Origin of the sequence: Kineosporia mesophila (assembly GCF_021129235.1) — a bacterium.
Taxonomy (GTDB): domain Bacteria; phylum Actinomycetota; class Actinomycetes; order Actinomycetales; family Kineosporiaceae; genus Kineosporia; species Kineosporia mesophila.
In genome coordinates this window covers 229,871-287,541 of record NZ_JAJOMA010000007.1, presented here as the reverse complement: position 1 = coordinate 287,541, position 57,671 = coordinate 229,871, and the positions used below count along the sequence as shown (strand labels likewise).

General features: G+C 70.6%; 52 protein-coding genes and 1 riboswitch (1 of these 53 cut by a window edge). Of the genes, 33 read left to right on the top strand and 19 right to left on the bottom strand.

The genetic code is table 11. The annotated features are described in order from the left end of the window. From LR393_RS12775 to LR393_RS12765, 3 genes are all read right to left on the bottom strand, one after another. A protein-coding gene (locus LR393_RS12775; protein ID WP_231484075.1) for a hypothetical protein crosses the window boundary here: on the bottom strand, positions 1 to 441 show its 5' portion. It extends 399 nt beyond the left edge of the window; only the first 441 of its 840 coding nucleotides appear in the window; its start codon is at positions 439 to 441; the stop codon falls past the left edge of the window. A 164-nt stretch (positions 442 to 605) separates the two neighbouring features. Continuing rightward, positions 606 to 1,391 carry an ABC transporter permease gene (locus tag LR393_RS12770; RefSeq protein ID WP_231484074.1) on the bottom strand — a complete coding sequence of 262 codons (786 nt, stop codon included), beginning with the start codon at positions 1,389 to 1,391 and terminating at the stop codon, positions 606 to 608. Then, entirely contained in the window at positions 1,388 to 2,317 is a 930-nt protein-coding gene (locus tag LR393_RS12765; RefSeq protein WP_231484073.1) for an ATP-binding cassette domain-containing protein, read from the bottom strand. Before LR393_RS12765 ends, LR393_RS12770 begins: the two co-directional genes overlap by 4 nt. Before the next feature lie 152 nt (positions 2,318 to 2,469). Here LR393_RS12765 and LR393_RS12760 point away from each other — a divergent pair, with 152 nt between their 5' ends. Both LR393_RS12760 and LR393_RS12755 read left to right on the top strand, forming a co-directional pair. Next, the gene (locus LR393_RS12760; RefSeq protein ID WP_231484072.1) at positions 2,470 to 3,711 is read left to right on the top strand and encodes a sensor histidine kinase; all 1,242 of its coding nucleotides are present in this window, start codon (positions 2,470 to 2,472) and stop codon (positions 3,709 to 3,711) included. Then, entirely contained in the window at positions 3,704 to 4,369 is a 666-nt protein-coding gene (locus LR393_RS12755; RefSeq protein ID WP_231484071.1) for a response regulator transcription factor, read from the top strand. Before LR393_RS12760 ends, LR393_RS12755 begins: the two co-directional genes overlap by 8 nt. 197 nt (positions 4,370 to 4,566) lie before the next feature. On the opposite strand, the gene LR393_RS12750 is transcribed toward LR393_RS12755, so the two are convergent. Beyond that, positions 4,567 to 5,943 carry a N,N-dimethylformamidase beta subunit family domain-containing protein gene (locus LR393_RS12750; RefSeq protein WP_231484070.1) on the bottom strand — a complete coding sequence of 459 codons (1,377 nt, stop codon included), beginning with the start codon at positions 5,941 to 5,943 and terminating at the stop codon, positions 4,567 to 4,569. A 227-nt stretch (positions 5,944 to 6,170) separates the two neighbouring features. Here LR393_RS12750 and LR393_RS12745 point away from each other — a divergent pair, with 227 nt between their 5' ends. Both LR393_RS12745 and LR393_RS12740 read left to right on the top strand, forming a co-directional pair. After that, positions 6,171 to 7,127 (top strand): acyl-CoA desaturase, encoded by a 957-nt coding sequence (locus LR393_RS12745; RefSeq protein WP_407937312.1) that lies wholly within the window; start codon positions 6,171 to 6,173, stop codon positions 7,125 to 7,127. Between the two features lie 108 nt (positions 7,128 to 7,235). After that, positions 7,236 to 7,649 (top strand): PPOX class F420-dependent oxidoreductase, encoded by a 414-nt coding sequence (locus tag LR393_RS12740; protein WP_231484068.1) that lies wholly within the window; start codon positions 7,236 to 7,238, stop codon positions 7,647 to 7,649. A gap of 3 nt (positions 7,650 to 7,652) precedes the next feature. On the opposite strand, the gene serS is transcribed toward LR393_RS12740, so the two are convergent. Further along, positions 7,653 to 8,942, bottom strand: coding sequence for a serine--tRNA ligase (serS, locus tag LR393_RS12735; protein ID WP_231484067.1), 1,290 nt, complete (start codon positions 8,940 to 8,942; stop codon positions 7,653 to 7,655). A gap of 130 nt (positions 8,943 to 9,072) precedes the next feature. On the opposite strand from serS, the gene LR393_RS12730 reads away from it, so the two are divergent. Next, positions 9,073 to 9,891 carry a D-hexose-6-phosphate mutarotase gene (locus LR393_RS12730; RefSeq protein ID WP_231484066.1) on the top strand — a complete coding sequence of 273 codons (819 nt, stop codon included), beginning with the start codon at positions 9,073 to 9,075 and terminating at the stop codon, positions 9,889 to 9,891. A 278-nt stretch (positions 9,892 to 10,169) separates the two neighbouring features. On the opposite strand, the gene LR393_RS12725 is transcribed toward LR393_RS12730, so the two are convergent. Together LR393_RS12725 and LR393_RS36360 are read right to left on the bottom strand one after the other, a co-directional pair. Continuing rightward, the gene (locus LR393_RS12725) at positions 10,170 to 10,664 is read right to left on the bottom strand and encodes an HNH endonuclease (protein ID WP_231484065.1); all 495 of its coding nucleotides are present in this window, start codon (positions 10,662 to 10,664) and stop codon (positions 10,170 to 10,172) included. Between the two features lie 415 nt (positions 10,665 to 11,079). Continuing rightward, positions 11,080 to 11,415, bottom strand: a complete 336-nt coding sequence (locus tag LR393_RS36360) for a C40 family peptidase (protein WP_231484064.1) — start codon at positions 11,413 to 11,415, stop codon at positions 11,080 to 11,082. 124 nt (positions 11,416 to 11,539) lie between these two features. Here LR393_RS36360 and LR393_RS36355 point away from each other — a divergent pair, with 124 nt between their 5' ends. After that, positions 11,540 to 11,788 (top strand): hypothetical protein, encoded by a 249-nt coding sequence (locus tag LR393_RS36355; RefSeq protein ID WP_231484063.1) that lies wholly within the window; start codon positions 11,540 to 11,542, stop codon positions 11,786 to 11,788. Between the two features lie 72 nt (positions 11,789 to 11,860). After that, positions 11,861 to 12,039, bottom strand: a riboswitch (cyclic di-AMP (ydaO/yuaA leader). Positions 12,040 to 12,581: 542 nt separating this feature from the next. Here LR393_RS36355 and LR393_RS12710 read toward each other — a convergent pair. Then, positions 12,582 to 13,307 carry a metal-dependent transcriptional regulator gene (locus LR393_RS12710; protein WP_231484062.1) on the bottom strand — a complete coding sequence of 242 codons (726 nt, stop codon included), beginning with the start codon at positions 13,305 to 13,307 and terminating at the stop codon, positions 12,582 to 12,584. Positions 13,308 to 13,810: 503 nt separating this feature from the next. Here LR393_RS12710 and LR393_RS12705 point away from each other — a divergent pair. Next, on the top strand, positions 13,811 to 17,371 hold the full coding sequence (locus LR393_RS12705) for a hypothetical protein (RefSeq protein ID WP_231484061.1): 3,561 nt from the start codon (positions 13,811 to 13,813) through the stop codon (positions 17,369 to 17,371). A 77-nt stretch (positions 17,372 to 17,448) separates the two neighbouring features. Here the strand turns inward: LR393_RS12705 and pdxH are convergent, their stop codons facing one another. Then, complete coding sequence (gene pdxH / locus LR393_RS12700) at positions 17,449 to 18,180, bottom strand: pyridoxamine 5'-phosphate oxidase (RefSeq protein ID WP_231484060.1); 732 nt, start codon at positions 18,178 to 18,180, stop codon at positions 17,449 to 17,451. Between the two features lie 232 nt (positions 18,181 to 18,412). On the opposite strand from pdxH, the gene LR393_RS12695 reads away from it, so the two are divergent. From LR393_RS12695 to alc, 16 genes are all read left to right on the top strand, one after another. Further along, positions 18,413 to 19,504 (top strand): citrate synthase 2, encoded by a 1,092-nt coding sequence (locus tag LR393_RS12695; protein ID WP_231484059.1) that lies wholly within the window; start codon positions 18,413 to 18,415, stop codon positions 19,502 to 19,504. 30 nt (positions 19,505 to 19,534) lie between these two features. After that, complete coding sequence (locus tag LR393_RS12690; RefSeq protein WP_231484058.1) at positions 19,535 to 20,128, top strand: hypothetical protein; 594 nt, start codon at positions 19,535 to 19,537, stop codon at positions 20,126 to 20,128. 66 nt (positions 20,129 to 20,194) lie between these two features. Next, on the top strand, positions 20,195 to 21,319 hold the full coding sequence (serC, locus tag LR393_RS12685; RefSeq protein ID WP_231484057.1) for a phosphoserine transaminase: 1,125 nt from the start codon (positions 20,195 to 20,197) through the stop codon (positions 21,317 to 21,319). Positions 21,320 to 21,597: 278 nt separating this feature from the next. Further along, positions 21,598 to 22,638: a sulfate ABC transporter substrate-binding protein gene (locus LR393_RS12680; protein WP_231484056.1), complete on the top strand. Its 1,041-nt coding sequence runs from the start codon at positions 21,598 to 21,600 to the stop codon at positions 22,636 to 22,638. A gap of 6 nt (positions 22,639 to 22,644) precedes the next feature. Beyond that, the gene (gene cysT, locus LR393_RS12675) at positions 22,645 to 23,490 is read left to right on the top strand and encodes a sulfate ABC transporter permease subunit CysT (protein ID WP_231484055.1); all 846 of its coding nucleotides are present in this window, start codon (positions 22,645 to 22,647) and stop codon (positions 23,488 to 23,490) included. Positions 23,491 to 23,512: 22 nt separating this feature from the next. After that, positions 23,513 to 24,373, top strand: coding sequence for a sulfate ABC transporter permease (locus LR393_RS12670; RefSeq protein WP_231484054.1), 861 nt, complete (start codon positions 23,513 to 23,515; stop codon positions 24,371 to 24,373). After that, positions 24,370 to 25,335, top strand: coding sequence for a sulfate/molybdate ABC transporter ATP-binding protein (locus tag LR393_RS12665; RefSeq protein WP_231484053.1), 966 nt, complete (start codon positions 24,370 to 24,372; stop codon positions 25,333 to 25,335). The genes LR393_RS12670 and LR393_RS12665 overlap by 4 nt, the downstream gene beginning before the upstream one ends. A 101-nt stretch (positions 25,336 to 25,436) precedes the next feature. Then, a complete protein-coding gene (locus LR393_RS12660; RefSeq protein WP_231484052.1) occupies positions 25,437 to 25,892 on the top strand; it encodes an RrF2 family transcriptional regulator in 456 nt (151 codons plus the stop codon). A gap of 256 nt (positions 25,893 to 26,148) precedes the next feature. Continuing rightward, entirely contained in the window at positions 26,149 to 27,327 is a 1,179-nt protein-coding gene (locus LR393_RS12655) for a class I SAM-dependent methyltransferase (protein WP_231484051.1), read from the top strand. Beyond that, positions 27,324 to 28,370 (top strand): hypothetical protein, encoded by a 1,047-nt coding sequence (locus tag LR393_RS12650; RefSeq protein ID WP_231484050.1) that lies wholly within the window; start codon positions 27,324 to 27,326, stop codon positions 28,368 to 28,370. The genes LR393_RS12655 and LR393_RS12650 overlap by 4 nt, the downstream gene beginning before the upstream one ends. A 42-nt stretch (positions 28,371 to 28,412) precedes the next feature. Next, complete coding sequence (gene uraD / locus LR393_RS12645; protein ID WP_231484049.1) at positions 28,413 to 28,940, top strand: 2-oxo-4-hydroxy-4-carboxy-5-ureidoimidazoline decarboxylase; 528 nt, start codon at positions 28,413 to 28,415, stop codon at positions 28,938 to 28,940. Then, positions 28,940 to 29,272: a hydroxyisourate hydrolase gene (gene uraH, locus LR393_RS12640; RefSeq protein WP_231484048.1), complete on the top strand. Its 333-nt coding sequence runs from the start codon at positions 28,940 to 28,942 to the stop codon at positions 29,270 to 29,272. The genes uraD and uraH overlap by 1 nt, the downstream gene beginning before the upstream one ends. Positions 29,273 to 29,275: 3 nt before the next feature. Continuing rightward, the gene (gene pucL / locus LR393_RS12635; RefSeq protein WP_231484047.1) at positions 29,276 to 30,151 is read left to right on the top strand and encodes a factor-independent urate hydroxylase; all 876 of its coding nucleotides are present in this window, start codon (positions 29,276 to 29,278) and stop codon (positions 30,149 to 30,151) included. A gap of 19 nt (positions 30,152 to 30,170) precedes the next feature. Continuing rightward, positions 30,171 to 31,409 carry a DUF6986 family protein gene (locus LR393_RS12630; RefSeq protein WP_231484046.1) on the top strand — a complete coding sequence of 413 codons (1,239 nt, stop codon included), beginning with the start codon at positions 30,171 to 30,173 and terminating at the stop codon, positions 31,407 to 31,409. A gap of 15 nt (positions 31,410 to 31,424) precedes the next feature. Then, positions 31,425 to 32,759: an allantoinase AllB gene (gene allB, locus LR393_RS12625; RefSeq protein ID WP_231484045.1), complete on the top strand. Its 1,335-nt coding sequence runs from the start codon at positions 31,425 to 31,427 to the stop codon at positions 32,757 to 32,759. Positions 32,760 to 32,831: 72 nt separating this feature from the next. Next, positions 32,832 to 33,974 carry an allantoicase gene (alc, locus tag LR393_RS12620; RefSeq protein WP_231484044.1) on the top strand — a complete coding sequence of 381 codons (1,143 nt, stop codon included), beginning with the start codon at positions 32,832 to 32,834 and terminating at the stop codon, positions 33,972 to 33,974. Here alc and LR393_RS12615 read toward each other — a convergent pair. Then, on the bottom strand, positions 33,959 to 34,444 hold the full coding sequence (locus LR393_RS12615; RefSeq protein ID WP_231484043.1) for a GNAT family N-acetyltransferase: 486 nt from the start codon (positions 34,442 to 34,444) through the stop codon (positions 33,959 to 33,961). The two genes, alc and LR393_RS12615, sit on opposite strands and share 16 nt — an antisense overlap. Before the next feature lie 96 nt (positions 34,445 to 34,540). Here LR393_RS12615 and LR393_RS12610 point away from each other — a divergent pair, with 96 nt between their 5' ends. From LR393_RS12610 to LR393_RS12595, 4 genes are all read left to right on the top strand, one after another. Further along, positions 34,541 to 35,059 carry a DinB family protein gene (locus LR393_RS12610; RefSeq protein ID WP_231484042.1) on the top strand — a complete coding sequence of 173 codons (519 nt, stop codon included), beginning with the start codon at positions 34,541 to 34,543 and terminating at the stop codon, positions 35,057 to 35,059. Between the two features lie 69 nt (positions 35,060 to 35,128). Further along, positions 35,129 to 35,422, top strand: coding sequence for a hypothetical protein (locus LR393_RS12605; RefSeq protein WP_231484041.1), 294 nt, complete (start codon positions 35,129 to 35,131; stop codon positions 35,420 to 35,422). Next, positions 35,419 to 37,047, top strand: a complete 1,629-nt coding sequence (locus tag LR393_RS12600; protein ID WP_231484040.1) for a serine/threonine-protein kinase — start codon at positions 35,419 to 35,421, stop codon at positions 37,045 to 37,047. The genes LR393_RS12605 and LR393_RS12600 overlap by 4 nt, the downstream gene beginning before the upstream one ends. Positions 37,048 to 37,134: 87 nt before the next feature. Further along, positions 37,135 to 38,007 carry a CPBP family intramembrane glutamic endopeptidase gene (locus LR393_RS12595; RefSeq protein WP_345718854.1) on the top strand — a complete coding sequence of 291 codons (873 nt, stop codon included), beginning with the start codon at positions 37,135 to 37,137 and terminating at the stop codon, positions 38,005 to 38,007. Between the two features lie 112 nt (positions 38,008 to 38,119). Here LR393_RS12595 and LR393_RS12590 read toward each other — a convergent pair whose 3' ends face one another. Together LR393_RS12590 and LR393_RS12585 are read right to left on the bottom strand one after the other, a co-directional pair. Then, positions 38,120 to 39,475, bottom strand: a complete 1,356-nt coding sequence (locus tag LR393_RS12590; RefSeq protein WP_231484091.1) for an MFS transporter — start codon at positions 39,473 to 39,475, stop codon at positions 38,120 to 38,122. Positions 39,476 to 39,480: 5 nt separating this feature from the next. Next, positions 39,481 to 39,891: a MarR family winged helix-turn-helix transcriptional regulator gene (locus tag LR393_RS12585; RefSeq protein ID WP_231484038.1), complete on the bottom strand. Its 411-nt coding sequence runs from the start codon at positions 39,889 to 39,891 to the stop codon at positions 39,481 to 39,483. A gap of 154 nt (positions 39,892 to 40,045) precedes the next feature. Here LR393_RS12585 and LR393_RS12580 point away from each other — a divergent pair, with 154 nt between their 5' ends. Continuing rightward, a complete protein-coding gene (locus LR393_RS12580) occupies positions 40,046 to 40,414 on the top strand; it encodes a DUF2530 domain-containing protein (RefSeq protein WP_231484037.1) in 369 nt (122 codons plus the stop codon). 12 nt (positions 40,415 to 40,426) lie between these two features. Here LR393_RS12580 and LR393_RS12575 read toward each other — a convergent pair whose 3' ends face one another. From LR393_RS12575 to LR393_RS12550, 6 genes are all read right to left on the bottom strand, one after another. Further along, a complete protein-coding gene (locus LR393_RS12575) occupies positions 40,427 to 43,534 on the bottom strand; it encodes a sacsin N-terminal ATP-binding-like domain-containing protein (protein WP_231484036.1) in 3,108 nt (1,035 codons plus the stop codon). Beyond that, positions 43,531 to 45,447 carry a DUF3027 domain-containing protein gene (locus LR393_RS12570; RefSeq protein ID WP_231484035.1) on the bottom strand — a complete coding sequence of 639 codons (1,917 nt, stop codon included), beginning with the start codon at positions 45,445 to 45,447 and terminating at the stop codon, positions 43,531 to 43,533. The genes LR393_RS12575 and LR393_RS12570 overlap by 4 nt, the downstream gene beginning before the upstream one ends. Positions 45,448 to 45,614: 167 nt before the next feature. Further along, a complete protein-coding gene (locus LR393_RS37000; RefSeq protein WP_345718837.1) occupies positions 45,615 to 45,998 on the bottom strand; it encodes a cold-shock protein in 384 nt (127 codons plus the stop codon). A gap of 94 nt (positions 45,999 to 46,092) precedes the next feature. Next, positions 46,093 to 46,764 carry an HAD family hydrolase gene (locus LR393_RS12560; protein WP_231484034.1) on the bottom strand — a complete coding sequence of 224 codons (672 nt, stop codon included), beginning with the start codon at positions 46,762 to 46,764 and terminating at the stop codon, positions 46,093 to 46,095. 119 nt (positions 46,765 to 46,883) lie between these two features. Next, positions 46,884 to 47,804: a hypothetical protein gene (locus tag LR393_RS12555; RefSeq protein ID WP_231484033.1), complete on the bottom strand. Its 921-nt coding sequence runs from the start codon at positions 47,802 to 47,804 to the stop codon at positions 46,884 to 46,886. Then, positions 47,801 to 48,610, bottom strand: a complete 810-nt coding sequence (locus tag LR393_RS12550; RefSeq protein ID WP_231484032.1) for a hypothetical protein — start codon at positions 48,608 to 48,610, stop codon at positions 47,801 to 47,803. Before LR393_RS12550 ends, LR393_RS12555 begins: the two co-directional genes overlap by 4 nt. A 169-nt stretch (positions 48,611 to 48,779) precedes the next feature. On the opposite strand from LR393_RS12550, the gene LR393_RS36350 reads away from it, so the two are divergent. Together LR393_RS36350 and LR393_RS12540 are read left to right on the top strand one after the other, a co-directional pair. After that, entirely contained in the window at positions 48,780 to 51,281 is a 2,502-nt protein-coding gene (locus LR393_RS36350; protein ID WP_231484031.1) for a helicase-associated domain-containing protein, read from the top strand. A 42-nt stretch (positions 51,282 to 51,323) separates the two neighbouring features. Further along, complete coding sequence (locus LR393_RS12540; RefSeq protein ID WP_231484030.1) at positions 51,324 to 52,979, top strand: DNA repair helicase XPB; 1,656 nt, start codon at positions 51,324 to 51,326, stop codon at positions 52,977 to 52,979. Between the two features lie 6 nt (positions 52,980 to 52,985). Here LR393_RS12540 and LR393_RS12535 read toward each other — a convergent pair whose 3' ends face one another. Then, positions 52,986 to 54,776 (bottom strand): ABC transporter ATP-binding protein, encoded by a 1,791-nt coding sequence (locus LR393_RS12535; protein WP_269327077.1) that lies wholly within the window; start codon positions 54,774 to 54,776, stop codon positions 52,986 to 52,988. Between the two features lie 82 nt (positions 54,777 to 54,858). Between LR393_RS12535 and LR393_RS12530 the strand changes: the two genes are divergently transcribed. The 3 genes from LR393_RS12530 to LR393_RS12520 are packed head-to-tail and all read left to right on the top strand — an operon-like array spanning position 54,859 to position 57,662. Further along, complete coding sequence (locus LR393_RS12530) at positions 54,859 to 55,296, top strand: MarR family winged helix-turn-helix transcriptional regulator (RefSeq protein WP_231484029.1); 438 nt, start codon at positions 54,859 to 54,861, stop codon at positions 55,294 to 55,296. Between the two features lie 47 nt (positions 55,297 to 55,343). After that, a complete protein-coding gene (locus LR393_RS12525; RefSeq protein WP_231484028.1) occupies positions 55,344 to 56,051 on the top strand; it encodes a response regulator transcription factor in 708 nt (235 codons plus the stop codon). A gap of 6 nt (positions 56,052 to 56,057) precedes the next feature. Further along, complete coding sequence (locus LR393_RS12520) at positions 56,058 to 57,662, top strand: sensor histidine kinase (protein ID WP_231484027.1); 1,605 nt, start codon at positions 56,058 to 56,060, stop codon at positions 57,660 to 57,662. The last annotated feature ends 9 nt before the right edge of the window (positions 57,663 to 57,671 follow it).

The window sequence follows — 57,671 nt, the reverse complement described above, 5'->3', positions numbered from 1 at the left end:
ACCGATGACCGCCGCGGCCACCGGCGTCTTCAATTTGTCGGTGAACGCCCCCGAACGGCCACCGGCCACCGGCGCGCCCCCGAGCTGGTCCTGCGGTACCTCGAAGGTCAGGGGCTGCTGGGCGTACGGCTGCGCCGGAGCGACCGCCGAACCACCGTTCAGGCCGACGGCCTGCCCCTGGACCGGGGACTGGACCGGAGCCTGAACCTGGGTCTGACCCGGGGCCTGGCCCTGAATCGGGGGCTGAGCCTGGGTCTGGACCGGTGTCTGAGTCTGGGTCGGACCGGATGCCACGGGCCCGGATGCCACCGGCTGACCGGCCGGTGCGGGCTGCGGCGACGCCCACATCGGGGCGGCCTGTGTCTCGTTCTCGTTCTGGGCAGGGGCCGGGTGGTTGTTCACCGGCGCCGCGGTCGTCGTGTGCCCCTGGTTGTCTGCCATGGGTTCAGAGTTGGTGGCCGGGATGAGCGAACCCCGCATCCGGGCTGTGAACCAGCTATGAGATGCACAGCTTCAGAGCCGGTCCACGCCCGGTTCACGCCCGGGAACAGCAGCGAGCCGGTGACCAGATCGCCACCGGCTCGCTGTCCCCTCCCGAGGAATTCCTATTTCACCTCGCGCCGGGAGGTCAGCACACCCCCAACCACCAGGGGCACGACCATCCAGATCAGGGACGACACGAGCACCTTCGCCCAGTCCTCACCACTGATCGCGTCGGTGGAGTTGAGCACCTCCAGCGTCGTGTTGGGGTTCAGCCACTCGATCGGGGTTTCCAGGGCGGAGAACAACGAGAGCAGGGAGAACGCGATCGGCAGGGCGAAGAAGCTGACGATCGCGACCGGGGTGCTGGAGAGCAGCAGACCGAACCCGACACCGATGGCGAAGTAGATCGCGACGTACAGCAGCAGGGTGGCGACAGACGTGGCGGTCTGGTCCCAGGGGTCGTCACCACTGCTGATCGCGGTGGCCACGGCGGCGACGACCAGCGTGATCACGACGGTGACCACGGCCAGCACCACGGCGGCCAGGAACTTCGCGACGATCACCCGGCCCCGCTGCGGCACCAGGGTGAACGTGGTGAGGGCGGTGCGCTGGCTCCACTCGCTGGTGACGGTCATGATCCCGACCACCGGCCCGAGGATCGTGATGGGGATCGTGGCCAGGCTGGTGTAGTTCGCCCAGCTGCCCTCGTCCGAGCCCCAGATCGCCGTCGCGCCGACCACCAGGACCACCAGCCCGGCGGTGATGATGAGCAGCCAGCGGCCGGCCCGGGTGTCGGACATCTTGCGCAGCTCGATCCGGGTCAGCGTGAGCATCCCCGGCGTGCTGATCTTCGTGGACTGCGTGGCGCCCGGGGCGGCCCAGGCGGGAAGAGCGGTCTGGGCGCTCATCGCGCGACCTCCATCGAGGGGTTGATCGCACCGGCCGGCGCGGATGTGCTGGCGGTGGCGGTGAGCTGAAGGAACAGGGCCTCCAGACCGGCGCCGTCGGCGGCGCGCAGTTCGGTCAGCACGGCACCGATCGCGGCGGCCGCCCGGCCGATGACGAGGGCTTCGGCGTCGGCGAGGAACGCGCCGTCCGCGGTCGGGGTGATGGTGACCCCGGCGCGCCGCAGGGCGTCGGCCAGGGGCTCCGGCTCCAGGGCGCGCACCAGGGTGCCCGCACCGGCCAGCAGTTCCTGCTTGCTGCCGTCGGCTGCGATCCGGCCGTTGCCGATCATCACCAGATGGTCTGCAACCGCTTCGATCTCGTGCAGCAGGTGGGACGACAGCAGCACCGTTCCGCCGCGGTCGGCGAACTCGCGCAGCAGACCGCGCATCCAGAAGATGCCCTCGGGGTCGAGGCCGTTGGCCGGCTCGTCGAGCACCAGGGTGGACGGGTTGCCGAGCAGGGCGTGGGCCAGGCCGAGGCGCTGGCGCATACCCAGGGAGTAGTTGCCGACCCGCTTGTCGGCGGCCTTCTTGTCCAGGCCCACCAGGTCGAGCACCTGGGTGACCCGCTCGCGCGGCAGGCCGAGCACCATCGTGCCCAGGGTGAGCACCTCGCGGCCGGTCCGGCCGGCGTGCTGGGCGGAGGCGTCCAGGAGCACGCCCACCGCGCGCCCGGGGTTGGGGAGGTTCCGGTACGGGGTGCCGTCGATCAGCGCGCGTCCGCCGGTCGCCGGGGTGAGGCCGCACAGAATTCGCATCGTCGTGCTCTTACCCGCACCGTTAGGGCCGAGGAACCCCGTCACGGTGCCGGTCTCGCACCGGAAGGACACGTCGGCGACAGCGGTCTGGGTGCCGTATCGCTTCGTCAGGTTCTCGATCTCGATCACGGGAACAACTCTGCCGTCCCGTCCCGGCCCGGCGCGTCCGTCTTCGGGCCGATTGGTGATCACCTGAGGATGACCTGTGGGTAGACCAAAGTAGGTGGTCGGTTCGCCCTGGGGAGATAGTGGCTGCCTGATCGGGTGCCTACGGTGGTCTGGTGAGTACGGGCGGACGATGGTTCTCGGGCTGGATCCCGGCGGAGCTGGACGAGGGTGTGCGAGCCCGCGAGCTGCGACGTTCCCCCCGCGACTGGGTGGTAGACACCGTCCTGTTCCTGATCTGCCTGGGGATGGGCCTGCTGCTGGCCATGGCCGGCACCGAGCCCACTCCCCCACCGCCCCGGATCCTGATGGTGGCCGACGGCCTGGTCGGTCTCCCCTGTGTGGTGCTGATCTGGTGGCGGCGGCGCTGGCCGGTCCGTCTCGGGCTGCTGATGGCCGTGCTCTCCGCCTTCTCCTCGATCGCCGCGGTACCGGCCCAGGTGCTGCTGTTCACCGTGGCCGTGCGCCGTCCGCTGCGGCACGTCGCCCTGCTGGCGGTGGTCAACCTGGCCTCCGGGGTCGTCTACGTCGTCGTCCGGCCCGACCTGAACACCTCGCCGGTGACCAGCCTCGTGGTAGCCGTGCTACTGATCGGCGCGGTGGTGGCCTGGGGCCTGTTCGCCCGGGCCCGCTACCAGCTGATCCTCTCGCTGCGCGATCGCGCCGAGCGGGCCGAGAGCGAGCGGAACCTGTTGCTGCAACGGGCCCGTCAGTCCGAGCGCACCCGCATCGCCCGGGAGATGCACGACGTGCTCGGTCACCGGATCTCGCTGATCACCCTGCACGCCGGGGCCCTGGAGTTCCGCGCCGACAAGGCCGGGCCGGAGGTGGCCGAGTCCGCCGCGGTGATCCGGGCCAGCGCGCACCAGGCGCTCCAGGATCTGCGCGAGGTGATCGGGGTGCTGCGGGCCGGGGACACGGACGACTCCCCGGGCCGGCCGCAGCCCACCCTGTGCGACATCCCCGACCTGATCGACGAGTCCCGGGCGGCGGGCATGCACATCGCCCTCACCCTCGACGGCGATCAGGGCGCACCCGAGCTGATCGGCCGCACGGTGTACCGGATCGTCCAGGAAGGCCTGACGAACGCCCGGAAACACGCTCCCCACACCGCCGTCACCGTGTCCGTGGCCGGTGGCCCGGGCCGGGGCATCGACGTGAGCGTGCTGAACCGGTCGCCGCTGGCACCGCCCGACGTGCTGCCGGGGGCCGGTCAGGGACTGGTCGGACTGGCCGAACGGGTCGGCCTGGCCGAGGGGCGCCTGGAGCACGGCCGCATCTCGTCCGGCGACTTCCGGCTCACCGCCTGGTTGCCCTGGTCGCTCCCCGACGAGGATGGTGGTCCGCGTGATGCCTGAGAAGACCCGCGTGCTGATCGTGGACGATGACGCGCTGGTGCGGGCCGCGCTGCGGATGATGCTCTCCGGCAGCGATGAGGTGGAGGTGGCCGGGGAGGCCGACGACGGGTCCCAGGTGCTCGCGGCGGTGCGGGAGACCCGGCCCGACGTGGTGCTCATGGACATCCGGATGCCCCGGGTCGACGGCCTGACCGCCACCGAACAGCTGATGCGGCAGCCCTCTCCGCCCCAGGTCATCGTGCTGACCACGTTCGACGCCGACGAGTACGTGCTGCGGGCACTGCGGGCCGGGGCCGGCGGCTTCCTGCTGAAAGACACACCCCCGGCCGATCTGGTGCGTGGCATCCGCACGGTGGCGGCCGGTGACGCGATGCTCTCCCCCGCCATCACCCGTCGCCTCATCGAGCACGTCGGTGCCCCGGTACCGCAGACACCCTCACGCCGCGAGGAGGCCCGGGCCCGGCTCGAACCTCTGAGCCCCCGCGAGCGCGATGTCGCCGTCGCGGTGGGTCGGGGCGGGTCGAACGCGGAGATCGGCGAGGAGCTCTACATGAGCGTCGCCACGGTGAAAGCGCACGTGTCGCGGGTGATGACGAAGCTCGGGGTCACCAACCGCGTACAGATCGCGATCCTGGCCCACGACGCCGAGCTCGGCTGAAGCCCTCTAAAAACCCCTTTGTTCGTGATCATGCAAAACCTCCCCGGAGTTCTAGAACTGCCAAAGCAAGAGTTCTAGAAGACTGGGGAGGTTCTGCATGATCACGGAAGGTTTGGGGCGTCACCGAAGGCTTGGGGGCGCCACGGAAGGTTTGAGGCGTCACGGAAGGCTTAGGGCCTCACGGAAGGCTTAGGGCCTCACGAAGGGCTTGAGGCGTCACGAGAGGTTCGGGCGGCCTTCGGGGTTGCGAAGGCCTTCACCACGTTGCGGGTGACCAGGGCCGCCACCTGCTGGGCGCGGGCGTCGGCCTTGATCCGGCGGCCGGTCGCGTCGGTGCAGGCGCCGCTCACGGTGCAGGCCCAGGCCTGCGTCCCGGCGGTGAACACACCCGCCCCGGAAGAATTCTCGAGATAGCTGCTGGCCTGGGTCCGGCCGCAGGCCAGGTCGGCCGACGCTGCCACGGTCGCGCCCGAGCCATCCACGACGCGATCCACCCGTCCGGACACCAGGCGCCGCAGCACCTCGCCGTTGCGCACCGATCCGCCCTGGAAACCCCACCAGGCCGGATCGGCCACGGTGAGTCCGGCGGCGCGGTCGGCCTGGCAGGTGGCCACCGAGCCGGTGAGAAGGGAGGACGCCGCGGTCGCCGCCGCCGCGACGGTGAAAGTTCGCGGGGCGGTGGAATTACGGACCACGTTGACCTCGGCGGAGCCGGCCCCGAAGAACGCCAGGTTGGTGCCGGCGCCGACGGCCTTGCGCACCGAGGTTCGCATCTGCGCCGTCCAGTAGCGGCTGTCCCCGTCGACCAGAAGAGCCGTGGCCCCGTCGATCAGGCCGGGCGCGGCGGCCAGGTCGGCGTCGGTCCGATAGACGACATCGGTTCCGGTCCGCTCGATCTGCGCGATCAGCCCGGCGTCGGCCACCAGCCCGCCACCACCGTTGCCGGTGATCAGCGGGCGGTCGAGAGTGACGGTGCGGCCCTTGCCGACCGAACCCGTCCGCCCGGTCGCGGCCCAGGTCATCGGTGAGGTCAGCACGACCACCCGGCCCGCGGCCCCGGAACGGGCGGCGGTCACGGTCAGTGGCACGTAACGGCTGGCCCCGCCCAGGTCGAGGCGGATCAGGTAGGTGCCCTCGGGCCAGCCGGTGGTGTCGATCGAGGAGGTCGAGGTCCAGTTCGCCGCGGCCCCGGTCTGCGCGGTGGCCTGGAACGTGCCCTCCCACACCTGGCGGGCGCCCGCCCCGCCGTACCAGCCGAGGCGGTAGGCCCGGGCGTGGGTGGCACCGCTGCCCCGCAGGAACAGGGGCACCTTCTCGCCGGGCCCCGCGGAGGTCGCCCCGGCGTAGGCCATGAGTCCCGGCGCGGCCGCGCGGGCGGTGCCGATGCGCCAGGTGCGCGTACCGGCCTTCGCGTTCTCGGCCGCGACGGCGCCGGAGGCCTGACTGACCAGCCCGCCCCGCATCGACTCGGCAACGGTGGAGACGGACACGCTCCCGTCACCGGCACTGAGAAGCCCGGCCAGGCCGCCCAGGGCGGCGAGGGCGGTCACGGCGAGCACACGCGGGGACGGCACGAAGACTGATTCTGGCGGGATTCCGGCGTCCGGTGCTAATCCACATGCTCATCCGGGGCACCTCGGGCCGAGTCACCCCTTTCACAGGCGTTCCGGCCTGGGCAACCTACGGGGTCGTAGGTTACGGTTACGTAAGCAAAAGGATCAGCCGTCCAACCACCCAGCGACAGGGGTCTTCCGTGACCGCATCGACCAGTTCGGCCGACGCCGGCGACTTGAACACCCCCGTGGCCGATTCCACCGGGCGCGCCCCCCGCCGGCAGCAACTGCCCCTGACCTACGGGCGTAAGAGCAACGTCGAGATCGCCTTTCTCTGGTTCTTCGTCGTCGCTCCGCTCGTGGCGGTCGCCGCCGCGATCCCGGTGGCCTGGATCGGCGGCTGGCTGGGCTGGACCGACGTGGTGCTGTTCACGGTGATGTACCTGTTCACCGGCCTGGGTGTGACGGTCGGCTTCCACCGCTACCTGACTCACGGTTCGTTCAAGGCCAAGCGCCCCATGCGCATCCTGCTCACGGTCGCGGGCACGATGGCGATCGAGGGCGCGCCGATCCGCTGGGTCGCCGATCACCGCCGTCACCACCAGTTCTCCGACGACGAGGACGACCCGCACTCCCCCTGGCGCTTCGGCGAGACCGTGCCGGCCCTGGCCAAGGGCATGATCTGGGCGCACATGGGCTGGCTGTTCACCCGGGAGAACTCGAACTCGCGGCGGTTCGCCCCCGACCTGGTGGCCGACAAGGACATCCGCTTCATCCAGAAGAACTTCGTCTTCTTCCTGCTGGCCAGCCTGTTCGGCCCCGCGATCATCGGCGGTCTGGTGAGTCAGTCGTGGCACGGCTTCATCACCGCGTACTTCTGGGCCGGGCTGGTGCGCATCGCCCTGATCCACCACGTCACCTGGGCGGTGAACTCGGTCTGCCACGTGATGGGCGAGCGTCCCTTCCGAACCACGCTGAAAGACCGCGCCTCGAACGTCTGGCTGCTCGCCATCCCGAGCTTCGGCGAGTCGTGGCACAACCTGCACCACGCCGACCCGACCTGCGCACGGCACGGTGTCGACCCCGGCCAGTGGGATATCTCGGCGCGGCTGATCTGGCTGTTCGAGAAGGCCGGCTGGGTCTGGAACGTGAAGTGGCCCAAGGAGAACCGGATCGAGGCCAAGCGGATCGAACAACCCGCCTGAGCTGACCGGAAACAAATTGAGGTCCCCCTAACCCTTCGGGCTGGGGAGGTGCCCCCAGCACCACACGAGTCGTGTGGTGCGTCCTCAATTTTGGTTGAGGATGGCTGGATGGACATCGCCGAAGCCCTGAAGTTCTGCCAGGACAACCACAACGCCGTGCTCACCACCCTGAAGAAGGACGGCGCCCCGCAGATGTCACCGGTGACGGTGGGTGTGTCGGGCGACGGGACCCAGGTCGTGATCAGCACCCGCGAACCCGCGATGAAGGTCAAGCACCTGCAGCGCGACGCCCGCGCCTGGCTGGCCGTGTTCACCGACGAGTTCTACGGCCCGTGGGTGCAGATCGCCGGCCCCGCCGACGTGGTCACGCTGCCCGCCGCGCTACCCCTGCTCGAGGACTACTACCGGAGCATTTCCGGTGAGCACCCGGACTGGGACGACTACCGCGCCGCGATGCAGCGTGAACACCGCTGCCTGATCCGGATCACGCCGACCGAGGTGGGGCCGACGATCTCCGGCTGATAGTCAGTCGGTCTTGCCGTCAGCGTGGATCGTGCTGAAACCCGTGTACCGGGTGAGCACCTCGGGCAGCACGATCGAGCCGTCGGCCTGCTGCCCGTTCTCCAGCACCGCGGCCATGGTGCGGCCGATCGGCAGGCCCGAGCCGTTCAGCGTGGCGACGAACTCGCGCTTGCCCTCGTCGGTGCGCGTACGGATGTTCGCGCGCCGCGCCTGGAACTGACCGCAGTCCGAGCAGGACGAGATCTCCCGGTAGGTGTCCTGCCCGGGCAGCCAGACCTCCACGTCGTAGGTCATCTGGGCGCCGAAACCGGTGTCACCCGCGGCCAGCAGGATCGTGCGGTGGGCCAGGCCCAGCTTCTGCAGCACCGCTTCGGCGTGACCGACCAGCTTCTCGAGCTCGTTCTGCGAGGAGTCGGCGGCGACGATGCGCACCATCTCGACCTTCTCGAACTCGTGCAGCCGGATCAGGCCCCGGGTGTCACGACCGTAGGAGCCGGCCTCCGAGCGGAAGCACGGCGTCCAGGCGGTGTAGGCCAGGGGCAGGTCGCCGGGCTCGACGATCTCGTCGGCGTGCAGGTTCGTCAGCGGAACCTCGGCCGTCGGGATCAGGTAGAGGTCACGCGTGCCCGCAGCGGTGCGGAACAGGTCTTCCTCGAACTTCGGCAGCTGGCCGGTACCGAGCAGGGCGCTGGGCATGACCAGGTGCGGCACCGAGAACTCGGTGTAACCGTGCTCACGGGTGTGCAGGTCGAGGAAGAACGAGGCCAGACCCCGCTCCAGCGCCGCCCCCGCGCCCCGGGCCACCCGGAACCGCGGGCCCGACAGCTTCGTGGCCCGGGCGAAGTCGAGAATGCCCGTGCGCTCCCCCAGCTCGACGTGGTCGCGCGGGGTGAAGTCGAACTGCGGCGGGGTGCCCCAGCGGCGGACCTCGGTGGCGTCCTCGTCGCTGAAGCCGTCGGGCAGCGTGTCCAGCGGCAGGTTCGGGATGTTCAGCATCAGGTCACGCAGGTCGGCACTCGCCGCCTCGGCGCGCTCCTCGGCCTGCTTGATCTCGTCCTTCAGCTCGCGGGCGCGCTCTTTCAGCGCGGTCACGTCGCCGCCGGCCTTGGCCGTCTTACCGACCTCACCGGCCAGCTTCTTGGACTCGGCACGCAGGTCGTCCGCCGTCTTGATGCCGGAGTTCCGGCTGGACAGCAGTTCTTCCAATGCGGCCGAGTCGAGTGTGTAGCCTCGGCGGGCGAGCCGGCGAACCGCCTCGTTGCCCGGGTCGAGCAGGGCGCGCGGGTCGTGCATCGAAGGACCTCTCAGCAGGTAGGGCTTTTGCCGTCATCGATGCTACCGGCGCACCTGTGTTCATCTCTCTCGGTATTTCGCGTGGCGTGCTTGCCGGATCTGTTCACCCGAGGCGGCGAGAATGCCGATCATGGCAATCGACCCCTCCACCACCCATACCCTGACCAGCCCCGACGGCGCCGAGCTGGTGGTGACCGCGCACGGCGGCCACGTGCTCGGCTGGACCCCGGCGGGCGGCCCGGCCCGATTGTGGCTGAGCCCCACCGCCGAGAGCGGGCCCGGCCTGGCCGTCCGGGGCGGCGTGCCGGTGATCTTCCCGCAGTTCGCCGGGCGCGGGCCGCTGCCGAAACACGGGATCGCCCGCAACCGGGCCTGGGTCGTGGTCGAGTCCGGCGCCGGCTTCTGGGAGGCGAGGCTGGAGGACGACGAAAACACCCGCGCAATCTGGCCTCACGCGTTCGAGCTGGTACTGCGGGCGCAGGCGTCCGGTGCGGTCCTCGATCTCACGCTCACCGCCCGGAACACCGACACACAACCCTGGAACTTCACCGCCGCGCTCCACACCTACTTCACCGTCGGTGACTCCGACACGGTGATCACCGGTCTGGGCGGACAGGCCGCGGCGGACAACGCCGGGGGCCCGCCGGTCGCGCTGGACGACGCCGTACTCGCGCTCGGCACCCGCGACGTCGCGATCGAGGGCGCGTCCGGCCCGGTGACCCTGGAAGATCCCCAGCTGGGGCCATTGGTCGTCACGGCCAACGGCTTTCCCGACCGGGTCGTCTGGAACCCGGGCCCCGGCCACGGCCTGGGCGACGTGCCCCCGGGCGCCGAGAGGGGCTTCGTCTGCATCGAGCCGGCTCTGCTGCAACCGACCGAACTGGGACCCGGATCGGTCTGGACGGGCACCGTACGGCTTGATGCGGGCGCCCTCTCCACCGACGCATAACTTCGCTATACGTATCGGTCACATGGCCACAGCCTGCCAGTACTGGTAGTTTGATTACGCGGAGTCATGACACTTTGCTAAATCAGCATCGGTATGGCAGGCTCTCCAACGCACCGGCGCCGAGAGCGCCGGTGCACCAGACTTCTGCTTCGCCCGGGCCCGTTTTCGTGTGTCCGGGCGATGCTGTCTCCGGCCCGCTCCCGTAGCGGCCGCGCGAACTCCTCGGTCTGAGCCAGAGGTTGGAGGGACCTTCTGGCTCAGACCGTGGTCTTTTGTGCTCAGGCCGCGGAGCCCAGGTATTCCTCCCACGACGGCTCGCGCACGTCCGCGCCCCGCACCACCCAGGCCGGGCCGCGCGGCGACCGCGGTCGCGCCGAGAGCGTCCACCCCATTTCCTCCGGGGTACGGCTGCCCTTGACGTTGTTGCACCGCATGCAGCAGGCCACCAGGTTCTCCCAGGTGTCCTGACCACCGCGACTGCGCGGCAGCACGTGGTCGATCGTGGCGGCGTGAGCGGCGCAGTAGGCGCACCGGTGCTCGTCGCGCCGCAGCACCCCCCGTCTGCTCACCGGGATCGCCCGGCCGTGCGGCACCTTCACATAACGGGAGAGCACGATCACGAGAGGCCGGTCGACGGTGAGGGTCTCACTGATCACTGGATGGGGGCCGTTCTCGACCACGGCCGCTTTACCGGCGAGGACGAGCACGATGGCCCGGCGGAAGGAGACGACGGCCAGTGGTTCATAGCCGGCGTTCAGTACGAGGGTGCGCATCAGCGGCCACCTCCTGGGTCCCGGACGACAAAAGGCGCCGTTCCGCAGGGAACGACGCCTTGAGTGGGCGGCACATGGCCGCCTGGTATCTCGGTGGAACTGGTACTACGTGCAGGCCCGCTCGTGCGGGCTTGCCGGTGCTGGCCCGGTAACCCGGTATGCGCCCGCGCCCTGGCCGCAAGAAAGTCGCGTATGTGTGGTATCACTACGACCTCCTCACCGGTATGCCAGCTTGTCGGACTCTGGTTGACAGAGTAAGCGGCAACCCTGTGCCAGATCACTCCCTTTACCCCAGTGATCTGCGTGACGATCCGGCAAACAAAGCCGGGAAGCCCCCACCGAGACCCGGCGGGGGCTTCCTCATGCACCTCGGGCGAACCCTCAGGCCACCCGAGCCCTCAGGCCACCCGAGCCCTCAGGCCACCCGGCCGAACGATACGGCGCTGGTCCAGATCGCACGCTTGCTGAACGACGTACCGGTGCGACCGGCGTCGTACATCATGTTGCCGCCGGCGTAGATGCCCACGTGGTAGGCACTGCCGCCGGAGGTGAAGAACACCAGGTCGCCCGGCACGGCCTGGGACCGGGAGATACGGGTGGAACCCAGCATCTGCTGGTTGGCCGTGCGCGGCAGGTCGATGCCGACCTGGCTGAAGATGTAACCGGTGGCACCGGAACAGTCCCAGGCCATGGGTGTGGTGCCGCCGTAGCGGTAGGGAACGCCCAGGTAGCGGGCGGCGACGGCTAGCACGGAGGAACCCCGTGCACTGCCGAATGAACTGGACACACTGGTACCCGTCGACGACTCTCCGCTCACGGCGGAGATAACGACCTTGTTCGGAACAGCGGTGAAATCGCTGCTTTCGAACGATACCGTGGCGGCGACCGGTGCCGTGAGCGATGCCGAAGAAGTCTGCGCACCGGAAGGTGCCGCGAGGCTCCCCGAGAAGGCGACGGCCGGCTGCACCGCGATCGGGGCAGTGGCCGGGACGGCCGCCTCGGCGCCGGTGGTCGTACGGTTCGCGGCCTGGGAAGACATCCCCATCGTGGCGACGAGCCCGCCCGACATGGCAATCACTGCGCCACCCCGACCGAGCACCGACATCTGGCCGGTCACGGTATGACCCAGAGACGAAAGCGGTGTTGCAGGACGAACAGGCGCGCGATGGCGCGCCGTGGCCCGAGTAGTCACGGTGTTTACCTCTCCGAACGCCTACGAGGTCAGCTGTCGGGTTCGGATGGGAGAAGTCATCCGGCCGGTATCCGCTCCTCAGATTCGAGGACGGTGTCCCGGCTTCACCCCAAGGACGTCTGTGGAACGACGCCCGGAATTGGGTCCCCCGCCTCTGCCATGCGGTGTTCGCGTTGCCCCGGGGTGATGGCAGAGCTCGGCGTCCACCTCGGGGGCTTCTCGGAGGGGGAGAAGCGAACGCGAAGCTACCCGAACGCGCGAAGCAATGTCACGTCTGGGTCACGGCAGCCCCAGAAATATTTACCGAACGTGATCGGATCGGCACGTTCGGCTGAACTTCAGTCCTTCGAACGCGGCTCCGGCGGCTCCGATGAGAGGACGCACAGAAGCCTCACAGGTACCTGCAACCTCCCGTTCCGCACCCTGAGCTGGGCGGAAGTCCGACACGCCGCGGCGCGTCGTGCCATTTTTGACAGGATTGAAGCGATCTTGATAGGGCCGTTACTCCGCGACTCTGCGTAGAGAAATCCAGGTGCAGCGAGGGGGCTTCGGTTCTCTGTGCAGGGATGGAGGACGAGGGTCACCAGCGGGGCTGCACGGCACCTGGAGCGAGACGTCCGGACAGACCGAGAGCCCCGCCTCGGCTTCGGCCGGGACGGGGCTCTCGTGACTTCTGACGACGCGGTACGTGTGAGCTGGCGCCGGTCTTTCCCTCGGGTGGGCCTTCAGACGGCCTCGACGAAGACGTGCCGGGCCACGTCGGCCAGCAGCGCGACACCGCTGTCGGCCTCGGCCGAGCGCATCTCCGGCAGCTTGACCACGCTGATCAGGTAGCCGGTGGGCGTGCGCTGCGCCTGCACGCGGGAACCGGGCACCATGCCGGCGCCCTGGAGCTGCTTCATCAGCTGGGTGTCGATCTGGAGCCGCTCGCCGAGACGGCGGATCATCAGCTCATTGCTGTTGTCGGCCGAGGCCACGGCGTCGGGAAGGCTGAGCACGCCCTCGCGGAAGGCGTTCGGCAGTGCCTCCGGCCCGCCGAGCTCCTCCAGCCCCGGGATCGGGTTGCCGTACGGGCTCTCCATCGGCCCGGCCAGCATCTTGAGCAGTTTCTGCTCGACGTGGTCGCTCATCACGTGCTCCCAGCGGCAGGCCTCGTCGTGGACGAGCTCCCACTCCAGGCCGATCACGTCGAGCAGCAGTCGTTCGGCGAGGCGGTGCTTGCGCATGACCCGCGTGGCCTTGGCCCGGCCGATCTCGGTCAGTTCGAGATGACGGTCGCCGGAGACATGAAGAAGACCGTCACGTTCCATCCGCGCGACGGTCTGGGACACGGTCGGCCCCGAGTGACCCAGACGCTCTGCGATCCGGGCCCGCAGCGGGACGACGCCCTCTTCCTCGAGCTCGAAGATCGTTCTCAGATACATCTCGGTGGTGTCAATGAGGTCGCTCACGTGCCCATTGTCGACCCTCCGGCAACCGGGCACCATCCACCAGCAGCCTGAGGGGCCCCACCTGACGCTTAGTGCGAAGAACGGAACAGCACGGGAACGAGGGCCGCGCACTGCACCCCCGAGAACAGGGTGGGCACAGGCAACAGCCCGCAGGCTCGCCGGGACCTCTGCGAACAGAGATCGGGAATCCGGCGGTGGCGCGCTGGACGATGCGCGCCCCCTGCGGGCTGCGGTGACTGCCTGGAATTCGCCGGCCGCGGTCGGGCCGTGAATCACTCTCGAGAAACGAGAGCAGTCCGTCCGGAACGACGGCGGCTAGCTGACGGCCACCTCACGCGTCCGATATGAACTCACTGTCGAACCACCTCCTCTCTCGTGTGCCACGAAGGTACGTACGCCCGGCCGCGACCGGCAACGGGTTTTTCCGCGGTTTCTCGGTGGGCGTACGGAGTAGTAGTCCTTCTGGCGGACACCGGGCGCCGGAAGAAGGCATGATCGTGCGAGTGAGCACGGCGTCCGAAGAGATCCGCGCGGCTCTGGCCGGCGCCCTCGAGCTTCCGGTAGGACCGGACCGCATCGAGGCGCTGGACGGGCTGCTGCCATCGGTGTCCCGGGCCGGCAGTGCCCAGGAGGTCGGGCGGCTGGGCACGGAGATCCGTAGCGCTCTCCTGACCGCCTGCCTCGACGCGGGCCGGCACGAGCGGGTGCCGGAACTGTTCGGCTGGCTGATGGCCCGCTACGACGAGGCCCCGGACTGGCTCGGCGAGCAACTGGGCCCTCTGCTGCTGGCCAACCTGGCCGCGACCGGGGCCGGGCTGCTGCCCCACCCGGACGTGTCGCGCTCCCTGATCAACCACATCATCACCGGTACCGAGCAGCGCTACGCCCAGGCCGGTGAACCGGCGGGCCCGGTGCTGCGGTCGCGGTTCCTGTTCACCCGTCACGTGCACGGCATCATCGCCGCGAGCGGTGAGCTCGAGGCCTGGCTGGCCGCCGGCCCCTCACCGGTGGGCACCGTCTGCGCCGACTGCGAGCGCGCCGAGCAGGTGCGCCACCTGGTCGAGCTGGGCGCCTACCAGCGGGCGATCGATCACGCCGGGCCGGTGCTGCGGGCCCCGGCGTCGGAGTGCGAGTCGCAGCCGGCCGGGATGATCGGGGCGGTGATCCCCGCGTTCCTGCGCAACGGGCAGGTGGGCGCGGCGGCCTCGGAGCACGTGCGGGCGGTCCGGCTGATCCGTACCCGGCTGGCCGGGGCGGCCGCGGCGGCGGGTATCTCCGGTGACTCGCAGGCCGGTGACGCGCTGGCGGCGATCGCGATCCGGGGCACCGGGGCGGCCGATCAGTTGCTGGCCTGTGCCCGGTCCGGGCGCCTGCGGCACGGCCTCGACCTGCTGCGTGAATGGCTGCCGGCGCTGACCGGCGTGCCCGAACCGCTGGAGCAGTTGCAGAACGCGGCGGCGATCGCCCGGCTGGTCTGGAGCCTGACCGAGGCCGGGCGAGGTGGCGAGGTGGTGCTGCCGGCCGCGCGGGCGGGCATGCTGCCGGTCGCCTACCGCACCGGCACCGACCTGACCGGGTCTCTCCTCGGCGAGCGGGCCCTGGCCGAGAGTAGGCGTCTGGCATCGCTTTTCGACGTGCGCAACGAGACCGGGGAGGTCGGCGCACGCCTGCGCGAGACCCTCGGTTCCGGATCGCTGCCCGACATGCCACTGGAAGCCTTCGAGCGGGCGGGTCTGGAGCAGTGGACCCCGGAGCAAGTCAGCCGGGGGCGCCGGGCCGAGGGCAACGCCGCCGACAGCACCGATCTGACCGTGCTGGCCAAGGAGTTCGACGACGCCCTGCGGGCGGACGCGACCGACGCGATGCGGGCCGTGACGGGGGCCTGGCGGCTGATCCGGTCGTCGGTCAGCACCGAGGGGGATCCGTACGCCGAGCAGGCCGCGGCCCGGCTCGACGGCTGGCTGGCGCTGGACGAGATCGCCTCTCACCCGGTGGATCCCGACATGGGGCCGCCGCTGGAGGCACGGGTGCTGCTGGAGGTCTCGCAGGCCGCCACCGACCGGCTGTACGCGTCCGGCCTGGTGCTCGAATCGCTGCTGCACGACCAGGCCGGTGTGCTCGTCGCGGCCCAGAACCGTTTGATGGAGCCGGATACCGCGATGAACCGGATCGAGGAGCTGACGGCCGAGGTGGCCGGCACGGGCACCCCGCCCGATCTCGGCGAGGCCCTGTCCCGGCTCGTGCTGGCGCGGGAGATCGCCGCGACCGCCGGTGTCGTGGTGCCGGCCCAGATCTCCCAGCTGGTGCCGGTGCACGGTGCGGTGCCGGAAGAGGTCACGGGGCTGATCCCGGTCGATCCCCCGGCCGATTCCCCGGCTGAGGACGAACTCGTGGAGGAGGACGAGGAGGACGAGGTGAAGCCGATCCACGACCCGGTTCTCACCGAGGCGTTCGGGCCGTCGTCCATGCCGACGTCCCTGATCGGGCCGTTCATCACCACGCCGATCCGGGTGACACCGTCCGACTCCCCCGGGCACCGGCCCTGGCACGGCGACGACGACCCGAAGCAGTCGCGGCGCCGGCTCGACCCGATGGAACAGCTGCGCGCGGAGATGTCACCGGAAGACGTACGCGAGGTGGCGCAGACGCTCGACCTGGTGAACTTCGACCCGCTCGAGACCTCCATCGCCCAGCTGCGATCGGTGCCGCCGGAACGACTCGAGCACCGGCACCTGCGGGCCCTGACCCGGATGCTGCGGCTGCGGGCCCGCGACGAACCGCTCTCGGCGGCGGTGAGCACCCTGATGCAGGCCGTGGCCACGCTGCCTGAGGGGGTGCGCCCGCTGGAGCGCGCCCAGGCCGGTGCCGACCTGGCCTCGGCGCTCGGCGAGACCGACCCGGCGGCCGCCCTCGCGGTCTGGGACCACGCCGTGGAAGACGCCGAAAGATCGGGCGAAGGGCCGATTCTCGGCACCCTGCTGGCCGCCTCGGCAATGCTGAGGCACCGCACGGGCGATGCCTCGATCGCCGCGGCCGACCTGGCCCGGGCGGTGCCGCTGCTCGACCGCTTCGCCCCCGCCGCCCTGGCCGGGCAGTGCCGCGTGGACCTGTCCCGGGTCCTGCTCGAGCTGGAACGGCCGTTCGCCGCGGCGGCCGCCGCCGAGGCCGCGTTCGCCGATGTGGTCGACGTCCTGCGGGCCGCGGGCATGGAGACGCCGGCCCTGACCGCCGCGCCCGGCGAGCGCCTGGCGCCCGACGATGTGCAGGTGCCCGAGGGCGCCGTCCCGGCCGAGATCGCCTCCCAGATGCACCTGGCCGGGGCCGCGGCCTTCGCTGCGGCAGAAGCGAACTCGACCGCAGGAACGCCTGGCCCGGCCCGGCGTCTGGCGATCCGCAGCGCCCAGTGGCACGCCCGTAACGGCAACCCGATCGGCCAGGCCGAGGCCTGGCAGCTGGCCGCCCGGGTGGCCGGACGCCCCGGCCGGGTGGCAGCCGACCTGGAGCGCGCCGCCGAGCTGGCCGAGGCCGGCGCCGACTGGGCCCGCGCCGCGACCTGCCGCCGGGAACGGGTCACGGCGGTGCGGGCCGCCTCGGGTGACGACGCCGCGCTGAATGCGCTGGACGAGGCCGACGAGACCCTGAACGACTGGTCGCACGCCCTGACCGGGCGCCGGGTGCAGCCCTCGGAGCGGGAGCTGGCCGAGCAGCAGATGCGCTGGCACCGGGTCGCCATTGCCGAGCAGCGGGCACGACTCCTGGCTCTGGGCGGGTGGTTCGGCGAGGCCATGGAGGTGGCCGACGGGCTGGTCGACGAGTACCGGGCGCTCGACGACGCCTGGTCGGCCCGCGACCTCCAGGGTCTGCGCGGGCAGTTGCGCGCCGAGCTCGGTGACCTCGAGGGCGCCGTGACCGACCTGCGCGAGGCGGCGGAAGCGGCCTCGGTGGCGCACGAGACGGAACAGACCCACGGCCTCGGCGCCCGGCTGGCCGCCGTCCTGGGCAGTGCCGGTCGCGAGAACGAGGCCGAAGCCGCCTGGGACCGCTACTGCGAAAACGGTTCCTGACCACCCAGGCAGCCCGTCCGCGTCCTCAGTGCGCGCCCCTCTTTCTGTTCGTGATCACGGCGGAGTAGGTGCGGGTCTCAGGGCTCGCGGCGGATGACCTGCCAGGCATCCGGGTCGTCCAGCGGCGGCAGGCCGGCGTCGGGGCTGATCCGGATCGCCTTCGGGTCGGCGCCGGCGGGCAGGAACACCAGCCGGTCGTGCAGGCGGGAGGGCTGGCCCTGCCAGAACTCGATCTCCACCGGGCGCACCAGGAAACCGCCCCAGTACGGCGGGACCGGAACGTCTTCCGCACTGCCGGTGTCGGGCCAGCGCTCGCTGTATTCCCGCCAGCGCTCGGCGATCACGGTGCGGGAGGCGACCGGCTGCGACTGGTGGCTGGCCCAGGCGCCGATCCGCGAACCCCACGGCCGCGAGCGGAAGTACTCGGTGGTGGCCCGCTCGTCGACCCGCTCGACCACCCCGCGCACACTGACCTGGCGGTGCAGGGGCATCCAGACCAGGTCGAGCGCGGCGACCGGGCGGGCGGTCAGGTCGGTGGCCTTGCGGGAGTCGTAGTTGGTGAAGAACACGAACCCCAGGCGCTCGGCGTGCTTCAGCAGCACCGTGCGTACCGACGGAGCACTGTCCGCGTCGACCGTGGCCACGGCCATCGCGTTCGGCTCGGTGACACCGGGGTGGGCCAGCGCCTCGTCGTACCAGGCCCGGAACTGGGCCAGCGGACTGGCGGCCAGGTCGCTCTCGGCCAGTCCCGGCACCTGGTAGGACAGCCGCTGGTCGCTGAACGCCGGATCCACGTGCTCGATGCTCATGGCCGACAGTCTGAGGGGTCATGGACGTGGACGCCGCCGGAACGAACGCTCGGCGACCGAGCACACACAGAAAGCCATCGCCGCCCGCCGAATATGGCCTTCCTCATGTCCCAGGCCCTGCCTTTGTGCCCTTGACTGCGCTGAACTGTCCGGACAGGCCCGTCGTGATCCGGCGGGCCACTGCCGCCGACTGTCCCCACCAGGACACGACAACAGAACAAAGGAGTTCGAGATGGGCGAATTCGTACCGGGTCTCGAGGGTGTCGTGGCTTTCGAGACCGCGATTGCCGAACCCGACCGGGACGGCGGCGCCCTGCGGTACCGCGGCGTCGACCTGGTCGATCTCGCCGGGCGGGTGGACTTCGGCCAGGTCTGGGGCCTGCTCGTGGACAACTCCTTCACCCCCGGCCTGCCCCCGGCCGAGCCCTTCCCCCTGCCGGTGCACACCGGCGACGTGCGGGTCGACGTGCAGAGCGCCCTGGCCCAGCTGGCGCCGCTGTGGGGTTTCAAGCCGCTGCTCGACATCGACCCGGCCCAGGCCCGGGACGACCTGGCGCGGGCTTCGGTGATGGCGCTGTCGTTCGTGGGGCAGTCGGCCCGGGGCCAGAACACGGCCATGGTCCCGCAGAAAATGGTGGACGAGGGACGCACCATCACCGAGCGGTTCATGATCCGCTGGCGTGGGGAACCCGACCCGCGACACGTCGAGGCCGTGGACGCCTACTGGGTCTCGGCCGCCGAGCACGGCCTGAACGCCTCCACCTTCACCGCCCGGGTCATCGCCTCGACCGGCGCGGACGTGGCGGCGGCGCTGTCCGGTGCGGTCGGCGCGATGTCGGGCCCGCTGCACGGCGGGGCGCCCTCGCGGGTGCTGCACATGCTCGAGGGGGTGGAACGCACCGGCGACGCCCTGGCCTACGTCAAGCAGGTGCTCGACCGCGGCGAGCGGCTGATGGGCTTCGGACACCGGGTGTACCGCGCCGAGGACCCGCGCGCCCAGGTGCTGCGCTCCACCGCCGAACGCCTCGGCGCTCCCCGCTTCGAAACCGCGCGGGCGCTGGAAAAGGCCGCCCTGAGCGAACTCCAGGCCCGCCGGCCGGACCGCGTGCTGGCCACCAACGTGGAGTTCTGGGCCGCCGTGATCCTCGATTTCGCCGAGGTTCCGGCCCGGATGTTCACGCCGATGTTCACCTGCGCCCGCACCGCCGGATGGTCGGCGCACATCGTCGAGCAGAAGGCCACCGGCCGGCTGGTGCGCCCCTCGGCCCGGTACGTGGGTGAGGGCCCGCGGGGCATCGAGAAGGTGCACGGGTTCACCGCCTGACCGTGCGAACCCGCTGGTAACGTCCGGATCGTGCCCACCTCGTCCGCCAAGGTTCTTCCCCGCCCGGTCGCTCTCTCGGTCGCCGGTGGCCTGCTGCTGATGACCGTGTTCACGCTCGTCTGGGCGGGGGACACGTTCATCGGCTGGCCGGCGGTCGCAGCCGCGCCGTTCTTCGCCGCGGCCGTGATCGCCGGCGGTGTCTTCACCCGGCGGGCCGGGCAGCTGTTCCGCGCCCGGTGGAGCTTCCCGGCGGTGGACACCGAGGACGACGCCGCCGAGGGCCGGCGTCTGGGCGGCGCCTACGGGATCGTGTTCGGCCTCGAGGGCGCCGGGATCGGCATCGTGGCCGGGGTCCTCAGCGGGAGCGACTACCTGCTGCCGGCGATCGCCCTCGTCGTCGCGCTGCACTGGTACCCGATGGCCTGGGTCTTCCGGCGCGGCTTCGACCTCTGGCCGGCGTCGTGGACCCTGCTCGTCGCCGTCGCCGGAATCGTCCTGCTGGCCACCGGCGCCGACCGCGACCTGGTCTGGTCCTGGGTCGGGGCCGGCACGGCGCTGGCCACCCTCGGCTACGGCACGTACATGACCTTCTACGGCGCCGATCTGCTCGCCTCCGTAACCTGATCGCCCGGCCCGGCCCCGACCTGCGACACTGGCGCGTCCCACCGCTCGTCAGGAAGGTTCGCCTCGGTGAGTACGCCGTCCATCACCATCCCGGCCGGGCTGTTGCCCGCCGACGGCCGCTTCGGCTCCGGCCCCAGCAAGATCCGCCCCGAGCAGGTGGAGTACCTGGCCTCGATCGAGCGCAGCGTGCTGGGCACCTCGCACCGCCAGGCCCCGGTCAAGGACCTGGTCGGCCGGGTGCGCACCGGGCTCGCCGAGCTGTTCGACCTGCCCACCGGCTACGAGGTGGTGCTCGGTAACGGCGGCTCCAACGCCTTCTGGGACATCGCGGCCTTCAACCTGGTGCGGCACCGCGCTCAGCACCTCACCTTCGGCGAGTTCTCGGCCAAGTTCGCCGCGGTCACGCGGAAGGCGCCCTTCCTCGGCTCCGGCACCGTGATCGAGGCACCGGCCGGAGGCGTGGCCGTGGCCCGCGCCGAGGAGGGCATCGACGCCTACGCCTGGCCGCAGAACGAGACCTCGACCGGGGTGATGTCGCCGGTGCTGCGGGTCGCGGGCGCCCAGGACGACGCGCTGATGCTGGTGGACGCCACCTCCGCGGCGGGCGGCCTGCCGGTCGACGTGAGCCAGACCGACGCCTACTACTTCGCCCCGCAGAAGAGCTTCGCCTCCGACGGTGGGCTCTGGCTGGCGTTCCTCTCCCCCGCCGCGCTGGAGCGCAGCGAGCAGATCACCGGGTCCGGCCGCTACATCCCCGACTTCCTCGATCTCCAGGCCGCGATCGACAACTCGCGCAAGAACCAGACCGTCAACACCCCGGCGGTGGCGACGCTGGCGATGATGGCCTCGCAGATCGACTGGATGCTGGGCCACGGCGGGATGGACTGGGTCGCCGCCCGCACCGCCGACTCCAGCGACCGGATCTACTCCTGGGCCGAGAAGACCTCCTACGCAACCCCGTTCGTCACCGACCCGGCCGCCCGCAGCCAGGTGGTGTGCACGGTCGACTTCGACGGCGTCGACGCCGCCCAGGTGGCCGCGACCCTGCGGGCGAACGGCGTGGTCGACGTCGAGCCCTACCGCAAGCTCGGCCGCAACCAGCTGCGCATCGCGGTGTACCCGGCCGTGGAGCCGGACGACGTGAGCGCCCTCCTGACGAGCATCGAGTACGTGGTGGAGCGCCTGAGCTAGGCAGTTCCCGTGAAGAACGCCCCCTGACCGACGAGGTCCGGGGGCGTTTTTCTTATCCGCCACCGGGCTGACCATCGTGGATGCCGGTTTGTAACGGCACGTTGACAGAGTTCACGAACAAATCACACGGGTCCTGCCTGCAAACCCGGCTTTTCCTCTATTCTCTAGTGGAGCGATAGAGTTAATGTATGGTTACCGCTCGCCGGATCGCCCGAACGGACCGGCGTGCGACGCAAGCTTGAGAACTGGTCCCGTCACAGACTTGGAGTCTTCCCGAGATGAACGTTCTGCGTGGACGCGGCCGCACCACCGCCGTGCTCGCCCTGCTGGCAGCCTCCAGCCTCGGGCTGAGCGCCTGTGGCTCGAACGCGAGCACCGGTTCGTCCGCCGGCGGCAGCGGTGGGGGTTCCGCCAAGGAGATCGACATCGTCGGCTTCTCCGTGATCAAGTCCGCCTACGACGACCTCGGTGAGGCGTTCGCGAAGACGCCCGACGGTGACGGCGTCACGTTCAAGAGCTCCTACGGCGCCAGCGGGGCCCAGGCCCGCGCCGTGGTCGCCGGTCAGGCCGCCGACCTGGTCGCCTTCTCGCTGGAGCCCGACCTGAAGAAGGTCGTGGACGCCGGCAAGGTGGACAAGGACTGGAAGAGCGTGGGTGACACCGAGGGCATCAACTCCAGCTCCGTCGTGGTCATCGCCGTGCGCAAGGGCAACCCGAAGAACATCAAGGGCTGGGACGACATCGCCAAGCCCGGCATCGGCATCGTCACCGCCGACCCGGGCACCTCCGGCGCCGCGAAGTGGAACCTGCTCGGCGCCTACGCCCAGGCCCTCGGCACCGACAACGACACGGCGGCCGCGCAGACCTATCTGAAGAGCTTCATCGGCAACGTGGTGAGCTGGAACGACAGCGGCCGCAACGCCACCGACGCCTTCCTCAAGGGCACCGGCGACGTGCTGATCTCCTACGAGAACGAGGCCATCGCGGCCCGCGCCGCCGGCGAGGAGCTCGAGTACATCGTTCCCGACAGCACCCTGCTGATCGAGAACCCGGGCGCCGTCACCAGTGACGCCCCCGAGGTGACCGGCAAGTTCCTCGACTACATCCGCAGCACCGAGGGTCAGACGATCCTGGCGAAGGACGGTTTCCGCCCGGTCGTCGACGGGGTCACGGCCACCGGCGTCGAGGGCGCCAACGACCCGGCCAACCCGTTCCCGACCGTCAAGAACCTCACCACCATCGCCGACCTCGGCGGCTGGGACGAGGTCGACGACAAGTTCTTCGGCGACAACGGCATCGTCACCAAGCTCCGGAAGTAACCGACGATGGCCACCGCACCGGAAATCCCGGCGCCGCCGCGGCGGCGCCCCCGGCCGGTCTCCTCGGGGCGGCTCAGCGCCGCCTCGGGGCTCGGCCTCGGCGTCGGCATGCTCTGGCTCTCCCTGATCGTGCTGTTGCCCATCGCGAGCATCGTGGTGGTGGCCCTGCAGAGCGGCTTCGGCCCGTTCCGGGAGGCCGTCACCGACTCCGAGGCCCTGGACACGATCAAGCTGAGCGTCGGCGCCGCGGTGCTGGTGACCGTCATCAACGCAGTGCTCGGCACCCTCGTGGCCTGGGTACTCGTACGGGACTCGTTCCCGGGCAAGCGGATCGTCGAGGTCATCATCGACATCCCCTTCGCCCTGCCGACGATCGTGGCCGGCCTGGTGCTGATCTCGCTGTACGGGCCGCAGAGCCCGTTCGGCATCGACCTGGTCGGCACCCGGCGCGGCATCTTCGTGGCGCTGCTCTTCGTCACGCTCCCGTTCGTGGTGCGCTCGGTGCAGCCGGTGCTGATCGACATGGAGCGTGACGTCGAGGAGGCCGCGGCCTCACTCGGCGCCTCGGGTTTCACCATCTTCCGGCGCATCGTGCTGCCCACGATCGCCCCGGCGATGCTGGCCGGCTCCGCACTTGCCTTCGCCCGCGCGCTGGGCGAGTTCGGGTCGGTCATCCTGATCTCGGCGAACCTCATCGGCAAGACCGAGGTTTCGTCGGCCTACATGCTGAAGCTGATCGAGCAGAACGACACCACCGGCGCCGCCGCCGTGGCCACCCTGCTGCTGGTGGTCGCCGTGATCGTGCTCGTCCTGCTCGACTCGTTGCAGAGACTGGCGGCTCGTCGTGACTGAAACTGCCACTCCAGAAACCACATTGAAGACGACCCGAGCACCTCGCGCGGTGGCGCCCGGTCGGCGCCGGTCGGGTAGCCCCCTCGTTCGCTGGGTACTGCGCATCATCGCCGTCGGCTACGTGCTCGGGCTGGTCGCGCTCCCCGTCGGCACGGTCGTGCAGCACACGTTCGAGAACGGCCTGGAGCCGGTGCTTGAGTCGCTGCGCAATCCCGACTTCCAGGCCGCCGCCCGGCTCGGTGTGTTCGTCGCGGTGATCAGCGTGCTGATCAACACGGTTTTCGGCATCGGCATCTCGATCCTCATCGTGCGGTACCGCTTTCCGGGCCGCCGCCTGCTGAACGCGATCATCGACCTGCCGGTCTCGATCTCCCCGATCGTCGTCGGTATCGCGCTGATCTTCGTCTACGGCACGAACGGCTGGTTCGGCCCGGCGCTGAACAGCATGGGCATCCAGATCATCTTCGCCACCCCGGCCCTGGTACTGGCCACGGTGATCGTGGCCCTGCCGCTGGTGGTGCGCGAGGTGATCCCGGTGCTCGAAGAGGCCGGCACCGAACAGGACCAGGCCGCTCAGTCGTTGGGGGCCAACGGTTTTCAGCGCTTCGTCCGCATCACCCTGCCGACCATCCGCTGGGCGCTGGCCTACGGCGTGGTGCTCAGCCTGGCCCGCTCGCTCGGTGAGTTCGGGGCTGTGCGAGTGGTCAGCGGCAGCGTGGCGGGCGTCTCCCAGACCCCGACCCTCTTCGTCAACGACGCCTACCAGGAGTTCGGGGCGCAGGCCGAGCAGGACGCCTTCACCGCGGCCTTCCTGCTGATGTGCGTGGCAGTCCTCTTCATCGTCGTCATCGCCCTGCTGCGGCCGAAGGAGCAGAACCAGTGAGCATCTCGGTTTCCGGCATCAACAAGCGTTTCGGCGACTTCGTCGCCCTCGACAATGTCAGCCTGGAAGTCCCGACCGGCCGGCTGACCGCACTGCTCGGCCCCTCCGGCGGCGGTAAGTCCACCCTGCTGCGCATCATCGCCGGTCTGGAGTTCCCCGACACCGGCAGTGTCGAGATCGAGGGTGTGCAGGCGACCTGGCTGCCCCCGCAGAAGCGCAGCGTGGGCTTCGTGTTCCAGCACTACGCCGCGTTCAAGCACATGACCGTGTTCAAGAACGTGGCCTTCGGGCTGGAGATCCGGCGCAAGCCCAGGGCCGAGATCCGTCAGCGGGTGATGGAACTGCTCGAGCTGGTGCACCTGGAGCAGTTCGCCGACCGCCTGCCCTCGCAGCTGTCCGGCGGCCAGCGCCAGCGCATGGCCCTGGCCCGCGCCCTGGCCGTGCAGCCGGAGGTGCTGCTGCTCGACGAGCCGTTCGGCGCCCTCGACGCCCAGGTGCGCAAGGAGCTGCGCGACTGGCTGCGCAACCTGCACGACGAGATGAATGTGACCACCATCTTCGTCACGCACGACCAGGAAGAGGCCCTTGAGGTCTCGGACGAGATCGTGGTGATCAACGGCGGCCGGATCGAGCAGGTCGGCGCCCCCGCCGACCTCTACGACCGGCCGGCCAACGACTTCGTGATGAAGTTCCTCGGCCCGGTCACCACCCTCGACGGTCAGCTGGTGCGCCCGCACGACATCGAGCTCCTGGCCGCCCCCGGCCAGGAGGCGATCGAGGCCACGGTGACCCGGCTGACCCGGGTCGGCTTCGAGGTGCGGGCCGAACTGCGCACCAGCAAGGGCGGCAGCGAGCCCTGGGTGCAGCTCACCCGGATCCAGGCGCAGGAACTCGACCTCGAACCCGGCCGCTCGGTCTGGCTGCGCACCACGCACGCCCCGAAGACCCTGGCAGTGTCCTAAAAAGACATAAAACCCGTTCCACCCGGCACTCCGCACGCCCTATCGGGCGTGTCGGCGCAGGCCGGGCAGCGCGCAGTCCCAGCTATTGGGACAATGGTCGGGTGCAGATCTCCGCCAAGACCGACTACGCCGTGCGAGCCCTGTTGATGCTCGCCTCGAAGTCACCCGATCTCGTCAAGGTGGACGTGCTGATCGCCCAGCAGGATCTGCCCCGCAAGTTCGTCGAGGCCATCCTCTCCGAACTGCGCCGGGCAGGCCTCGTGCGCAGTCAGCGGGGCGCCGACGGGGGCTACGCGCTGGCCCGGCCCGCCGACCAGATCACCATCGGGGCGGTGATCCGGGTGGTGGACGGGCCGCTCGCCGAGGTGCGCGGGTTACGTCCACACGAAACCGCCTACACCGGTGTCGCCGAGCACCTGCCCACGGTCTGGGTCGCCATGCGGCACAGCCTGCGCATGGTGCTCGACGAGACCACGCTGCACGACGTGCTCACGGGTGAGCTCCCCGCCACCGTACGGGAAATGGCCGAAGCCCCCGACGCCTGGCTCGCCCGCTGACCACTAGCCGGTGAGTCGGCTGGTCGGTGAGTCGGCTGGTCGGCTGGCTACCGCCCGCCCTCTTTCTGTTCGTGATCATGCAAAACCTCCCCGGAGTTCTAGAACTGTCCGCGCGAGAGTTCTAGAACTCCGGGGAGGTTTTGCATGATCACGACAAAGGTTTGGGAGCTCGCCACGCCGGGGTTGGGGGCTCACCACGCCGGGGTTGGGGCTGGCTACACCGGGGTGGTGGGTGGGTCCTGAGACAATCGTTCTCGTGCCCGAACCGCTCCAGCCCGCCCTCGACCGACTTCGCCCCCTTCTCCTGGACACGGGCGGGCTGGTGCGTGCCGTGGCCTCGGGCCGGCGGCGCACTGCCCATCCGGATCCACAGCGGGCCGAACTGCGGCCGGTCGACCTCCGCGGTGAGCGGCACCTCCAGGTGACCTCGACCGACGGACGCATCCCCGTCGTCCGTAATCTCACCGGGGCCGACGCCGAGAGCACGGTCGCCGGCCTGCTCGCCCAGCCGTTCGGCAACTGGCACGTGGAGACCCGCGACAGCGTGGTGCAGGTGCGGGTGACCAAGCGCGGCGAGGCGCAGGTACATACCTCCGAGCAGACCGCCGAGCCGGTCGACACCACGCACGACCGGGCCAAGAACCACCTCATCGACCCCGCCGACCCGCTGTTCACGGTGCTCGGGGCCGACGCGGCCAAGCGCCGGCAGGTGGATGCCTTCCTGCGGCAGCTGGCCCCGATCGCCCGCAAGGTGAAGCAGGAGGGCCGGCCACTGCGCGTGGTCGATCTGGGCTGCGGCAACGCCTACCTGACCATGGCCGCGCACCGGTATCTGGCCTCCGAGGTCGATCCGGGCGTGCAGACGCTGGGGGTGGACATCCGGCCGGAGATGGCCGAGCGCAACGCCCGGGTCGCGGCGCAGGCCGGGCTGGAGGGCCTCGGGTTCAAGGCCGCCTCGATCGAGGAGGCCGCCGTCGACCCGGAGTTCACCGGCGTTGACATCGTGCTCGCCCTGCACGCCTGCGACACCGCGACGGACGACTCGCTGGCCCTGGCCGTGCGCTGGCAGGCCCGCGGCGTGCTGGCCGCCCCCTGCTGCCACCAGGACATCCAGCGGCAGCTCGCCGATTCGCAGGGCGGCATCCCGTTCGCCGGGCTGACCCGGCACGCCATCCTGCGCGAGCGTTTCGCCGACGTGCTCACCGACACCGTGCGGGCCGACCTGCTGCGGCTGCTCGGCTACCGGGTGGAGGTGGTCGAGTTCATCGACTCCCGGCACACCCCCCGCAACGCCCTGATCCGGGCCGTGCACACCGGCACCGCGCCGACCGCCCGACGGGTGGCCGAGTACACCGAGCTGGTCTCGGCCTGGCAGGTGGAACCGGCCCTGGCCGAGCGCCTGCGGCCCGAGGTGGACGCGGTGACGCTCGGGTGAGGAAGCCGCTGATCGCCCTGCTCGCGCTGCTGCTCGTGCTGCTGGTTCCCGGGACGGCCCTGGCGAAGACCCGCACCGACCGGGTGATCAGCGATCCGCGCATCCTGGAGAGCTCGGGCCTGGCCCCGAGCCTGCTGCACGACGGTGTGCTCTGGACCCACAACGACTCCGGCAACCCGAACCAGATCTACGCGATCGCGAAGAACGGTTCCACGGCCGCGGCGGTCACGATCGCCGGGGAGGACGCGCGGGACTGGGAGGCGATCACCAGCTGGCGTGACGCCGACGGCCGGGCACTGATCGCGATCGGGGACATCGGCGACAACAACGCCAAGCACGACTACGTGCGGATCGCGATCATCCGGGAGCCGGAGAATCTGACGGACATGACGGTGCAGCCGATCCGGGTGCTGCGCCTGACCTACCCCGGGGGGCCGCGCGACGCCGAGGCCCTGCTGGCCGATCCGCGTACGGGCCGGCTCTACGTGGTCTCCAAGACGCTGTTCGGGTCGGAGGTGTTCGTCGTCCCCACCCAGGTCTGGCCCGGCGGCACCGGCGTCTCGCGCATCACCCGGATGACCCGGGTCGCCCGCACCGGGGCCGCGCTCGTCACCGACGGCGCCTTCCTGCCCGACGGGAACATGCTGCTGCGCGGTTACGGCAACCAGTCGGTGATCGCCGCCCCGGAGACCGCCGAGGACGGCAGCCTCGACACGCTGGCGTCGCAGGCCCTGCCCGACCAGGAACAGGGTGAGTCGATCGCGGTCGTCGACGACGGCGCCTACGCCCTGATCGGGTCGGAGGGGGAGGATCAGCCGGTTCTGCGCGTACGGGTGCCTTCCTACGCGGTCGAGACCGCGGCGCCCACCTCGTCCTCTGCTGAAACGACCTCGGGGACAACCGAAACCCTGCGCACTCTCACGGGTGACGACAACCGCCTGCGCCTGCTGATCGGGGCCGGCGGGGCGGTGGTGGTGATGGTCGTCCTGTTCAGCGCGGCGATCATGTTGCGTCCTAGTCATTCTCGCAGACGCCGTCGTTGAGTATGGTGTCCGGGAACCCGACCATCGATCTTGAGGAGCCAGGTGCCCGCAGCGCACGGTGTCGCAGTGTTCAACGAGCTCACTTCCGAGACCGCCCGGCAACGGCTCCTGACCTGCCTGCACGGGCCCGGCTGGGCGACTGCGGTGCTGGCCGGACGTCCCTACCCGGATGTCGAGAGCCTGCTGGCCACGGCCTACCGGTTCGGGCTGGTGCTCGGTGACGACGACCTTCATCTGGCCCTGAGCAGGCATCCCCGGATCGGTGAGAGGCCCGCCGACGCCAGTCGCGAGGCCGCCCACTCCCGGTCGGAGCAGTCCGGCGTGGATGCCGCGGACGCCGATCTGGCGAAGAAGTTACAAGCCGGAAACCTGGCTTACGAGAAGAAGTTCGACCGGGTCTTCCTGATCCGGGCGGCCGGGCGCAGCGGGCCGGAGATTCTGCTGGCGCTGACCGAGCGGCTGGAGAACGACCCCGCGGCCGAGGCCGGCGTGGTGCGCGACCAGCTCGCCCAGATCGCGCAGCTGCGGCTGGGCGCGCTGATCGACGAGCTGTCGGCAGAGGTCGCCTGATGGCCACGCTGTCCACCCACGTGCTCGACTCGGGCACCGGCCGCCCCGCCGAGGGCATGTCGGTGGTGCTCGAGGGTTTGACGTCCGGCTGGACGACCCGGGCCACTGCGCGCACCGACTCCGACGGGCGCATCCGTGACTGGGGCAGTGACGAGATCCTCACTCCCGGCATCTTCCGCCTGACGTTCGGAACCGGAGAATGGTTCGGGCAGCAGGGCCGGGACTGCTTCTACCCGGAGGTGACCGTCGCGTTCCGGATCACGGAAGACGGTCACTTCCACGTGCCGATTCTTCTGTCGGCCTACGCGTACTCGACCTACCGAGGGAGCTGAGGCATGGGCATCGTCCTGGGCGCCAACCAGTACGGCAAGGCCGAGGTGCGGCTCGTGCACGTGGACCGCTCCACGCCGCGGCACGTGCTCACCGACCTGAACATCAGTACGCACCTGCGGGGGGCGTTCGACGCCACCTACCTGACCGGTGACAACGCGTCGGTACTGGCCACGGACACGCAGAAGAACACCGTGTACGCGTTCGCCCGGAAGTTCGGCGTGGATGAGCCGGAAGACTTCGCGATCCGCCTGGGCCGGCACTTCATCGAGTCGCAGGAGCCGGTGCAGGGTGCGCAGATCGAGATCGACCAGCTGCCCTGGGACCGCCTCGACGACCACTCCTTCGCCCGGCCGGGTGGCGAACGTCGCACCACCAGCGTGACTTTCGACGGCGATCAGGTCTGGGTGGTCTCCGGGCTGACCGATCTGGTGGTGCTGAAGACCACCGGCTCGGAGTTCCACGGCTTCCCGCGCGACGAGTACACGACCCTGCCGGAGACCACCGACCGGATCCTGGCGACCTCGGTGACCGCGCGCTGGCGGTACTCCTCGGCCGATCTGGCCTTCGGCGAGATCTACCCGGCCATTCGCTCGGTTCTGCTCGAAACCTTCTCGGCAACTCACAGTCTCGCTCTCCAGCAGACCTTGTACGCAATGGGCCGGGCCGTGCTGGAGAAGTTCGGCGACGTCGCCGAGGTGCGGCTGTCGATGCCGAACAAGCACCACTATCTGGCCGACCTGTCACCTTTCGGGCTGGACAACCCGAACGAGGTGTTCATCGCCGGGGACCGTCCGTACGGCCTGATCGAGGGTCAGGTGCTGCGCGAGGAGGCGCCGGACGCCGGCTCCGCCTGGCAGTTCGTTCCCGGTTTTGCCTGAGTCCTGTAAGGGGAACGACATGTTCGACGCTGCTTTCATCTCCGAGATCGACACCCTGCTGGCCCCCGCCGACGCCCAGGCCGCCCGGTTCCCCGGCGAGGCGCCCAGCCGGCAGCCGGTGCACACCGCATACGTACCGGCCGATCAGTTCACCGCGTCGACCTGCGCGGAGTGGGGCTCACGGGCACTGACCCTGCTGAGCACCCACGTCACCGATTCCGCCTCCCTGGCGTCTTTCTCGGGGTTGCCCGCGGAACTGATGGTGGACGTCCACCCGCGCCTGACGGCGAAACTCGCCTCCCAGCCGATCGAGGACGTCCGGGTCGACTTCGAGGACGGTTACGGTCTGCGTCCTTCCGAGGAGGAGGACGCGGCGGCGACCGCCGCCGGGATCGCCCTGGCCGAGCTGGCCCGCCGGCCCGAGGCTCCGCTGCTCACTGGCACACGCATCAAAGGACTCCAGCCCTCCACCCGCTGGAGAGGCCTGAAGACGCTGGAACTCCTCGTATCCGCCGCGATTTCACACGGCGGCCTGCCGGAGCGATTCGTCGTGACGCTGCCGAAGGTGGCGCACGAGGCCGAGGTCCGCGCCGGGGTGCGGGTGCTCTCGTACCTGGAGTCGGCCTACGGGCTGGCCGAGGGATCGCTGCGCCTGGAGCTGCAGATCGAGGTGCCGCAGGCGGTCTACGGGCCGGACGGCACGGCGGCGGTGGCCCGGCTGGTGCACGCCGCGGACGGGCGATGCGAGGGACTGCACTACGGCACCTACGATTTCAGTGCGGCGGCGGGGGTGGTCGCGGGGTACCAGTCGCTGGAGCACCCGCTGGCCGACCACGCCAAGGCCGTGATGCAACTGGCCGCGGCGCAGACCGGCGTGCGGGTGAGCGACGGGTCGACGAACGTGATCCCGGTCGGCTCCCCGGAGGCGGTCGCGCAGGCCTGGACGCTGCACGCCCGCCTGGTCACCCGGGCCCTGGAGCGCGCGCTGTACCAGGGCTGGGACCTGCACCCGGGGCACCTGGTCACGCGGTACGCCGCCACGTACGCGTTCTACCGGGCGCAGCTCGCGCCGAGCGCGGCGCGGCTGCGGGCCTACACCCAGAAGGCGGACTCGGGTGTGATGGACGAGCCCGCCACCGCACAGGCCCTGGCCAACGCGGTGCTGCGGGCGGTGGAGTGCGGGGCCTGCGACGACTCCGAGGTGCTCCGGGCCTCCGGACTCGACCGCGCGGCCCTACTGGTGCTGGCAAAACGCTGACGGGACGGGGTTCTCATGCTTGACACGGTTTTCCGGGCTCGACGCGCCATCACCACGGTCGGCGAGTCCGCACGTTCCATCGGGATTCGCGACGGGCGCATCGTGGCGATCGAGCCTCTCGACGCACCGCTGGAAGCCACCCGGGTGATCGAGCTGGGTGACGACGTGGTGCTGATGCCCGGCCTGGTCGACACCCACGTGCACATCAACGAGCCGGGCCGCACCGAGTGGGAGGGTTTCGAGACCGCCACCCGGGCCGCGGCCGCGGGCGGCGTCACCACGGTCATCGACATGCCGCTGAACTCGATCCCGGCCACGACCACGGTCGAGGCCCTCGAGATCAAGCGGAAGTCGGCGTCCGGCGCGGTTTTCGTGGACACCGGGTTCTGGGGCGGGGCCGTGCCCGGCAACGTCGACGACCTGCGGCCGCTGCACGACGCCGGGGTGTTCGGGTTCAAGTGCTTCCTGCTGCACTCCGGGGTGGACGAGTTCCAGCCGCTGTCGTCGGCCGAGCTGGAGCAGTACCTGGGCCAGCTGCAGGACTTCGGCGCCCTGATGATCGTGCACGCGGAGAACTCCGACGCGATCGACCGGGCCCCGGCCGCCGACGGCGAGCGCTACCGGAAGTTCCTGGCCTCGCGCCCGCGCGGCGCCGAGAACATGGCCATCGCCGAGGTGATCGAGGCCGCGCGGTACACCCGGGCGCGGGTGCACATCCTGCACCTGTCCAGCTCCGACGCCCTGCCGATGCTGGCCTCGGCCAAGCGCGACGGTGTACTCATCACCGTCGAGACCTGCCCGCACTACCTGAGTTTCACCTCGGAGTCGATTCCCGACGGCGCCACGCAGTTCAAGTGCTGCCCGCCGATCCGCGAGTCCTCGAACCGCGAACTACTCTGGGAAGGGCTGCGCGACGGCGTGATCGACGTGATCGTCAGCGACCACTCGCCCTCCACGCCGGAGCTGAAGCGTTTCGACATCGGCGATTTCGGCGTGGCCTGGGGTGGCATCTCGTCGTTGCAGCTGGGTCTGCGGGCGGTCTGGAGCCAGGCCCGCACCCACGGCCTCACGCTGGTCGACGTGGCCGAGTTCATGGCGGCCCGCACCGCGAACCTGGCCGGCCTGACCCGCAAGGGCCGGATCGCGCTGGGCTACGACGCCGACCTGTGCCTGTTCGCCCCCGACGAGGCCGCGGTGGTGTCGGCCGCCTCACTGGAGCACAAGCACGCGATCACCCCCTACGACGGCATGGCCCTGGCCGGGGTGGTGCGCGAGACCTGGCTGGCCGGTGAGCCCATCGACCTGGCCGCTCCCCCGCGGGGCCGGCTGCTGCGGCGGGGCGACGTGTGACCCCGGCGAACCCACTACTGGTCGTGATCAGGCAAAGTTTCCCCGGGGAAGTGGCACAGGAAGGTGGCCGGCATGGCTGAACAATTTGGCGGGCTGACAGATCTCGCGTGCTCGAACGTCGGCGGGCGGGTGGTGTACGCGAACGACCAGTTGTTCGCCGACCGGCGCAACCTGATCCGGCCGGAGCCCTCGGCGCACCAGGTGCACGAGTTCGGGCCGGACGGAAAGATCTACGACGGCTGGGAGACCCGCCGGCGCCGCGACCCGGTCGACCAGCCGGGCAACGACTTCGCGATCGTGCGGCTGGGCATTCCGGGTGTGGTGCGCTCGGTGGTCATCGACACGGCGCACTTCAAGGGAAACTACCCGCCCTACGCCACGATCGAGGCGACGGCGAGCGAGGGCCACCCGGTGGCCCAGGACCTGCCCGAGAGCGCCTGGACCACGATCCTGCCGAAGGTCGCGCTCAAGGGTGACACCGAGAACGCGTTCGAGGTGGCCAGTGACCGCCGCTGGACGCACGTGCGGCTCTCGATCTACCCGGACGGTGGCGTGGCCCGGCTGCGGGTGCTCGGTGAGCCGGTGGCCGACCCGCGTCATCTGACCGGCACCATCGACCTCGCCGCGCTCACGAACGGCGGTTCGGTGGTGGGTTGTTCGGACATGTTCTACTCGTCGGCGGGCAAGCTGATCCGGCCCGGCGACCCGCTGACCACCGAGGGCGGCTGGGAGAACGCCCGGCGACGCGACGGTGGCAACGACTGGGTGGTCTTCGCGCTGGCCGGGGCCGGGCGGGTGCGCCGGGCGGTGATCGACACCAGCCACTTCCTCGGCAACGCCCCCGGAGAGGTGAGACTGACGGGTGAGGTGCCCATGTCGTCCTCAGTCAATGACAGCTCGACCTGGCTGGAACTGCTGCCCCGCGGGCCGTTGCGGCCCGACTCGGTGCACCGGTTGCGGGTGGCCCGCGACGTGGTGACGCAGATCCGGATGGACGTGTATCCGGACGGTGGGATGTCCCGGGTGCGGTTCCTGGGCGAACTCACCGAAGGGGCCCTGGACGAGGCCGCTCTGCGCTGGCTGAAGGCCCTGCCGGACGGGCATCTGGAGGAACTGCTGCTCGCGGTGCCGGAACTGTCGGCGCAGGACGCCGATCAGCTGCGGTCGTCGAGGGACGCGCTCCCGGCGGTTCTGCGGAGTCATCTGCTCGACTGACCGGCATCCGCCGGGAGGGTCAGGCAGAGCAGGTGTGGACGTTCGTCCCACGACTGCGTGTCGGTGAACCCGAGCGATCGGTAGAGGCCGATGGGGGCGGCGCGCCAGTCCCAGACGGTGAGGGTGACCGGCCGCGCCCCGGCCCGGTCGACGGCCGCGCGCACCAGGGCGCGGCCGGCTCCGGTGCCGCGGGCCGCCGGGTCGACCCAGAGCCGCTTGATCTCGACCTGGTCGCCCTGCTCCTTCAGCACCACCAGGCCGAGTACGCGGTCATCGGCGCAGGCGAGCAGGCAGTCCGGGAGAAGGGTTTCCGGGTGCTCGACCTCGTTCTGGTAGCGCTGCGGCAGCGGGCCGCCGGGGGCCAGGCCGCGGTCGGTCTTCTCCTGCTCGGTGAGGGTGAGGTAGTCGCGCAGCAGGCGGGAGACCTCGGCGGCGTGCTCGGGACGGGCGGCTTCGACGGTCAGGTGCATCCGGTCAGCCTAAGTGAGCAGGTGGTGGGTAAATATCTGTGACCGGAGTGCGCATAGAAGAGGATTCACCCGGAAGGTCCGCACTAATCTTTGTCCATGGCGATCGCGAAGGACACCAAGGACTGGACGTGGGTACTCGATCGCACCTGCCCGGAGTGCGGTTACCAGGCCGGATCCATCGCGATGTGGCGCCTGCCGTCGCTGATCCGGGCCAACGCCGCCGCCTGGCTGGAGGTGCTGGTGACGCCCGACGTGCGCAAACGTCCCTCCGAAGAGGTCTGGTCGCCGCTGGAGTACGCCTGTCACGTGCGCGACACCTTCCGGGTCTTCGACGGGCGCCTGCACACGATGCTCACCGAGAACGACCCGATCTTCCCCAACTGGGACCAGGACGACACCGCTCTGGCCGACCGTTACTGGGAGCAGGATCCGGTGCTGGTCTCTCGTGAGCTCCTGGAGGCCGGTGACGCCATCGCCCACCGGTTCGCCGCGGTCACCGACGAGCAGTGGAGCCGGCCGGGGCGGCGCAGTGACGGGGCCCGGTTCACCGTTGACAGCTTTGCCCGCTACCTCCTGCACGACCCGGTGCACCATCTGCACGACGTGACGCCCTAGAGCTGTGGAAAACCTGGCCTGTGGATAACTTTCCAAGACTGTCGGTGGTCTGCCCTACGGTCTGAAGACATGAGCCCACGGCTTCACGTCGACACCGCAGAGCTCCACGATCTGGCCGGACGCGTCCGGTCGGCCGCGTCCGAGGCGTCCAGCCTCCACGCCCACCCCGGTCCCGTGCGGGCCACCATGTCCGCCCTCGGCGACCCGGCCCTGGTCGGGGCGTCGCACGAGTTCCTCGACCGCTGGTCGCACGCCCTCGGCGACGTGGTGGGCGACGCCGAGCGTCTGGCCGACCTGCTCGCTCTGCTGGCCACGACCTGTGAAGACACCGAAGCCATTGTGGCCCGGGGCTTTCAGCCGTGACCGGAGTGGCTCGCGCCATGCACCAGTCCTCCTCCGGCGGGATCTCCCCCAGCGAGCTGACCCGGCTCTCGGCGCAGTCGGCCGCCGCGCAGACGCTGAGTCGGCACCTCCAGGTGATCGCCGACGGGCTGGAGGCGGCGGCTGTCGGTCTGCCCACACCGCTGGCCCGCGCCGTGCCCGGGCCGGCCGCCGGGGCGATCAGCAAGATGCTCTCCACCCAGCCCGACGAGTTGCGCCGGGTGGCCTCGGCGTGCCGCCGGGCCGCGACCGCCTACTCTCAGTTCGCCGATCTGCTGGAGCCCGCGATTCACGGGCTGCGAAGGGCGCTTTCGTCTCCTTCCGACCTGGCCGAGGTGCTCAGCCGGGACGCCGCCCAACGGGCGCACGAGGCCGCGCGGCTCACCGCGACCACGCTGTCCGGGCTGGCGGCGGTGGCCCCGCAGCGTCCACCGCGCTGGCGTCGCTGGCTGGTAGCCGCCGAAGACGCCCGCGCCGAGGTGCTGCTCGGGGCGCAGGAGGCCACCGAGCAGAGCCTGGTCGCGGCCATCGGGTTCACCCGGTGGGCGGCCCGGCACGATCCCTCGACCACGGTGAGTCTGCTCGGAACGGCGAAGGAGGCGGCCGCGCACCCGGTCGAGACCGGGCGCGCGGTTGTCGACTGGCACACCTGGCGGTCCAACCCGGCCCGCGCCACGGGGCACCTGCTACCCAGTGTGGCCGGGGGTTTCGGGTCCGGAACGAGCACGGCGGCGGGGCGGGCCGGACAGCTCTCCCGGGCGGCCCGGCTGTCCCAGCTGGCCCGGGCGGAAGAGGCCGGCCGCCGGGGTGCCACCGAGGCGGCGGCCCGGTCGGCGCGGTCCCGGCTGATCGACCGCAGCACCCAGCCGCTGGGCCCGGTGGCCTGGGAGCACACCCTGGGGCGCGAGCTCACGCCCCAGGCGGTCGAGGCGGTGGAGAGGTTCTCGGCGCTGATCGCCGCCGGTGAACCCAGCCTGACCAAGACCATGCAGGAGGTGTCGAGCGCCGCCCGGGCCGATCTGGCCGGGCTGTCCAACCGCCTGAAGACCGGGGAGTCGATGCGGCGAAAGGTCGCAACGCAGCAGGCCAACACGGGCCGGCCGCTACCGGTGCTGCTCGACCGGGCCGAAGACGCGGTGCGCTACACGGTGGTGCTGGAGAACCGTTCGTACGTGTCCGGGGTCGAGCAGGTCACCCGTCTGCTGGCCCACCGCGGCTATCACAACCTCAGCCTGAACAACGCCTGGAGCTCGCGGCGCTACCGCGGTCTCAACAGCACCTGGGCCGACCCGTCCACGGGGATCGCCTTCGAGGTGCAGTTCCACACCCCGGCCAGCTGGCGCGTCACCCGCGACACGCACCGGCTGTACGAGGAGTTCCGCGACGTCTCCACCACGGCCGAGCGCCGGGCGGAGCTGTCGGAACGGATCGGCGCGGCCTACCGCACCGCTCCGGTGCCGGAGGGGGTGGCGCACCTGACCCGTCCGGCCCTGCCGCCGTCGGCCGTGGTGGAGCGGGTGCCGGTCGACTACACGGTGTACGCGGGTGCCGGTGGGGCGCTGGGGCCGGCGTTGCCGCGGGCCGGAGCATCCGGGGAGGGTCGATGACCGGGTAGCGGGGCCGACCACAGCGAGGGTGTCTATCGTGGCGGCGTGTCTCAGACCGATGCCGGCGTGGCTGGTTCCCCCTGGTGGATGCGGGGTCCGGCCCTGCGCCGCGACGTCAGCGAGGAGCCCCCGCACGGTGAGCCCGCGGCCAGGCGCCGGCTGACCTGGGAGATCTGGATCGTTCTCGGGCTCTCGCTCGGGATGTCGGGGGTCTATTCGCTGGTCAGCATCATCGCCAAGCTGACGGCCGAGGGCAGCCTGCGGTCGCAGACCTCCACGCTGAACACGTCCCAGAGCGTGCGTGAGTACCTGGACCTGACCTACCAGCTGCTGGGCATCGTCAACACGCTGGTGCCGGTGGCCCTGGTGCTGTGGCTGCTGGCCGGTGACACACCCCGCTGGGCCGAGCGACTCGGGCTGAGCCGGGGTGGGGTCTGGTTCCGGGGTGCGCGGGGCGGTGATGCAGGGCCGGGTAGCGATGCTGGAGGCCGCACCTATTGGCGCGATCTGGCTCATGGGGCCGGGCTGGCGGCGCTGATCGGGTTGCCCGGTCTGGCGCTGTACATCATCGGGAACCGGCTGAACCTGACCACGACGGTCGTGGCGTCCGGGCTGGGCGAGTACTGGTGGACCGTCCCGGTGCTGATTCTGCAGGCCGTCAAGAACGCGGTGCTCGAAGAGATCATCGTGGTCGGGTACCTGATGAACCGGCTGCGCCGTCAGAACTGGACCTGGCGGGGAATCATCGTGGCGAGCGCGTTGCTGCGCGGCTCGTACCACCTGTACCAGGGCTTCGGGGCGTTCGTGGGGAACGCGATCATGGGCCTGGTGTTCGCCGAGTGGTACCGGCGCGGCGGCCGGGTCTGGGCCCTGATCGTGGCCCACACCATCCTCGACATCATTAGCTTCGTGGGATACCAGCTGTTCCAGGGAGTCCTGGACAAGCTCCTGGGCACCTGACCCTTCTTGTTCGTGATCATGCAAAACCTCCCCGGAGTTCTAGAACTGCTGCTTCCAAAGTTCTAGAACTCCGGGGAGGTTTTGCATGATCACGGAGGGTTGGAGGGCGGGGTCAGGCGACGGAGTTCTCCGTCACCTCGGAGGTTGCCGTCTTGTGGGCTGCCGTGGTCCGGGCCACCGTTTCGGCCTCGGGGGTGCGGGTGGCGCGGGCCCGCTCGGTGGTGGCCGTGACCGTGACGGCCGGGCCCTTCTCGGCCTGGGCCACCGCCGCTCGCAGGCCCGGCGAACGGCTCAGCACGAGCACGGCCACGACGGCGACGAGCAGGGTGCCGATACCGCCGATGAGCACGGTCCAGCGCGGGCCGAACGTCTCGCCGACCCACCCGATGATGGGCGAGCCGATCGGCGTGCCACCCATGATCACCGCCATGTAGAGGGCCATCACGCGTCCTCGCATGGCCGGCTCGGTGGAGAGCTGGATGGTGGCGTTGGCGGCGGTGAGCATGGTCAGCGCCGACAGGCCCACGGGGATCAGCATCAGGCCGAACGACCAGTACGTGGGCATCACCGCCGACAGGATCGACGTGACGCCGAAGGCCGCGGCGGCCGTGATCACCAGCTTCACCGTGGGGTGTTCGCGGCGGGCCGCGAGCAGGGCGCCACCGAGCGACCCGATGGCCATGACCGAGCCGAGGATGCCGTACTCACCGGCGCCCTTGTCGAAGACCAGCCGGGCCATCAGGGCGATGGTGATCTGCGAGTTCAGGCCCAGCATCGCGACCGTGCCGACGATGGCCATGATCAGGCCGATCTCGGGGTGGCTGCGCACGTAGACCAGGCCGGCGCGGGCCGAGCGGTTGCCGCGGGGCGGGCGCTGCTGGGCGCTCAGCTCGGCGCGGTTCATCCGGGTCAGGGAGAACACCACGGCGACGAAGCTGACACCGTTGATGAGGAACACCAGACCGGTGCCGAACGAGGCGATCAGCAGGCCGGCGAGGCCGGGGCCGATCAGGCGGCCGGCGTTGAACGAGGCGGAGTTCAGGCCGACGGCGTTGGGCAGGTAGTCGACCGGCACCAGTTCGGAGACGAAGGCCTGGCGGGCCGGACCGTCCACGGCGGCGATGACACCGAGGCCGAAGGCGAGGGTGTAGACCATCCAGAGCTGCACGAGGCCGGTGACGACGAGCAGACCGAGGGTCAGGCCGAGAACGGCGAAGGCCACCTGCGTGAAGATGAGAACGCGGCGGCGGTCGAACCGGTCGGTGACGGCGCCGGCCCAGGGGGCCAGCAGGAGCACCGGGAGGAACTGGAGCGCGGTCGTGATGCCGACCGCGACGCCGGAGTTGTCGGTGAGCTGGGTGAGGACCAGCCAGTCCTGGGCCACGCGCTGCATCCAGGTGCCGGTGTTCGACACGATGGCTCCGGTTGCCCAGAGTCGGTAGTTACGGATGCCCAGGGCCCTGAACATGGGACTCACGAGTCGGCGATCCTCCTCAATATCTGTGACGCACGGGCGAGAACGGCTCGCTCTTCCGGGTCGAGGTCGGCCAGCCGCCGGGCCAGCCAGGCGTCACGCTGACGACGGGTCGCCGTGACGGCGGCCGCACCGGACGGGGTGATCCGGACGATGATCTGCCGGCCGTCGGCCGGGTCGGGCTCGCGGTCGACCAGACCGCGGGCGTCCAGGGACGCGAGCGTGCGCGTCATCGAGGGCGGCTGCACCCGCTCGAAATCGGCCAGGGCCCGGGGAGTCAGGGGACCGGAGCGGTCCAGCACGGCCAGCACCGACATCTGACTGTCGGTGAGTTCGGTGTCGGACTTCTCCGCGCGCAACCGGCGCGTCACCTTCATCAGGGACACGCGCAGGTCTGTTTCCTCGAGCACGCTCACAGTCTACCGAACTGCTTAGCCGTGCTAACTATTCCCCCTCCCCTCGGGGTGGTTTCCGGTCGCCCGTTCGGGCCGTCGGACGCGAGATCATCACGCTGTGGGGCACATAACCCCAGGTCCGCCCGTTCGGACAGGTAACCTCGAAAGAGTGGGAGAACAGGAAGTGCCCTACCAGGTCACCCAGGGTGGTCCGGGCGAGCGGCTGCCGGTGGCAGTCGGCACCGGCATCTGGGCGCTGCTGTTCGTGCTGGGACTGATCCTGCGCCCCGAGCTGGAGTCCACCGGACGCGGCTGGTGGGTGTGGACGGCCCTGGCCGGAGTGGCGCTCGGCTTCGTGGGCTACACGTACCTGCTCCTGCGCCGTCCCAAGCCGAAACCGGGTGAGGTCATCCCCTCCAGCGGCTACACGGGTGACGTCGACGACGTGCCGCGCAACAACGGGGAACCCACCGGGCTGCCCAAGCTGCGGCGCAAGCCCGTACCCCGGCCCGGCGGCGGGCCGGGCACCCTGCCCTGACCCGCTGACCCGCTAGCCGAAGGTCTGGTCGACCAGCGCGTCCGGGCCCAGATCCGGGTCGGCGAGCACCCCCGCCAGGAGGTCGCGCAGGTCCCAGCGCTCCCCCGACCAGGCCAGCGCCCGGGCCAGACCGTCGACGGTGGACGCGTGCAGTCTCGCCGTCGTGCCCTCACCCTCGACCCACCAGTCCACCTCGACACCATCCACGACGAGCGAATCGTGCTCGCACCAGGTGACCGGGGCATCGGGCAGCAGGGCCCGCACCGCCTCGCCCACCGGCTGCTCCGTGCCGGCGGCATCGTCGAGATCGCCGGAGACCAGGTCCCCCGCGCGGGAGACGCCGAGCAGGCCGGTCAGCGCACCGGCCCGGCCGGGCGCCACCGGCACCTGCGCCCCGAGGTCGTGACGCTGGCGGTACATCGGTGAGTCGACGATCACGGCCTCCGCGACCGGCACCACCACGGTGCGGGCCGGGTCGTCCGGGTCGAGGGCCCGCACGGAGAAGGGACGTGCGGTCTCTTCCACAACCGGACCGGAGGCCAGGTCGGCCATGCGCTCGAGCAGCGGCAGCAACATCGCGGCGGTCAGCTCGACCTCCGGATCGGCCAGCCGGTCCAGCACGTCGTGCAGACCCTGGGCATCCAGGTCGTCCACCCCGGTGACCACTCCGACCGCGCGGCTTGCGGCGGCATCGAGCCCGGCCAGCCAGTCCGGCGCCGGAGCCAGCAGAGCCCGCAGCGACGGCTCGGCGTCGGGCGCCGCGAGGACACCGCCCTCCTCGTCGCCGTCGGTCAGCTCGGATCTCAGCCACCAGGAGGTGTACGAGGGAACGTCGAAGCCCCGGCCGCCCGACACCACGTGCGCCGGGCGCACCAGCGCGGGCCGCAGCAGCGGGTCGGCGGCGATCGCCGTTACCACGTCGGGCAGCGCCTCGGGTCGCACCAGGTCCAGGTCGCGCACCGCGATGAGCTCGGAAATCGTCCCGCCAGGCAGCATCTCGGGATGGGCCGCCTGAATCCAGGCGGTGTAGTCGTCCCAGGCGTCGAGCTCGGTGGAGGGCGTGCCCTCCTCGTCGTCCAGACCCAGCAGATCGGGCTCCAGCGACGCCTCCGACGCCAGGAAGGCACCCGGCCCCCGCAGCACACCGACCGCGACCAGGGCGCTCTCACCCCAGCGCTGCGCCCACCACTCGGGCAGGATGCCCACGTCGTCGGGATGGAACCAGTCGGCGGCCGGGCTGCCCTCGATGGCCAGGGCGGACGCCGGGGTCGGCTCACCGTCCTCGTCGCTCAGTTCCAGTTCGCCCAGCCAGGGCAACTCCCCCGGACCCAGTTCACCCGCGGCCACGGCCACCGCGACCAGGGCCAGCACGGCGTCGCGCAGTTCGTCGGGCGAACGGTCAAGATCAGCGAAAGCACCCGGCTCGTCGCCAATCTCGCGGACCGCCGAGCGCACCACCGGGAGCTCGACCAGCGCTCGCGGACCGGCCACGGTGACGCCCAGCCGTTCGAGCAGGGGATGCACCGCGTCGGGATGCACCACCTTCGCCCCGAGCACGCTCAGCGCCTCGGGCACCGAGATCGGCGCCCCCGCGTCGACATCGGTCTCCGGGGAGGCCAGCAGCAACCCCCGGGCGCCGCGTGCGACCGTGCCGTCGGCCAGCGGGACCGGGAGGAAAGCCAGTGCCTCGCGAACCGTTTCATCGATCGTCAGCCCGGCCAGCGCCTCGTAGGCCGCACGCCAGCGCTGCGGGTCGGGCAGCGCCGGCAGGGACTCGACCGCGTCGGAGAGCCACAGGCGACGCACGTTCAGATGTTCGAGCACCGGCCATGACGGACGCGGCGCATGCACGAGACCGACCAGCCAGGAAGCAAAAACACTCACCACCGCACGGTCGGCCCCGACCGGCCCGGCGAGCGCCAGGGCCTGCGTCGGCCGCAACAGCACCGAGGCGTCCTCAGCCGAGTGCAGCAGCGGGATGCCGGGCAGCAGGGCCAGCACGGCCTCACGCAGAGCACCGTCCACCGCTCCGGCGGGCAGGCCGGTGACGACGAGCGGCCAGGCCTCGCCGCCCTCGGCGACCACCTCACCCAGCAGGTCGGCGTAGGCCCGGGCGGCGTTCGCCACGATCAGGTCGGTGACCGGTCCGGTCACCACGTGCCGCCGGGTCACGTCCATCGGCACGGTGGCCACGAGAACCGCCGGCCAGGGCAGGGATTCGTCACTCGGCGTAGGCGCGTTGAGCACCGCCGGCCGGGGCCGGTCGGCCTCGCCGGACGGCAGCGCCCAGGTCAGGCTCCAGCGGGTGAGAGCCCGCTCCTCGGTGGGCCGGTCGGCCAACAGCTCCGCCGGAATATCGCCCTCCCGCCGCAGGATCCGCCAGCGGTGCGCGACATCGCGCAGCACCCGCGGTGATTCACCGGGCTGCTCGACGATGATCTCGTCCAGCCCGGGCAGGGCCAGCAGGAGCACGTCGGAGACCTCGGCCAGCAACTGCCGCACCCGGGCGGTGGCTTCCGGACCCGACAGCGGCAGCAGAACCGCTGTGTCGTACCCCTCCGGCGGCACCCCCTCGGCCTCGAAAGGCAGTCGCAGCACCGGAACCTTGCCGTCGCGGCGCTGCTGCTCTTCCGTCAGCTTCGGTGAATCGTCTTCGAAAGCCTTGCGGCTCACCAGTTCGCGGGTGTCCGCAGCCGAGAACCGAACTCCGCCGGAGCGGCTCAGCACCGCCGGCTCGTCGGACACCGCCAGCACGGCGGCGAAACCGACGCCGAACCGGCCGACCGTGCCGCCGTCACGCTTGGCCGAGGCCCGCAGCGTGCACAGTGCCTGCACGCCGTCGGCGTCGAGCGGGGCACCGGTGTTGGCCGCGACCAGCACCGGTCCGCCCGTACCGTCGACAGACTCGGTCAGTCGCAGCAGCAACCGCCCGGACACCTCGCCCCGAGACGCGGCATCGGCCGCGTTCTGGGCCAGTTCGATCACCAGGCGATCCCGGTAACCGCCCAGGACGAGCTCTTCCTCGGCATTGGCGTCTTCCCGGAACCGGGTCGGTGAGGCCGCCCAGGCCGCCAGAACCCGGTGCCGGATGTCCGCCACCCCGAACCGGTCGTCGGTCACGACTGCGGCGGCACCTCGGTCCGGCTCTCAGGCGTGCGCTCGTCGTCGTCCGGTGCCTGCGCGGCTTCCGTCACCGGTGTCGCCGCCTGGCTCTCCGTCGCCTCAAAATTGAGGACGTCTGCCACAGAGTCGGTTTCGACGGCGCCACGACCAGCGGGGTCGGCTTCGGCCGATCCGGCCCGAACCGGCTCGGAGGCGGCGTCGCCGTGGTCCGGCCCCGTCACCGCGTCCACCGCGGCACCGGCAGTGCCGCTGCTCAGGGAAGGCGTTGCCGTCTCGGACGAAGCGGCCAGCGCACCGTCCGACTCCCGGATGGACTGACCCGGCGTCGCGACCGAACCATCGGCGGGCGAGTTGTACTCGCTCACCGGCTCGAGCGCCTGCCCCTGGGAAACCTCGCTTGACGCAACCGTTTCCGGAGCATCGACGTCTGCCACCCGAGCATCTGGACCCAGCGCGACCGGCGGAGCCTGGTCTTCCTCCGGCTCGGCCTTCACCGTCCGCTCCTCGGGAACACCCCCGAACGAAACGACCTCAGTGACCGGCTCAGCCGACTCGACCCGCTCAGCCGACTCGTCCTGCTCAGCCGACTGAACCGGCTCGACAGAAACGGGCGCCGCCTCTTCGGCAACCGCCTCGTCCACAACCGGCTCAACCCCAGCGACCTCGTCGGCAACCGACGCGTTCACCGTGTTCTCGTCGACCGCCGACTCACTCGTCACCGGCTCACTCACCGCCGACTCACCCAGCGGATGCACCGTGATCAGGTCTTCCGGCGAAGCCACCGGCTCCGGATCGATCGTCGGCTCGACCGCGATCTGCACCGGAGGGGCAGTGTCGGGCTCGACCAGATCCTTCATCGTGCCACCGGCGTCCCGCGGGGTCCGGCGTGTCGGCACCTCGGCCTGCGCATCAGCATCGCCAGACGCCTCAGCACCAGTCTCAGCGTCGGCCGACGACTCCGAGCCGACCCCGTCCGAACGGTTGCCGGGGGTCTGGGGCCCGTCGTCGTCCACCATGGACCCGGTCTCGATGCCGGGAGCCGGCTCGGCCGAAGACTCAGCCGAAGGCTCGGGGGCCGACAGGTCGAACTCCTCGACGACCGTGTCGTCGAGGATGTGATCACTCAGCGGTTCGGGGGCGGGCATCTCCAGGTCGGTCTCACTGTGCGCACCACAGCCGAAGTCGACCGTGACCACCGAGCCGTCGGCGGGAGACCACTCGTTGGCGCACGCACCGAACGACTGACGCAACCGGCCGGACAGCGGCACGAAGTACGCGCAGGTCACACAGGACGCGGCGGACTGAACGGCGATGTCGGCCGTGGGACCGTGCGGACCCCGGTGCCAGCGGTCAGCCGCACCCGAGACCCCCTCGGGCCCGAGCAACCGCTCGCGCCCCAGACCGAGCTCCCAGAAGAGCTGCTGGTCGGAGTCGTCTTCGTCGGTGACCGTGTAGCCCGGGACCAGGTTCGGGTCTTCGGGCCGGAACGGCAGCTCGTCACCGGGGCCCAGGTCGCCCGGGGCCAGCCGGTCGGACCACGGCACCCAGTCCGGAGCCATGATCGACTCGGCGCCCGGCAGCAGAACGGTGTCACAGACCGTCACCCGATCGGACCCGGGAACGTGGGCGAGCGTGACCGCCCAGCGCCAGCCCCGGTAGCCCTTCGCGGTGCAGTCGAAGGCGTGCATCGTCAGCCCGGCCTGGTCGACCGACACCGAGAGGTGACGGCCGACGGTGTCCGGCTGGGCGACATCCTCCGCGGCGCCACGGGCCAGGTCGACCGCGGCCGCTGCGACCGGGTCGGGCTCGGTCGGCAGCGCGGCCGGAGCCGGCACCTGCGGTTCGGCCTGCTCAGGAATGATCGGGGCCTGAACCTCGTCGATCGTTCCGGTCACCTGCTGGTCCACCATCTGCTCCACTCCTGCTGCACCCCGACCTGCCTGCCACCGTTCACCGGTTGCCGTGCCACCCGTCGACGACGACGGGGGCGGCGCCGATCTGGCAGTGGCCGCGCCCGCCAGTCTCCCCCATCCGCGCAGGGTGTCGAGCAGGCGCGGGCGGCGAGCCGGTCGGCCGATCACGCCTCGAGGTCGTCCGCTACGGCGCGGAGCACGGTTGCCACCTTGCTCGCGGAAGAACGGTCGGGGTAACGCCCACGGCGCAGGCTGTTGGAAACATTGTCCAGCAGCTTGATCAGGTCTTCGACGATGACCGTCATGTCTTCGGCCGGCTTCCGCATCGCCCGGGCCACGGACGGGCTGGCCTCGACCAGGCGCACGCTCAGGGCCTGCAGGCCACGACGGCCCTCGGCGACCCCGAACTCGATCTTGGCGCCCGGTTTGAGCGTGGTCGTGCCCTCGGGCAGCGCGGAGGCGTGCACGAACACCTCGCCACCGTCATCGTTGCTGGCGAAACCGAAGCCTCGCTCGGCGTCGAACCACTTGACCCTGCCAGTCGGCACGTCTTTTTCCCCTGTCACGTGATGATTGCCGCGGACCTTATTATCCGCGGCAACCGCTCTTGCTCACGATCTGTCGTTTCCTCAAGATTAGCCGTCAGTTGCCGACGTGCGAACGGCTTAATCCGGCCAGATGACCCGAAAGCCACCGGGGGAATCCGAGAAGATCATTGAGGACGACGTCGGCACCGGCCGCGGTGAGCTCGCCGGCCGACTGCGGTCCGGTGATCACACCGACGCTGGTGGCGCCCGCGAATCGGGCCGCGGCCACGTCACCGACGTGGTCACCCACGTAGACCGACGCACCCTCGACCACGAGCAGCTCACCCTTCGCGGTGCCGAACCGGCCCCCGGCGATCAGGTCGGGCCGGTGCGGGTGGTCGAGCAGGCCGATCGCCTCGAGTACGGAACGGACCCCCGGCTCGGACTTCGCCGAGATCACCAGGACCCGCCCGCCGGCCTCGCGGACGGCCGCGAAAGACTCCAGCACACCGGGCAGCAGCGTGTTCCGCGCCAGCCCGGTGGTGGAGTAGAGCGAGCGGTAGGTGTCGGCCATCAGCTCGACGTCCACCCCCGGCATCAGCTCGGAGATGATCCGGTCGAGCGGGTACCCCATCAGCGGCCAGGCCCGCTCACGATCGACGACCGTGCCCGGCGCACCCCCGCCGACCTGCTGATGTGCCTGTGCCAGCGTGGCCACGATGCCGTCGGCGGAGTCGACCAGGGTCATGTCGAGGTCGAAGCCGACCACCAGCTGTTCAGTGGGCACGACCGCCAGTTTAGGGGGGTTTCGGCACGGCCCGGCACAACCGCGGCACAGCAGAGGACGACGAGGCGCCCCTGCGGGCCCCTCGCCGTCCGGTGGTGCGGGTGCTGGTCAGCTGCTGATCAGCGCAGCGACTCGTGCAGACCGCGATAACGCTTGAACGCGTTACGCAGGTCTTCGGTCGAGCCACCGGCCAGCTTCGAGCGCAGGCCCGCGAGGTCACGCTCGATCAGCGTGGCCGCCTCGGTGACCGTGGACTCCGGGTCGTCCACGAACTTCGCCTGCAGATCACGCCATTCGTCGTCCGAGGTGACGTCGGTACGGCCGTCGACCGCGTCGGGCGCGGCCTCGGAACGACGCCGGCCACTGTTGATCGAGGTGACCGGGGCCGACGGCGTGTCGTCGTCGGTGTCGCTGATCTTCTCGCCCTCGGCGGCACCGGCCACGACGTCGCGGTCCGAGTCCTCGGCGATGACCGGGTCCGTGCCGACGGTGTCCGTGTCGTCCGGGTCGACCGGGTCGGGCTGCGGGGGCCGCTCGGCGGGAACCCGGGTGACGACCGGGTCCTTACCGATGACCTCGTCCTTACCCACACCGGAGACCCCGCCGGAACCGGCGCGCCGGTGGGCCTCGCCGTGTGCGTAGTCCTCCCGCACCGACTGGTCGCCCTGATCCGGCGACACGACCGTGGGACCCGCCCACGACGTCCGTGATTCGCCGCTCCTGGACCCGTCGACCGGCCTGTCGACGGGCTCGTCGACAGTGCCGCCCACCGGGCGCTCACCGGGCCCCGCCTGCCCCACCGAACTCGCCGAACTCGGCCCGGGCCAGCTGGGCCGGGTCTCGGCGGAGGCATCCTGCGGGGTCGGACGGCCGGCGGTCACCGGCTCCCTGGTGTCCTGGTCCGCCCCGGCGTCCCGCTCTGCCCGGGCGTTCCGGCCGGCTGCGGCGCGAGCGGCCTGATCAGCGGCGACCGCCCCGTCCGGACGCAGCTCGTCGGGGTTCCTGACGTCCTTGTCCGTGCCGTTGGTGGGGGTCGTCATCGGGTCTCCTGCGGGTGCCGGTTGGTGTTCTCGTGGTCAGCGTTCACCGTGGTGCTCTCACCGGTGCCTTCGTGACGGGTGGGGCTGACCGGCGGACGGCGGTCGGCGTCGCGGGCCGGGAGCGGCACCGTGTCGCGCACGGGCGTGTCACCGTCGCGAACCGAGCCGTCGCCGGCCGGGTCATCACTGACCGCGGCGTCACCGACGGGGGCGTCGGCGTGCTTGCCCGCAGCCGGCGGCCGGGTGGTGGAGACCGGCTCGGGCGTGCCGACCAGCGCGTGGAACAGCTTGCGGTAGTGCATGAACGCCTGACGCAGGTCTTCCGTCTCCAGCTGGCCGGAGTTGCGGTGACGCTCGTGCGACTCGTGAGCGCTGCGGTATTCCTGGACGATCTCGGCGTGGTCGACCATGACCATGTCGGAGCGGGTGGCGAAGTCTTCCACGGGGTAACCGCGTTCCTTCATCACCGTGTTGATCAGGGTCTCCGCGTCGTCCACGGCCGCCGGCGGCTCGTCGACGAAACGGGCCTGGGCGGCGGACCAGCGGGCGCCGAACCGCGCCTTCTCCTCGGTGCTGAGGTCGCGGATCTGGAGCTTGTCGCGGCGGTCCGCGATGGCCGCCAGGCGACGCTCGGCCTTGGTCCGGTTGTCCGAACCGGCCAGGTACCGCTCGTACTCGGGCCCGAAGCGGTCTTTCAGCTCTGACCGTCGCTGCTGGAGTTCCGCGTTACGGCGGGCCTTCTGGAAGGCGAAGAGACCGAGCAGCAGCAAAGCCAGCAAGACGATGATGACGATCGCCGTAACCATGCGTCCTCCTTCTTCAGACGCGTCCGGACGACCCGGAGCGTTTTCCTTGATCGAGCATCCCCACACATCGGGCAAACCGCTTGTCGAGATGCCAACGCGATGTCAATGCCCGGCCCACGACATGCCCACGCAGGTCGGGCGGATCGCTGCGGGCGATTACCGTTAGGCCGTGCCTCCCACCCCCGTGCGCAGCCTGGCCGACGAACTGCGTAGCTGGGACGACGAGGCGCTGGTCTCGCTCCTGGAACAGCGCCCCGACCTGACCGTGCCGCCGCCGGTCGATCTGGGCGGCCTGGCCACGGCCGCCGTGAGCCGGTTGTCGGTGCAGCGTGCCGTCGACGGGCTGGAAGCGCGCACGCTGCAGGTGCTGGAGGTACTGTCCGTCAGCCCCGAGCCGGTGTCGTCGGGCGAGCTGAGCCGCCGCTGGGGCGCCCCGGTGAGCGCACCGCTGGCCCGGTTGCGCGGGCTGGGCCTGGTCTGGGGCGGGATCCGGTCCCTGCACCTGGTGCGCGCCGCCCGGGAGAGTCTTGGCCCGCACCCCGCCGGTCTGGGCCCGCCGCTCGACGAGGCCCTGGGCCGCCGCTCACCGCAGCGCCTGGCCGAGGTGATGGAAGATCTCGGGCTCCCGCCCTCCGGCGACCCGGACACCGCGCTGGCCCGCCTGGCCGCGCACCTGGGCGACCCGGACACTGTGAAGGCCCTGCTGGAGAAGGCCCCGGCGAACGCGGCCCAGGTGCTGGAGCGGCTGGTCTGGGGGCCGCCCGTGGGGCAGGTGCCCGACGCCGACCGCCCGGTGCGGGCCGGTACCGCGGGCTCCCCGGTGGAGTGGCTGCTGGCCCACGGCCTGCTCGCCGTCGCCGACCCGGGCCACGTGGTGCTGCCCCGGGAGATCGGGCTGGCGCTGCGGGGGGGCCGGGTGCACCGCCGTCCTGAGCAGAGCCCGCCCGCCCTGCCGGTGCGAGAGCGCAAGGCCCGGCACGTCGACGACACGGCGGCCCTGTCCGCGGCCGAGGCGGTGCGGCTGGTCGAGGAGCTGTGCAGCGCCTGGGGCACCGACCCGCCGCCGTTGCTGCGGGCCGGTGGGCTGAGCGTGCGTGACCTGCGCCGGGTGGCAACGCAGCTCGACATCGACGAGACGCCGGCCGCCCTGGTGGTGGAGATCGCCCTGGCCGCCGGGCTGATCGCCGACGACGGCGAGGCCGACCCGTCGTGGCTGCCCACCCCCGACTTCGACGTCTGGCTGGCCGGCAGCATCGGCGAGCGCTGGGCCCGGATCGCGCTGGCGTGGTGGGACAGTCCCCGGGCGGCGGCCCTGATCGGCTCGCGCGGTCCGAAGGACGGGCCGATCGCGGCGCTCGGGCCCCTGGTGGAGCGTCCGCAGGCGCGGATCGTGCGCCAGCAGGTGCTCACCGATCTCTCGGTGGAGACGATCAACCGGCCCTCCCGGAGCGAAGACACCTTCAGTGCCATGGAAGACGCGTCCGGCTCCGGTCTCGTGGAGCGGCTGGTGTGGACCTCTCCCCGCCGGTCGTCGACGTCGCAGCCGGAGCTGGTGCGGTGGGCGCTCACCGAGGCGGCGTGGCTGGGAATCACCGGGATGGCGGCGATCTCGTCGTTCGGGCGGGCGCTGATCGAGTCCACCGAGGCGGTGCACGGCTACGGCTCGGGGTCCGGTCCGCAACCCTCGGCCGCCGAGGTGTCGCGCCGCACGGTCGGAGCCCGGCCCGCGGCCGACCTGCTCGACGAGACCCTGCCCGACCCGGTCGACCACGTGCTGCTCCAGGCCGACCTGACCGTGGTGGCGCCCGGCCGGCTGCCCACCGCGACCGAGCGCGAGCTGCTGCTCATGGCCGACGTGGAGAGCCGGGGCGGTGCCTCGGTCTTCCGTTTCACCGCGGCCTCGGTGCGCCGGGCGCTCGACGCCGGGCGTACGGGTGAAGACCTGACCGGGTGGCTGGCCAGGCACAGTCGCACCCCGGTGCCGCAGCCGCTGGGGTACCTGATCGCCGACAGCGCGCGCCGGTACGGGCGTCTGCGGGTCGGTGTCGCCTCCGCGTATCTGCGTGCGGACGACGAAGGCCTCCTTGCGGAGGTGCTCGCCGACCGGCGGGCCGCGGGGCTGCGGCTGCGCCGGCTCGCCCCGACCGTGCTCGCGGCCGGGGCCCCGCCCGACCTGGTGCTCGCCGCCCTGCGGGAGATGGGCCTGGCCCCGGCGGCCGAGTCACCGGACGGCGACCTGGTGATCCAGTCGGTGCCGCCGCGCCGCGCCCGTTCGGGCGGTTCGCTGGTCGCCCGGCGTCAGCCCCCGCCCACCGCCACCGCGGAGGCGCTCTACCAGGCGGTGCGGGCCATGCGGGCGGTGGACGCGAACGTGCGGCGACCGGTCGCGAGCGAATCCGAGCCCCCGCCGCTGGTGCCGATGGACCCGGCCGGGGCGATCGCGGTGCTGCGGGAGGCCGCGGCCTCGCGTCGTGCGTTGTGGATCGGCTACCTGGAGGACGCCGGGAGGCCGGTGCGGCAGATCATCGAGCCGCTGGCCGTGGAGGGCGGCCGGATCCGGGCCCTGGAACTGAGCACCGGCAAGGTGCGGGGGTACTCCGTGCACCGGGTGATCGCGGTGGCCGGGGCCGCCTCCGCCACCGGGGATGAACCTGGGCAGGAATCGGGTTGAGGCCATGTCCGGTCCCGCCGGCAATGAGGGAGACTGCACTTCGTGACTGACGGACCACTGATCGTCCAGAGCGACAAGACGCTGCTGCTGGAGATCGACCATGACCAGGCGGCGGCCTGCCGCCGGGCCATCGCGCCGTTCGCCGAGCTGGAACGCGCGCCCGAGCACGTGCACACCTACCGGCTCACGCCGCTGGGTCTGTGGAACGCCCGGGCCGCCGGTCATGACGCCGAGCAGGTCGTCGACGTGCTGCTGGAGTACTCGCGCTACCCGGTGCCGCACGCGCTGCTCGTCGACGTGGCCGAGACCATGGCCCGCTACGGGCGGCTCCAGCTGATCAAAGACCCCGACAACGGCCTGGTGCTGCGTGCGCTCGACGTGCCGGTGCTCGAGGAGGTGCTGCGCAGCAAGAAGGTCGCACCCCTGGTCGGGGCCCGGCTGGACCCGGAGAACGTGCTGGTGCACCCCAGCGAGCGCGGCAATCTCAAGCAGGTGCTGCTGAAACTCGGCTGGCCGGCGGAAGACCTGGCCGGTTACGTGAACGGCGAGAAGCACCCGATCGAGCTGGCCCCCGACGGCTGGGAGCTGCGGCCGTACCAGGCCGATGCGGTGGACGGCTTCTGGCACGGCGGTTCCGGGGTGGTCGTGCTGCCCTGTGGCGCCGGCAAGACCCTGGTCGGGGCCGCCGCGATGGCGAAGTCCGGCACCACCACGCTGATTCTGGTGACGAACACGGTCTCGGCCCGGCAGTGGCGCGACGAGCTGATCGCGCGCACGTCGCTGACCGAGGAGGAGATCGGCGAGTACTCGGGTTCCCGCAAGGAGATCCGCCCGGTCACCATCGCCACCTACCAGGTGATGACGACGAAGCGGAAGGGCGCGTACGCCCACCTCGACGTGTTCGACGCCCGCGACTGGGGCCTGATCGTGTACGACGAGGTACACCTGCTGCCCGCGCCGGTGTTCCGGATGACGGCCTCGTTGCAGGCGCGGCGCCGTCTGGGCCTGACCGCGACGCTGGTGCGCGAGGACGGCCGCGAGGGTGACGTGTTCAGCCTGATCGGCCCGAAGCGTTACGACGCGCCGTGGAAGGACATCGAGGCCCAGGGCTACATCGCCCCCGCCGACTGCGTGGAGGTGCGCGTCACCCTGCCCGAACGGGAGCGGCTGACCTACGCCACCGCGGAACCGGAGGAGCGGTACCGGCTCTGCGCCACCAGCGACATGAAGACCAAGGTGGTCGAGCAGCTGGTGCGCCAGCACGCCGGTGAGCAGATCCTGGTCATCGGGCAGTACCTGGACCAGCTCGACGACATCGGGAACCGGCTGGACGCACCGGTTCTCAAGGGTGAGACCTCGGTGGCCGAGCGGCAGCGGCTGTTCGACGCGTTCCGCTCGGGCGAGCTTCACACCCTGGTGGTCAGCAAGGTCGCGAACTTCTCCATCGACCTGCCGGAAGCCAGTGTGGCCATTCAGGTCTCGGGTTCTTTCGGGTCACGCCAGGAAGAGGCCCAGCGCCTCGGCCGGCTGCTGCGTCCCAAGCACGACGGGAAGACGGCCCGGTTCTACGCCGTCATCTCCCGCGACACCCTCGACCAGGATTTCGCCGCCCACCGGCAGCGCTTCCTGGCCGAGCAGGGGTACGCCTACCGGATCATGGACGCCGAGGAGATCGGCGCCCAGAAGCCGGAGGCCTGAGGACCTTCACACGCTGAGGGCGGCGTACTGCCCGTGCCGCTCCAGCAGTGCTTCGTGGGTGCCGGTCTCGACGATCCGGCCGTGGTCGAGCACCGCGATCTGGTCGGCGTCGCGCACCGTGGAGAGACGGTGGGCGATGGTGATCGTGGTGCGGCCCCGGGCCAGTTCGTCGAAGGCCAGCTGCACGGCCCGCTCGGTGGCGGTGTCGAGAGCGCTGGTGGCCTCGTCCAGTACGAGCACCCGCGGGTCGCGCAGCAGCGTGCGGGCAATGGCCAGGCGCTGCTTCTCCCCGCCGGAGAACCGGTGGCCCCGGGAGCCGACCATGGTGTCGTAACCATCGGGCAGCGAGGCGATCAGGTCGTGCACCTGGGCGGCGCGGGCCGCGGCCTCGATCTGCTCGTCGGTCGCGGCCGGCCGGGCGTAGCGCAGGTTCTCTCGCACGGTGGTGTGCAGCAGGTAGGTCTCCTGGCTGACCACGCCGACGACCTGGGCCAGGTCTTCGAGCCGGAACCGGCGCAGGTCGATGCCGTCGATCGTGATCCGGCCGGCGGTGGGGTCGGCCAGCCGGGCCACCAGTGACCCGAGAGTGCTCTTGCCCGAACCGGTCTCACCGACCAGCGCGAGGGTGTCACCGGCCGGGACGGTGAGGTCGACACCGGCCAGGGCCGCGGTGTCGTTGCCGGGGTAGGTGAAGGTGACGTCTTCGATACGCACGTCGCCGCGGATCGAGGACGGGTCGATCCGCACCGCGTCGGCCGGGTCGTCCACCTCCACGGGCAGGTCGAGATATTCGAAGATGCGGGCGAACAGGGCCAGCGACGAGGTGATCGACACCCCGACGTTGAGCAGGCTCATCAGGGGCCGGAACAGGTTCTGCTGCAGGGCGGTGAAGGCGACCAGGGTGCCGATGGTCATGTGGCCGGCGGTCGCGGGCAGCCCGGCGCTCAGGTAGATCGCGGCCGGGATGGCGGCGAAGATGACGCTCATCGAGGCCATCCGCCAGCGGCCGGCCAGGTCGGAGCGCAGTTGCAGGTCGATGAGCCGTTCCGAGGTCTTCGTGAACCGCTCGATCAGCGCGGCACTGGTGCCGAGGGTCTTGCTCAGCTGCACGCCGCTGATCGAAAGGCCTTCTTCGATGGTGACGTTCAGGTCGGCGAGCTCGCGCTGACGCTGGGCGGTGATAGCCCGTCGCAGGTCGGCGACGCGGCGGCTCAGGTAGATGGCCGGCGGCATGACAACCAGCGAGATCAGCGACAGTCTCCAGGAGAGCGCGATCATCGCGACGGCCGTGGCGACCGTGGTGGTGAGGTTGGAGGCGATGGAGGTGGCGGTCGAGGTGACCACGCTCTGCATGCCGCCGATGTCGTTGGTGATGCGGGACTGCACCTCGCCGGTGCGGGTGCGGGTGAAGAAGGCGATGGACTGCTTCTGGAGGTGCGTGAACACGTCAGTACGCAGCCGGTGCATCACCTCCTGGCCCACGCGGGTGCTGATCCAGGTCTGGAGCACACCGAAGATGCTGGTCACCGCGGCCACGGCGACCATGCCGCCGACGAGCCGGACCAGCAGGGAGACCTTCTGCTGCGGGATCGCCACATCGATGATCTCGCGGAGCAGGAAGGGCGAGGCCATCGCGATGATCGACGAAGCCACGATGATCGCGACCACCACGGCGAGCGGGGAGCGGTGGTGGACGAAGAGCGCACCGACACGGCGCAGCGAGACCTCGCGGGCCTGCGCCTTCTCGGCGGCACGCTGGGCGGGACCGAGTTCGGGGGAACGGGAAGGGCGGGGCAAGAGCGACCTCCGGGTTGGGCGAATATTTAGTGAGGTTACCTCACTATGAGGCTCCAACCGCAACCTCGGCTACGGTATTCCGGTGAGTACGCAGGAAGAGGACGAGACCCTGGCCGAGGCGTTCTGGTCGGTGTCGCGAACCCTGCGCCACCGCAGCCACGAGAGCATCAGCCCGCTGGGTATCACCCCGGCCCAGGCCCGGGCCATCGGCGTACTGCGCCGGCACGGCCGCATGCGCATCAGCTCGCTGTCCGACCACCTGCGCATCGCCCCGCGCTCGGGTACTGAGGTGGTCGACGCCCTCCAGGTGCGCGGCCTGGTGCTGCGCTCACCCGACCCGGACGACCGGCGCGCCACGCTGGTCACGCTCAGCAGCCAGGGCGAGGAGATCGCCGAGGCGGTGCGCAAGGCCCGGGCGGCCGAGGCCGAACAGTTCTTCGACCGGCTCGACGAGGCCGACCGTCGCGAACTGGCCCGGATCATCGGCCTCCTGCGCCGCCCCGACACCCAGCAGCCTTAACGGTCGGCGTCCAGGAACTTCCCAGAAACCAGGTGCACGCTAGAGCCGTGGCTGAGAAGACGTTTGAAGCGAAGTTGCTGGTCGTGGACGACGAACCGAATATCCGCGAACTGCTGACCACGAGTCTGCGGTTCGCCGGTTTCGACGTCGTGGGTGCTGCGGACGGCGCCCAGGCCCTGGCGCTCGCCGAGCAGCACCGCCCCGACCTCGTGGTGCTGGACGTGATGATGCCGGACATGGACGGCTTCACAGTCACCCGCAAACTGCGCGAACGCGGCCGGGACATACCCGTCGTATTCCTGACTGCCCGTGACGAGACCGGCGACAAGGTCACCGGTCTCACCGTGGGCGGTGACGACTACGTGACCAAGCCGTTCAGCCTCGAAGAGGTCGTCGCCCGGATCCGCGCCGTCCTGCGCCGCACCGGTGTCGCGACCGACGCCGCCAGCGGGCGCCTGGTCTTCCACGACCTCGAGCTGGACGAGGACTCGCACGAGGTCCGCCGCGCGAACCGCCTGGTCGAGCTCTCCCCCACCGAGTTCAAGCTGCTGCGCTACCTGATGCTGAACCCCAACCGGGTGCTGTCGAAGGCGCAGATCCTCGACCACGTCTGGGCCTACGACTTCAACGGCGAGGCCGGGATCGTCGAGTCCTACATCTCCTACCTGCGACGCAAGATCGACGATGTCGAGCCCCCGCTGATCCACACCAAGCGCGGCGTCGGCTACGTGCTGCGTCTTCCTCCCCAGGGCTGATCGGCGATGAGCACCCAGACCCAGAACCTTCCGCCCGAGATCGAACTCGGGCCCCCGCCGGCCCCGGCGAAACGCCCGCGAGCCGTGCAGCGCGTCCGCCATCAGTGGAACCAGGCGCCGCTGCGCGCCCGGCTGGTCGGGATCATGGTCGTGCTGCTGGTCGCGGGCCTGGCCCTGACCGGTTTCGCCAGCCAGTACGTGCTGAAGAGCTACCTGGTCGGCAAGGTCGACAGCCAGCTCACCAAGAGCCTGAAACCGGTCGCCGAAGACGCTCTCAACGGGGGCGGGAACAACAGCGACGCGCTCAAGTGGGGCCTCGTCCGCTACGTGATCAAGATCGGCGTGGACGGCGGCGGAATCGGCGACGACGACGTACCGGCCGAGGGCTCGGTGCCGGCCCTGAGCGACATGACCGCCACGCAGGCCTGGGCCACGAAGAACAAGATCTACACCGTCGGCTCGGAAGAGGGTGACTCCAGCTGGCGGGTCATCGCTTCCGGGTGGAGCAGCCCGGTCGGTACCACCGGGAGCGTGCAGATCGCGATCCCTCTCGACGACGTTGAGGACGCGGTGAACCGCCTGCGCATCCTCATCGTGATGTTCGGCCTGATGGTGACCGTGCTGTTCGCGAGCCTCGGCTGGCTGGTGATCCGGCGCTCGTTCAAGCCTCTCACCGAGGTCGAGGAGACCGCCGCCGCGATCGCCGCGGGCGACCTGTCCCGCCGGGTGCCCGCGCACCCGCCGACGACCGAGGTCGGCCGGCTCACCCACTCGCTCAACGGCATGCTCGCCCAGATCGAGAGCGCGTTCCACCAGCAGGAAGCCTCCGAGCAGAGGACACGCCGGTTCGCCGCGGACGCGTCGCACGAGTTGCGTACGCCGCTGGCCTCCATCCGGGGTTTCGCCGAGCTCTACCGGCAGGGAGCGGTTTCCGAGCCGGAAGACGTCGCCCGCACGATGAGCCGGATCGAGGACGAGTCGCGCCGCATGGGTGCGCTGGTGGAAGACCTGCTGCTGCTGGCCCGCATGGACGAGCAGCGCCCGGCCCGCGCCGAACCGGTCGACCTGGCCGTGCTGGCCGGCGACGCCGTGCACGACGCGCGGGGTCTGGCGCCCGACCGCCAGGTCCGGCTGGTCGGGCTGGCCGAGGGCCACGGCCCGGTCCCGGCCGTGGTGACGGGTGACGACCACCGCCTGCGTCAGGTGGTGGCCAACCTGGTCGCCAACGCCGTGCGGCACACCCCGGCGGGCAGTCCGATCGAGGTGGCCGCCGGGCAGCAGAACAACGTCGCGGTGCTCGAGGTCCGCGACCACGGCGACGGGCTCACCCCCGAGCACGCGAGCCGGGTCTTCGAGCGCTTCTACCGGGTGGACGCGTCCCGGGCGCGGCACCAGGGCGGTGGTTCCGGTCTCGGTCTGTCGATCGTCTCGGCCGTGATCGGATCGCACGGCGGACGGGTCGGGGTGACCCAGACACCGGGTGGCGGTGCCACGTTCCGGGTGGAGCTGCCGCTGGTCAGCACCGCCCCGGACGAGGCTCCCGACGCCCCGGACACCCCGGACGAGCTGGACGGCAGGCCCTTGTCACCCGGTGCCAGTCCGTCTACCTGAGCGCAAGAT

Bases quoted from the DNA above. Each gene is read 5' to 3' on its own strand.
- LR393_RS12770 (WP_231484074.1), bottom strand. From the start codon at position 1,391: ATGAGCGCCCAGACCGCTCTTCCCGCCTGGGCCGCCCCGGGCGCCACG.
- LR393_RS12590 (WP_231484091.1), bottom strand. From the start codon at position 39,475: ATGTTCAGGGCCCTGGGCATCCGTAACTACCGACTCTGGGCAACCGGA.
- pucL (WP_231484047.1), top strand. From the start codon at position 29,276: ATGGGCATCGTCCTGGGCGCCAACCAGTACGGCAAGGCCGAGGTGCGG.
- LR393_RS12520 (WP_231484027.1), top strand. From the start codon at position 56,058: ATGAGCACCCAGACCCAGAACCTTCCGCCCGAGATCGAACTCGGGCCC.
- alc (WP_231484044.1), top strand. From the start codon at position 32,832: ATGGCTGAACAATTTGGCGGGCTGACAGATCTCGCGTGCTCGAACGTC.
- LR393_RS12725 (WP_231484065.1), bottom strand. From the start codon at position 10,664: ATGCGCACCCTCGTACTGAACGCCGGCTATGAACCACTGGCCGTCGTC.
- LR393_RS12555 (WP_231484033.1), bottom strand. From the start codon at position 47,804: ATGACGACCCCCACCAACGGCACGGACAAGGACGTCAGGAACCCCGAC.
- LR393_RS12695 (WP_231484059.1), top strand. From the start codon at position 18,413: ATGGGCGAATTCGTACCGGGTCTCGAGGGTGTCGTGGCTTTCGAGACC.
- LR393_RS12630 (WP_231484046.1), top strand. From the start codon at position 30,171: ATGTTCGACGCTGCTTTCATCTCCGAGATCGACACCCTGCTGGCCCCC.
- LR393_RS12605 (WP_231484041.1), top strand. From the start codon at position 35,129: ATGAGCCCACGGCTTCACGTCGACACCGCAGAGCTCCACGATCTGGCC.
- LR393_RS12550 (WP_231484032.1), bottom strand. From the start codon at position 48,610: ATGGTTACGGCGATCGTCATCATCGTCTTGCTGGCTTTGCTGCTGCTC.
- LR393_RS12730 (WP_231484066.1), top strand. From the start codon at position 9,073: ATGGCAATCGACCCCTCCACCACCCATACCCTGACCAGCCCCGACGGC.
- serS (WP_231484067.1), bottom strand. From the start codon at position 8,942: ATGCACGACCCGCGCGCCCTGCTCGACCCGGGCAACGAGGCGGTTCGC.
- cysT (WP_231484055.1), top strand. From the start codon at position 22,645: ATGGCCACCGCACCGGAAATCCCGGCGCCGCCGCGGCGGCGCCCCCGG.
- LR393_RS12680 (WP_231484056.1), top strand. From the start codon at position 21,598: ATGAACGTTCTGCGTGGACGCGGCCGCACCACCGCCGTGCTCGCCCTG.
- allB (WP_231484045.1), top strand. From the start codon at position 31,425: ATGCTTGACACGGTTTTCCGGGCTCGACGCGCCATCACCACGGTCGGC.
- LR393_RS12570 (WP_231484035.1), bottom strand. From the start codon at position 45,447: ATGGTGGACCAGCAGGTGACCGGAACGATCGACGAGGTTCAGGCCCCG.
- LR393_RS12610 (WP_231484042.1), top strand. From the start codon at position 34,541: ATGGCGATCGCGAAGGACACCAAGGACTGGACGTGGGTACTCGATCGC.
- LR393_RS12740 (WP_231484068.1), top strand. From the start codon at position 7,236: ATGGACATCGCCGAAGCCCTGAAGTTCTGCCAGGACAACCACAACGCC.
- LR393_RS12615 (WP_231484043.1), bottom strand. From the start codon at position 34,444: ATGCACCTGACCGTCGAAGCCGCCCGTCCCGAGCACGCCGCCGAGGTC.
- pdxH (WP_231484060.1), bottom strand. From the start codon at position 18,180: ATGAGCATCGAGCACGTGGATCCGGCGTTCAGCGACCAGCGGCTGTCC.
- LR393_RS12755 (WP_231484071.1), top strand. From the start codon at position 3,704: ATGCCTGAGAAGACCCGCGTGCTGATCGTGGACGATGACGCGCTGGTG.
- uraH (WP_231484048.1), top strand. From the start codon at position 28,940: ATGGCCACGCTGTCCACCCACGTGCTCGACTCGGGCACCGGCCGCCCC.
- LR393_RS12595 (WP_345718854.1), top strand. From the start codon at position 37,135: ATGCGGGGTCCGGCCCTGCGCCGCGACGTCAGCGAGGAGCCCCCGCAC.